The following is a 57671-nucleotide window of genomic DNA, read 5'->3' as shown; positions in this document are numbered from 1 at the left end:
CAAGCCCGCCATACTCGACCATGAGGTTGACCGAGTCGGTCATGTTCTGGTCGGTGACCTGGAACGGCCGCTTGGTCTTCGTCTCCGGCGTGCGGTAGAGCGGGATGGTCAACTCAAACCCCTGGGTCAGCGTGTCGATCTTGCCGCCCTTCGGGTTGGCATCGAGGATGGACTGGGCAGCGGCCTTGGGGTCCTTCTCGGCAGCTTCGACTGCCTTGGTTGTCGCCGACATGAAACGTTTGACGAGATCGGGGTGCGACTTGACGTAGTCGGTGTTGGCGATCAGGCCCGAGGAGACCATGTTGATACCATAGTCGGCGAACTTGATCGGATAGACGTCCTTGCCCGTCGCATCCTTGATCTTCATGGACTGATCCATGACATAGCCGAGCAAGAGATCGGCCTGGCCGTTGATCACGGCATTGAGCTTGGTCTGGCCGTCGCCGGCGACAGTATTGAAGTCACTTTCCTTCAGGCCGGTCTTCTTCAGGAACAGCGGCCAGATCTGGGTCATGGAATCGGCCGGCGTGATCGCGACCGTCTTGCCCTTGATATCCTCGGGCTTCCTGATGTTCTTGTCCGCAAAGCCCATCACCGACATCGGACTGGTCTGCAGCAGCACGCCGGTTGCCAGGACCGGTGCACCCTTCACCGCTGCGCGCATCATGGTGGGCACGTCGACATAGCCGAAATCGGCAGTCTTGGCGGCCACGGCTTGCGTGGTCGCGGCCGAGCCGCGGCCTTCCTGGATCTCGAGGTCGATCCCTTCGGCGGCATAGATGCCCTTGGCCTTGCCGTAATAGAATGGTGCGTGCTCACCATAGACGTACCAGTTGAGCATCAGCACGACCTTGTCCGCGGCCACTGCCGGCGCGGTCGAAAGGCCCACAATGCTTGCGGCCATAGCGGCCGCGGCCATCCATTTCTTCATTTACCGTCCTCCCATGCGTATTGATTGAGCCCGTGCGGGCCGTGTTGTTGATGCTTCACGAGGCGAAGACGATCTCTTCGCGCCGGCTGACGTGCCAGGGGATCACCAGCCGCTCGATGCGGTCAACGATCCAGAACAGGATGACGCCGAGCAGCGCCAGGATCACCAGCGCCGCGAACATCGTCGGCAGGTCGAAGGTGCCGATCGAGCGCTGCATGACATAACCAAGGCCGGAATTTGACCCGACGAACTCGCCGACCACGGCGCCGACCACGGCAAGCGTCACCGAGACCTTCAGTCCTGAAAAGATTGCGGGCATCGCATGCGGCAGGTTGACGGCGCAGAACACCTGGAACCGGCTACCCTGCATGGCGCGCGCGAGATCGATCATGTCGAGATCGACCGACTTGAAGCCCTGCACAGCAGAGACGACGACGGGGAAGAATCCGAGCAGGAACGCGGCGATCACTTTGGGAATGATACCGAAGCCGAACCAGACCACGAACAGTGGCGCGATCGCGACCTTCGGCACCGACTGCGAGAACACCAGCAGCGGATAGATGTAGCTCTCGATCGTGCGGGAGCCCGCGATCAGCATGGCCACGGGAATGCCGAAGGCGGCCGACAGGAGGAAGCCAAGGATGGTCGCATAGGTGGTCGGCCACGCCTGGCGCAGCAGCTCCGGCCAGTCGTTGAATAACACGGCGACCACATCGGCGGGCGCAGGGATCTGGTAGGCGGGAATCTTGAAGATGCGGATCGCGAAATCCCAGGCCACCACGATGAAGATCAGGAACAGGAACGGCCGCACCCAGGCTGCATTCAGCGCCTTGGTCACCATGCTCTCGACCTTCGCCTCCGCCACGCGTCACACTCCCGGCTTGTCGTTTCTTCGTTGCGGACGCGAAATTAACCCGTTGGATAAATACTTGTCAAACCTGGCTGTCCCCCTGCAGATACAGAGCCCCATGCCGCATTGTCGCATCGGCTAAGGTTCCAGGGCGGAGGAGGACGGATCGATACGCGGGGAACTCGACACGTCACTGCGTTCTCGCGACGGAATTTGCCCGAGCTTTGCCAGTTGAGCTGCGGCAAAAGCACCTTCCGGTGTCACCGCTCACGGCTTTTGCCGATATCACAGGAGGTCGGATTCAAACCGTCTGCGCGAGCTGCACACGCCTCTTCGCCGGCTTGGTCCGCCCGAAGATGGCGGAGGATTTTCCGGTGAGAGCGGCGAGCACGAGGCCGACCATGTGGTCGAGCCGCTCGTCCTTCGCATCCTGGGACAACAGGTCGCGGCCGAAGATCACGCTCAGGGTGGCGCTATTGGAGAGATAAAAGAAGGCGAGCGCGGCGATGGAAATGTAGAGCTGGACGGGATCGACCGCGACCTGAAAATCGCCGCTCGCCACGCCACGGTTCACCACGGTGCGGATCATCTCGACAAAGGGCGAGTGCATCGACTTGACCTTGGTCGAGCGCTTCAGATGTTTTGCGCGCGCAAGGTTCTCGGTGTTGAGCAGCGCCAGGAATTCCGGGTTGCGCAGGAAATAATTCCAGGTGAACTCGATCAGGCGCCCGATCGCCTCCGGCGGGTCGAGATGCTCGAGATCGAGCTCGCGCTCCTCGGCGCGGATCTTTTCATAGGCGCCTTCGAGGACCGCGAGATACAGGTCCTCCTTGTTGCCGACATGATAGTAAAGCATGCGCTTGTTGGCGTCGGCATTGGCGGCGATGCGGTCGACGCGGGCGCCGGCCAGCCCGTGATTGGCGAACTCCTGCTTGGCGGCCTCGAGGATGCGAAGCCGCATGCCCTCGGGGTCGCGCTGCCATCTCAAACTTCGCTTTGCCTTTGCCAAAACAGTCGCCCACGTTGGTCGGTCGTCGGATGTAGCATGCCCGCGCGGCTTGAGGCCAGAGAGCTACGCAGCCTCCCGTGCCGTCCGCTCCAGGAACAGCGTGTGGATGCCGCAGGTGCCGGAGCGCACGCTCATCACCCGCGTGCCCGGCTTGCGGCCGGTGCGCACCTCGGAGACATCGATGCCGGAAGCGACCAGCCGCGCCCGCACCGCCTCGATATCAGCGACGCGCCAGCTCAGGCCCCAGAGCTTGTCGTGCAGCCGGTCCCCTGTCGCGCCCGGCCGTCGCACCACCTCGACGATGAGATCGCCGCAGCGGAAGAACATCAGCTGTCCCCAGTCCTGGTGGGTGCGGTCGAGCGCCATGTCGAGGCCGAGCCGCGCCCCATAGAGCGCCGCGGCCCGCTCGGGGTCTTCCGTCGAGACCACGACATGGTCGAGCCCGAGCACCGGCGTCGTCGCCTTCGCGGCCGAGCGCGGACGCTCCCGGTCTAGCTCGAGAAAGAACATCCGCACGCCGCGGGTAAGATCAGTCGCCGCACGGGTGCGCTTCCAATGCAGCACGGCACCGCTGGCCGAATCGCTACTCTCGACCGCTGCGATCGGCTCTGGCTGGAGCGCGACGCGGTCGAGCCGCCGATGCATTTTGGCGAGATCGCGCGTTCCGAAGCACAGACTGGCGAGCCCCTCGCCGGAGGCCTTGATCACCTCGCGGATGCGATCGGCGGGCACGCTGAAACCATGCGGCGCCATCAGCTCCAGGCTCATGTTGTCGAGCGTGAACAGCACCCGATCAGCGCCATCATCGCTGTTCTGCCAGGACGGCGCGCGGCCGAGCAACGTCTCGTAGGCCGCAGTGCCGGCCTTGATGTCCTCGACCACGACCACGATGTGATCAAGCCCTGTGATCATCTGCGATGCCTCCCCTGATCGCCTCGGAACCTCAACCCGGGCGCAACGTTGTGGAGCCATCCGGGCGCCCGACGATGCCCCGGGGACGGGTCCCAACTCAAGCCTCTCTTGGCTCAAGCGTGCCGGGAAGCATATTTTGCGAATAATTTCAGCGATTATCCGCGTTAACCGGTGCTAATCTGGCTGCGCCGGCCGGGACCACTCGAGCCAAGACGGATAGCTATGCAGGCCCTCTTCATCGGACAGACCTATATCGACGTAACCTTCATCACCGACCATCTGCCGACCGGGGACGAAAAGCATGTGGCCGACGCCTATGCGGTCTCCTTCGGCGGCAACGCGGTGACCGCAGCATTCTGTTGCGCCAAGCTTGGCATTGTGCCGGACCTGATCGCGACCGTCGCCAATGACTGGCTCGGGCGCATGTTCCAGGACATGAGCGCGAAATACGCAATCTCGGTTCACCCGCGGAAAGTGAACTCGTCCTCGCTGTCCTTCATCATGCCCAAGGACGGCAAGCGCGCCATCGTGCGCTGCCGCGATGACGCCCATATCCATCCGTTCCCGCTGCTCAATCTCGGCGGCTGCCGCGCGCTGCATGTCGACGGCCATCAGCCGGATGCTGCGATCCACTACGCAAAACTCTGCCGCGAGGACGGCATCTTGACCTCGCTCGACGGCGGCGGCCTGCGCACCAACACCCATGAGCTGCTGCAGTTCATCGATGTCGCCATCGTCGCCGAGCGGCTGTGCGAGCAGATGGACCTGACGCCGGACAAGATGATCGAGTACCTGAAGAGCCGCGGCTGCCGGATCGGCGGCATCACCATGGGCGAGAAGGGCCTGCTCTGGTACGACGAGACCGGCGCGGTGCACTCGATGCCCGCGCTGCCCATTCCGCGCGAGCGGGTGATCGACACCAACGGCGCTGGCGACGTCTATCACGGCGCCTACATCTATTCGTACTTGGCCAATCCCAGCAAAAGCTGGCACGAGCATTTCGATTTCGCCCGCGCCGCCTCGACCTACAAGATCCAGCGGCTCGGCAACGAGGCCGGCCTGCCGGCGCTTGCCGACATCGAAAAAGTCCGGCAAGAATTCGAGGTCAACGTCTAACTCTTAGGTCGAGCCATGGGGCGCGTCTTCGTCGCCGGCAGCATCAACATGGATGTGGTGGCGACGGCGGAGCGCCATCCACAGGTCGGCGAGACCGTCGCGGGGAGAGAGGTGCTGTATTTCCCCGGCGGCAAGGGCGCCAACCAGGCGGTCGCAGCCGCCAAGCTCGGCGCGAGCACGGCGCTGATCGGGCGACTCGGCACCGATTCATTCGCGACGGAGCTGCGGGCCTTTCTCGATGGCGAGGGCGTCGATCTTAGTCTCGTTACGGACACCGCCGATGCACATACGGGAACGGCGATCATCACACTCGCCAATGCTGACAACACCATTGTTGTCATTCCGGGCGCGAATGGTCTGGTGAGCCCTGAAGACGTGACGCAGCCCGCCTTGGCGAAAGGCGACGTCGCGGTCAGCCAGTTCGAAATTCCCCTGCCCGCGATCAAAGCGTTCTTCGAAAGGGCCCGCGCGGCCGGCGCGCTCACGATCCTCAACCCGGCACCGGCGCGGGCTTGCGACAAGGAGCTGCTCGATCTCGTCGACATCCTTGTGCTCAACGAAACCGAGCTCGGCTTGCTTGCGAACACCAGGCTTCGTGAGAACGACGACATCGCCCGTGTCGCCGCTGCGGCTAAGGCTCTTGATGCAGGTCGGGCCAAGGTCATTTGCGTGACGCTCGGCAGCCGTGGCGTGCTCGCGCTGGCGGGCGACGAGCATCATTTCGTTGCCGGCCGCAAGGTGAAGGCAGTCGACACCACTGGCGCTGGCGATTGCTTCGTAGGCGCGCTGGCCGCCCAGTTCGCAAGCGGGGCCACGCTGCACGACGCCCTGATCTACGCGAACGCGGCCGCGTCGATCTGCGTGCAACGGATGGGCGCGGCGCCGTCGATGCCGGAGCCCGACGAGGTGAGCGAAGCTCTCCGTTCGGAGGGCCAGATCCACTAGGATGGGTAGAACTACGCCAGCGCCTTCTTCAGATCGAACCCGTGATCTGCCGCCTGCTCGGGCGTGATCGAGCGGTCCATTCCGAGCAGCCGGCGGCCGAACATGTGATCGCCGGCGCGGTTGATCGACTCGATGCCGAGCAGCCGGTCGCCATGATAGCAGAAGGCGGAGAACGACTTCTGCGCGGGATCGCCACGCATCACCACGCGGTCGTAACCGGTGGTGAGGCCCGCGATCTGCAGCTTGTCGTCGCCCTGATCACTCCAGAACCACGGCTGGCCATCGTAAGGCTTGTCGTCGCCGGTCAGACGCGCCGCCACGCAACGCGCATGGTCGGTGGCGTTCTGCACCGACTCCAGCCGCAGCGAGCCGCCGAAGCGCGGGGATGCAAACAGCGCGCAGTCGCCGATCGCCGAGATGTCGGGATCGGCAGTCAGGAGATGCTCGTCGACGATGATGCCGGAGGCGACCGGAAGCCCTGCTTCCGCCGCAAGCTCGACGTTGGGCAGCACGCCGACGCCGACCACGACAAGATCCGCTGGCAAATGCCGGCCGTCGCTGAGGCTGACGCCGGTCACCTTGCCGTTTGATGCTTCGATGCCGGTCGCCATCACTCCGAGATGGATGCGGATGCCGCTGGCGCGATGCCGCTCCTGGAAATATTCTGAGACCTCCGCGGTCACCGCGCGCGCCATCACGCGGTTTGCGAGCTCGAGCACGTCGACCTCCAGCCCCTTGATCCGGGCGGTCGCGGCAAACTCGAGCCCGATGAAACCCGCGCCGATGACAATCACACGGCTGTGCGAACCGATGCAGGCGCGCAGCGCCTCGCTCTCGTCGAGGATGCGCAGATATTTCACGTCGGGCAGGTTGGCGTTGGGCAAATCGATGAGACGGTTGCGGGCCCCAGTGGCGAGCACCAGATGGCCATAGTCGAGCGCGCGGCCGGAGGCCAGTTTCAGCTTGCGCGCGGCACGATCGATCGCCACCACGCGGTCGGAGACCAGCTCGATCTTCTGATCCGCGTAGAATTTCTCCGGCCTGAAGAACAGACTCTCGGGCCCTGCGGAACCCTTGATGTAGGCCTTGGACAAAGGCGGCCGCTGATAGGGCAGATGCGCCTCGTCATTGATGATGACGACGGGCTCGGCAAGGCCGTGCTGGCGCAGGGAGGCCGCGACCTGAAAGCCCGCATGCCCGGCGCCGACGATCAGAACGGGTCCTTTCACCACAGAGCCTTGCGTCATCGGGACAGCCCAATTGTAACGGTACGGGAGTTACCCATGTCGTTTCCTCATCTTGATTTTGGCTGGCTACCCTCGCCCGACAGAGCGGCGCTCGTGTCCGTCCCGACCGAAGGGGTGCCCCCATTTGGCCTGATAATTCGGACGAGCGCAAGAGCGGGGGCGGGCAGCACCAGGGTATTGTCACCCCACCCCTTCTGCGATCTATTTGCAGCGATAATCTCCTGCCGGGATTTTTTGCCATGACGACGCCCTCCAACACGTCCCTGCCCGACGATCCCGCACTGCTCAGGATCGACGGCGCGGTCGCCATCCTCACCCTGAACCGCCCCGCGGCGTTCAATTCCATCAACCTTGCCATCGCCAAGAAGCTCGAGCAGCTCAGCGCCCATGTCGAGGCGTCCGACGACATCAAGGTGCTGGTGATCGAAGGCGAAGGCCGCGCCTTCTGCGCCGGCGGCGATCTGCAGACCATCGGCGCGGCCGCAGCCGCCGACACTATTGCACCCGTGGTCGGCGAATTGTTGAAGCACTATCACGCCTTCATTGCCACCTTGCGGCGTATGCCCAAGCTTGTGCTCTCAAGCGTGCACGGCTCCGCAGCCGGCGCCGGGCTTTCGCTCGCCTTTGTCGCCGATCTCTGCATCGCCGCCGAGGATGCCCGCTTCACGCCAGCCTATGCCAAGATCGGCGTCTCACCCGATGGCGGCGGCACCGTCGGCGTGGTCTCGGCCGTCGGTGTCCGCCGCGCGCTGCAGATTTTCCTGGCCGAGGACGGCTTTAGCGCGCAGCAGGCCTATGATTGGGGCCTGTTGGTCAAGGTGGTTCCGGCCGTCGAGCTCAAGGCCGCCACCCGTGAGCTGGCGCTGCGCCTCGCACAAAACGCCCCCGCCGGTCTTGCCGCCACCAAGGAGTTGATCCACCGCGCGCCGACCACGCCGATCGAGCAGCAGCTCGAGGCCGAGCGCGATGCCATCATCGACTGCATGCACACTGAAGATTTCAAGCTTGCTGTGAAGAAGTTCCTGAGCAAGGGGAAGTGATTTCCCGGCGAAGCCGCCGCTTACTCCGCAGTCGTCCCGGCGAGGTCTGGAACGACGGGCTTAGTTCGGACAAATATACCCTGCCCCCGCCGGCGACTTGAAGCAGCCGACGGACTCCGGGATCACGTGCTTGGGCAGCCACAGCACGACCGACGGAAAGTAGATGGTGAAGGTGATGGTCACCAGAAACACCACATAGATCGGCAACGCAGCGCGCAGCGCCTTGCCGAAACTGACGCCGACGAATTTCGAGGCCATCAGGAGCACCAGCCCATAGGGCGGCGTGATCAGGCCGAAGGCGAGCGTTGCGATCAGGACCACGCCCATATGCACGCCGTTGATGTCGCCGGCCTGGGTGAGCGCATTCACCAGCGGCATGAAGATGATGATGGTCGGGACCGGCTCGATGAAATCGCCGACCACGGTGAAAAGCAGCACCATCAGCAGCATGATGTGCTCCGGATTATTCCCGGCGATCGAGGTGATCCAGTCGGCGATAACGGCGGCGCCGCGCAGATAAGCCAGCATCCAGCCGAACGCGTTCGCCGCGCCGATCGTGATCAGTGGCAGCGAGAAGATCAGCCCGGCGAGACAGAAATCGTATGGGATGTTCTTCAGGTGCCCGCGGTTGAGCGCCGGGATCACGACGACGATGATCCAGACCACCGCGACGACGCCCGCTTCCGTCGGCGTGAACCAGCCGGTCAGGATGCCGCCAAGCAGGATCACGGGGATCATCAGAGGCAACGCGGCATCGGCCGTGGCAAAGGCGACCTGCTTGAAGGTGGCGCGCGGCTTGCGCAGGCCCGAGGGGCCGAAAAAATAGCAATAGATCATCAACCCGAAGCCGATCATGAAGCCGGGCACGACGCCGGCCATGAAAAGCCCGGCGATCGAGACATTGCCGACCGCGCCATAGACCACGGCCGTGATGCTCGGCGGCACCAGCGCCGCGATGGTCGAGGCCGAGGCAATGATCGCGGCGATGAAGGCGGATTCATAACCCTCGCGCCGCATCGGTCCGCCGAGCGCGCGGCTCATCACCGCGACGTCGGCGGTGGTCGATCCCGACATTTCCGAGAAGAACATGCTGAAGACAACGACGACCTGCGACAGCCCGCCCCTGATATGCCCGACCAGCGACACCGAGAGGTTGGCGATCCGCACCACCACGTTGGCGGAGCTCATGAGCTCGCCGACCAGCAGGAAAAAGGGAATCGCAAGCAGCGCCTCGGAGTCGACGCCGTCGAAGATCTTCTGGATGATCGCCGCGAGCGATACGTCGGCAAGCGTCGCACCGACGAAGACGCCGGCGAGCAGCGAGAATGGCACGGGCACGCCGAGATAGCCGAAGAACAGGAAGCAGAACGACATCAGCGCCAGGATGTAGGGCGCGCTCACGGCCTAGCTCCGCTCGAATCCGGTCGTAACAGGCGGGATTGCATGATCGTCCTGCGGCGGCTCCGGATGATCGAAGCCGTTGATGAGGCCGTTGATGAGCTGCTCGATCGAGAATAGCGCGATCAGGATGCCCGACAGCGGGATGATCGCATAAAGCGAGGCGATCGGCGTGCCCGACGGCAGGCGGAAGCTGCCGAAGCCGCGCAAATAATTGATGTAGCCGTACCAGATCAGGCAGGCCGCGACCGCGAGCACGACAAGGCGCAGCGTGACCTCGATGATCAGCCGCGACCGGCCGTGCATGGCCTCCGAAATCGCGGTGAGATAAAGATGATCATTGCGGCGGGTCGCCACCGCAGCTCCAATGAAGATGGCGTAGATGAACAGCGTCGAGGTCACTTCCTGCAGCCACAGCCAGGGATGGCCGATGGTGCGGGTGACGATGTCGGCCGTGACCGACAGCGAGAAGCCGAAGCACAGCACGCCGCACAGGATCATCAGGACCAGCTCAAGCCGGTCCAGCGCCCGCCATTTCAGATGACGCTGCCGCTGCAAGACGAGTTTGTCGGCGATGGACATGAACCTCTCTCGTCATCCCGAGGGAAGCTCCTAATTGGTCGCCTTGATCAGGTCCTTGATCTTCTCGGCGTGGGGCCCGAGATCATGCGCGAGCTTGTCGAGATAGGGGTCGGCGATCTTCTGGAAGCCCGCCTTGTCGACGTCCTTGACGATCTTCACCCCCATCTTCTCCAGCTTGATCGCGGCGGCATGTTCGAGATCGAAGCCGCGCTTGGGCTCCTGGGTCGAGACGTCGCGCGCGGCCGTCATCACCCATTGCTTCTGCTCGGCCGACAGACTCTGCCAGAGCTTGTCGCTGATCCACAGGATCGCGTTGTTGGCCTCATGCTCGGTCATGGAGATCACAGGCGCCACTTCGTAATGGCGATTGATCAGATAAACGTTCATGCCGTTCTCGGCGAAATCCACCACGCCGGTCTGTAGCGAGGTGTACACGCTGCCGAACGGCATGTGCACGGTTTGCGCGCCATAGGCCGGAAACATGGTGTCCTCGGTCGCGGTGGCCTGGACCCTCACCTTGTAGCCCTTGACGTCGTCGGCCTTCTGCACCTCCTTCTTGCCGTACATGTAGCGGAAGCCCTGGGTGCCGAGGCCAATGGCGTGAATGCCCTGCACGGTGCCGTCGATCATGTCGCGGATCGCGGCAAACACCTTCTCGTCGCCGAGCGCCTTGACGATGTGATCCTCGTTGCGGAACAGGAAATGCAGCGACATCACGCCGGCCTGCGGCGAGATGGTCGAGGTGTTGGCGGAGGAGACGATCGCGAAATCGATGTCGCCGGATTTCACGAGCTGCAGGATCTGCGGCTCCTGCCCGAGCTGCGCGCCGGGATACTGGTCGACCAGCATGGTGCCCTTGCTCAGTTCCTTGAGCCTGGCGGAGAAGATGTCGTAGGCGACGCTGTAGCCGGAGTTGAGCTGCTGGTCGTGCGCGAAGCGATAATGCTTGACGTCGTCGGCATGCGCGCCGGCTTGAAGCGCGAGGACCGCAAGGGCTACCGCGCCCCTGATGATGCTGGCCAGAATACGCACGGTTTGCTTCCCCCTGATGTTTATTGGTTTTGGGGGATCATCCCATCGGCTTTGGCGGGTTGTCAATTGAGCGGAAAGATTAACCGTAGTTGTCGCCCCGGCGGAGACCCGGCCCACCTGGTTTCATTGCGAGGAGCCAAGCGACGAAGCAATCCAGAGCCTCCCGCGCAGCACTGGATTGTTTCGCTCCGCTCGCAATGACGGGGAACCTATTTCCCGCCGCGCCGCATGAAGTCGAAATCGCAGCCTTCGTCGGCCTGCAGGATGGTTTCGTTGAACAGATAGGCGTAGCCGCGATTGGTACCCGGAGGCGGGGCCGGCAGCTTGAGCGCGGCGTGGCGCTTTTCCAGCTCCGCCGGCTCGACCAGGAGATCGATGCTGCGCTTGGCGACATCGAGCCTGATCCTGTCGCCGGTCCTGACCAAAGCGAGCGGACCGCCGACCGCCGCTTCCGGCGTGATGTGCAGCACGATGGTGCCGAAGGCGGTGCCGCTCATGCGCGCGTCCGAAATTCGCACCATGTCCTTCACGCCGCTGCGCGCCAGTTTCTTCGGGATCGGCAGGTAGCCCGCCTCCGGCATGCCCGGCGCGCCCTTCGGTCCGGCATTGCGCAGCACCAAAATGTCGTCGGCGTTCACGTCGAGATCGGGATCGTCGACCCGCAGCGTCATGTCCTCGACGGATTCGAACACCACGGCACGGCCAGTGTGCTGCAGAAGCTTGGGCGAAGCCGCGGAATGCTTGATGACCGCGCCGCGCGGCGCCAGATTGCCATGGAGCACGGCAAGCCCGCCTTCCGGCTTGATCGGATCGTGGCGATCCCGGATCGCGTCCTGCCCGGGCACCTCTTCCGCGCCCGCGACGACGTCGCGCAAGGACTGTCCCGTGACCGTCCTTGCATCGAGGTCGATCAGGCCGCCGAGCTGCTTCAGGAGCTTCGGCACGCCGCCGGCGTGATGGAAATGCTCCATGTAATGAGCGCCTGACGGCTTCAGGTCGACCAGCACCGGCACCTCGCGGCCGATCTTGTCGAAGGCGTCCAGATCGATTGCGTACGGCGTGCGGTTGGCGATCGCTGTCAGGTGAATGAGACCGTTGGTCGAGCCGCCGATCGCCTGCAGCACCACCTGCGCATTGCGGAACGAAGCCGGGGTGAGGATCTCGCTCGGCCGCGGCCCCTTGGCCTTGGCCATGGCGGCGGCGACCTTGCCGCTGGCTTCAGCCAGGCGGAAACGTTCGGCATGCGGCGCCGGGATGGTCGCGCTCATAGGCAGCGACAGGCCGAGCGTCTCGGTGATGCAGGCCATGGTGGAAGCGGTGCCCATCACCATGCAGGTGCCGACCGAGGGCGCCAGACGCCCGTTGACCGCCTCGATCTCCGGGTCGTCGATTTCGCCCGCGCGGTACTTGCCCCACAGCCTACGGCAGTCGGTGCAGGCGCCGAGCACTTCGCCCTTGTGATGGCCGACGACCATCGGCCCGACCGGGATCACCACGGTCGGCAGGTCCGCCGAGATCGCGGCCATGATCTGCGCCGGCAGCGTCTTGTCGCAGCCGCCGATCACGATCACCGCATCCATCGGTTGGGCGCGGATCATCTCCTCGGTCTCCATGGCCATCAGGTTGCGCAGATACATCGAGGTCGGATGCGCAAAGCTTTCGGCGATCGAGATGGTCGGAAACTCGAACGGCATCGCGCCCGACAGCATCACCCCGCGCTTCACCGCCGCGATGATGTCAGGGACATTGCCGTGGCAGGGATTATAGTCGCTATAGGTGTTGGTGATGCCGACAATGGGTCTGTCAAGCGCATCGTCGGAATAGCCCATCGCCTTGATGAAGGCCTTGCGCAGGAACAGCGAAAACCCGGCATCGCCATAGCTGGTGAGCCCCTTGCGCAGTCCGTCGGTCATGTTTTTGCTTCCTTATTGTTCGGTCATTCCGGGGCGATGCGAAGCATCGAGCCCGGAATCTCGAAGTTGCGGCGAAAGATTCCGGGTTCATCGCTAACGCGATGCCCCGGCATGACGCTTTTGGCTCACTCCACGATCCGGCTCTTGTCGCCGGAAAACCCCATGCTGCAGAACGCGCCGCCCTGGTAGAAATCGGCAACCGGATCAGGCTTCAGCTTGGCCTGTTCGGCCATGGCATGCGCGACAAAATCCTCCGCGCGTCCGGCCGGGCGATAGCCGAGCTCGTAGGCGCGGTGATTGTCCCACCAGGAGCGTTCATTATTCGACGCGCCGTACAGGATCTCGAAATGGATGTCGGGATGCTCCAGGCCGATGCGGCAGAGCTGCACCATGTCCTCCGGCTTGAGCCAAATCGAAAGCCTGCGGTGATCGAGCGGCTTGTCGCCGAAATTGCCGATGCGCAGGCAGGTCACCTTGAGGCCGTGCTTGTCGGCATAGAGCGCGCCGGTCGCCTCGCCAAAGGCCTTGCTCACGCCATAGTAGCCATCGGGCCGCGGGGTCACATCGGTGCCGATGCGATGGTAGCGGGGATAGAAGCCGACCGCGTGGTTCGACGACGCGAACACCACGCGCTTGACGCCCTTCCGCCGCGCCGCCTCGAACAGATTGTAGCAGCCGATGATGTTGGACGGCAGGATCGTCTCCCAGGAGCCTTCGACAGAATAGCCGCCGAAATGCAGGATGCCGTCGACGCCCTCGCAGATCGCCTCCACCTGGGCAAGATCGGATAGCTCGGCGGCCTTGAATTTCTCGTGAGGTGCAAGGTCGGCCGGCGTCTTGATGTCGCTGAGCACGAGGTCCGGATAGATCGGCGGCAGCAGCTTGCGCAGCGAGGTGCCTATTCCCCCCGACGCGCCGGTCATCAAAATACGTGGCATCTCTTCCCTCTTAATCCAACCTTGTAATCTCGCGGGCTTCAAGCCGCGACCGATGTCCGTTCACCAATTTGCGATCCCGGGCGCGCAATGATAGCAGACTATCTGCCGAGGAAACGCAACAACGAGAACAGCAAATGTCAGATGCAACTTCCCATGATCTGGGCTGGCGTCCCGCTACCCATTACCCCGATCCAGCCATTCATGCCCTCGATCCGCGCTTCGAGAAATACTGGCTCAAGCTGTCGGCGGTCGAACGTCTCGCCACCGGCTTGCGGTGGGCCGAAGGTCCGGTCTGGTTCGGCGACGGACGCTATCTCCTGTGCAGCGACATCCCCAACCAGCGCATCATCAAGTGGGAGGAGGAAACTGGCGCGGTCAGCATCTACCGCAAGCCCTCCAATTTCGCCAATGGCAACACCCGCGACCGCCAGGGCCGGCTCGTCACCTGCGAGCATGGCGGACGGCGCGTGGTGCGCACCGAATATGACGGTTCCGTCACCGTGCTGATCGACTCCTTCGGCGGCAAGCGGCTGAACTCGCCGAACGACGTCGTGGTCAAGTCCGACGGCTCGATCTGGTTCACCGATCCGACCTTCGGTCTGCTCGGCAATTACGAGGGCTACAAGGCCGAGCCCGAGATCGATGCCAATGTCTATCGCATCGATGGCGCGACCGGCAAAACCTCGATCGTGGCCGAGGGCGTGCTCGGACCGAACGGGCTCTGCTTCTCTCCGGACGAGAAGATCCTCTATCTGGTAGAATCACGCGGCGTGCCGAATCGCAAGATCCTCGCCTATGACGTCTCTCCAGGTGGCGACAAGCTCACAAACAAGCGCGTCGCGATCGATGCCGGCCCCGGCACACCCGATGGCATGCGCTGCGACATCGACGGCAATCTCTGGTGCGGCTGGGGCATGGGCTCAGGCGAACTCGACGGCGTGATGGTGTTCGCACCCGATGGCGCACCGATCGGCCGCATCGCCCTGCCCGAGCGCTGCGCCAATGTCTGCTTCGGCGGCCTCAAGCGCAACCGCCTGTTCATGGCGGCAAGCCAGTCGATCTATGCTTTGTACGTGAACACTCAGGGCGCGCCGGGGGGATAGTTGTTTTGCTCGTCATTCCGGGGCGGATCGATAGAGCCGAACTACGGTGCGCAATTGCGCACCTGAGAATCTCGAGATTCCGGGGCGATGCGCAGCATCGAACCCGGAATAACCGCCAACAACACAAAGGCCGGCGTCCTTCGAGAACGCCGGCCTTAAGATTATCGGTCCTGGATTTCGCCGGGACGATACCGAGTGATTGGATATAGTCTTACGCCGCGTTGAAGCCGGCGACAGCCTTCACCTCGAGATATTCTTCCATGCCGTAACGGCCCCACTCGCGGCCGTTGCCGGACTGCTTGTAGCCGCCGAACGGCGCGGAGCGCTCATTCGGCATGCCCTGCAAGTTGACGTTGCCGGCGCGGATCTGGCGGCCGACTTTGCGCGCACGCTCGACCGTGCCGGCCGAGACATAGCCTGCGAGACCGTAGGGCGTGTCGTTGGCAATGCGCACCGCATCGGACTCGTCCTTGGCGCCGATGATGGTCAGCACCGGCCCGAAGATCTCCTCCTTCGCGATCGTCATCTCGTTGGTGACGTCGGCGAAGATGGTCGGGCGCACGTAGAAGCCCTTGTTGACGCCCTCCGGCAGGCCCGGACCGCCGGCGACCAGCGTTGCGCCCTCTTCGATACCCTTTTGGATCAGCGCCTGGATCTTCTCCCACTGGCCGCGGTTAACGACGGGGCCGATGGTGGTGCCCTCGCCGCGCGGATCGCCGGCCTTGGTCCTGTCGGCGACGGCCTTCGCGATCGCAGCCACTTCCTTCATCTTGGACAGCGGCACGATCATGCGCGACGGCGCGTTGCAGGACTGGCCGGAGTTGTTGAACATGTGCGCCACGCCGCCGGTCACCGCCTTGGTAAGGTCGGCATCATCGAGGATGACGTTCGGCGACTTGCCGCCAAGTTCCTGGCTCACACGCTTCACGGTCGGGGCCGCGCGCTTGGCAACGTCGACGCCGGCGCGAGTCGAGCCGGTGAAGGAGATCATGTCGATGTCAAGGTGTTCGCTCATGGCGGCACCGACCTCGGGTCCGAGGCCGTTGATGAGATTGAACACGCCCTTCGGCACGCCCGCTTCATGGAGGATTTCGGCGAAGATCAGCGCCGAGGTCGGAGTGAACTCCGAGGGCTTGAGGATCATGGTGCAGCCGGCGGCAAGCGCGGGCGCGACCTTGCAGGCGATCTGGTTCAGCGGCCAGTTCCAGGGGGTGATCATGCCGATCACGCCGACCGGCTCGCGCACGATGACCGCGGTGCCCATGGTCTCCTCGAACTCGTATTTCTTGAGCACGTCGAGGGTGTTCATGAGATGGCCAAGGCCGGCGCCGGCCTGCAGCTTCTCCGCCATCGGCAGCGGCGCGCCCATCTCGTCGGAGACGGCGGCGCCGATCTCCTTCATGCGGCCCTTGTAGATCTCGATGATCTTGGAGAGCAGCGCGACGCGCTCGTCACGGCTGGTCTGGGAGAAGGTCTCAAAGGCGCGCTTGGCGGCGGCAACCGCCTTGTCGACATCGGCCTTGGAGCCGAGCGCGACCTCATACATCGCCTCTTCGGTGGCGGGATTGACGACGGGCGTGGACTTCTTGACGACCGGATCGACCCAGGCGCCATCGATATAAAATTGCAGACGATTGACCATCGAAAACCTCGTGAGTTCGTAATGCGGACGGAAATGGAAGCGTTCGGCAACTATCCTTGCACGAAAGCCTGACCGATTGAACCCGCCATAAGCGGACGCCTGAGCTGCGGCGGACGCTGGATATAAGGGAGGGACTGTGACGCTGGCAAGATGATGGCTGTCGTGCCGGCCAAGTAAGCGAAGCGACCGCGATCCAGCCTTAGCGCCCGGACGCAATTAAGCAGGAGATCACGGCCGCAAAACCGTCATGGCCGCCTGTCCTGGCCCTGACGGAGGAGCGTGATGGCGCGATTGCTCCGCGTTGAGCGCGGCCCGTTAGACCGCCATTTTGCGGTGCAGCACGGGAGCGCCCGCGGTGAGGCTTTCTGCCGCATCGATGATCGCGTTGGCATCGATGCCATAGGTCCGGTAAAGCTCGTCAATGCTGCCGGTCTGGCCGAAATGCTCGACTCCGAGCGCCTCCGCCCGGTGACCCCGGACGCTGCCGAGCCAGCCGAGCGCGGCCGGGTGGCCATCGATCACGGTGACGATGCCGCAATCGCGCGGCAGGGGTGCAAGCAGCTGTTCGATATGGCTCAAGTGCTGCACCCCGCGACGGGCGCGCCGCAAATTCCGTGCGGCGGTCCATCCCGCATGCAGCCGGTCCACGGACGTAACCGCGAGCAGGCCGACATCGCGCCGGCTCTCGCCGATCAATCCGGTGGCCTCGATCGCCTCCGGCGCAACCGCGCCGGTATAGGCGATGACGACCTCGGCGTTCGGCCCTGGCTTGCGCAACCAATAGGCGCCGGCGGTGATGTTGTCGCGCAGCTCGGGCGACATCAGCCGCTGCGGCTGCTCGATGGTGCGCGTCGATAGCCGCAAATAGACCGAGCCGCCCTCGCCGGCCTCGCGCTGCATATGCCGGAAGCCCCAGCCCATGATCGCCGCGAGCTCATCGACGAACGCCGGTTCGAACGAGGCAAGCCCGTCCTGCGCCATGCCGATCAAGGGCGTTGCGATCGATTGATGCGCGCCGCCTTCGGGCGCGAGCGTGATGCCCGACGGCGTCGCCGCCACCATGAACCGCGAGTCCTGATAGCAGGCATAGTTGAGCGCATCGAGGCCGCGCTCGATGAAGGGATCGTAGAGCGTGCCGACCGGCAGCAGCCGCTCGCCATTGATGTGGTGCGACAGCCCGAGCGCGGAGAGCAGGATGAACAGGTTCATTTCGGCAATGCCGAGCTCGATATGCTGGCCCTTGGGCGAGGCGTCCCAATTATAGGTCGACGGGATCTTCTCGCTGCGGAAGGTATCGGCCTTCTCGGCGCGCGCGAACAGGCCACGCCTGTTCACCCATGCGCCGAGATTGGTCGAGACCGTCACGTCGGGCGACGTCGTGACGATGCGCGCCGCCAGTTCGCTGTCGCCGCGCGCGATCTCGTTCAGCACCAGACCAAAGCCCTGCTGCGTCGACATCTGCGCGGCCTGCTTGAGCGTGAGTTCGCGCGGCACCTCGACCACGGGCGCGGTGAGACGGCGATTGCCACCGCGAGTAAACGGCGCATCCTTCAGGAATGCTTCCAGCGCGGCCTCGTCCTGCGGCAGGCCCTCGAACTTGTCCCACTCATGTCCGGGGCGGATGTTCTGAGCCTCGCGCCACTTCTCCATCTGCGCGATCGTCATCAGGCCGGCGTGATTGTCCTTGTGGCCCTGGAACGGCAGGCCGATGCCCTTGATGGTATAGGCGATGAAGCAGACCGGGCGGTCATGATCGATCGCCTCGAATGCCTCGATCATGCTCGCCATGTCGTGGCCGCCGAGATTGGACATCAGCGCCAGCAGCTCCTCGTCGCTGCGCCGTTCGATCAACTGGGTAACCGGGCCCTGATCACCAATCTCGTCGAGCAGATGCTTGCGGAATGCCGCGCCGCCCTGGAAGCACAGCGCGGCATAGAGTGCGTTCGGGCAATTGTCGATCCAGCGCCGCAATGCCTCGCCGCCGGGCTCGGCAAAGGCCTGCCGCATCAAGGTGCCGTATTTTACGATCACCACGTCCCAGCCGAAATTGCGGAACATGGTCTGGAATTTCTCCCAGAGACCCTCGCGCACCACGGCGTCGAGGCTCTGGCGATTGTAGTCGACCACCCACCAAGTGTTGCGCAGGCCGTGCTTCCAGCCCTCCGCCAGCGCCTCGAAGATGTTACCCTCGTCCATCTCGGCGTCACCGACGAGGGCAATCATGCGGCCCTCGCGCCGGTCCTTCATCCCGCCATGCGCCTTGACGTAGTCCTGCACCAGCGAGGCGAACAAGGTCTGCGCGACGCCGAGGCCGACCGAGCCGGTCGAGAAATCGACATCGTCGGTGTCCTTGGTGCGCGAGGGATAGGACTGCGCGCCCTTCAGGCCACGGAAATTCTCCAGCTTGTCACGCGTCTGGCGGCCGAACAGATATTGGATGGCGTGAAACACCGGGCTCGCATGCGGCTTCACCGCGACGCGGTCCTCCGGGCGCAGCACGGAAAAATACAGCGCCGACATGATGGTCGCGAGCGAGGCCGAGGACGCCTGGTGGCCCCCGACCTTCAGGCCGTCGGTGTTGGGCCGGATGTGATTGGCGTGGTGGATGGTCCAGGACGACAGCCACAGCACCTTGCGGGCAAGCGCCGACAACAGCTCAAGACGTACGGGTTCGATGGCCATGGCGGCGCCTCCGGAAGACTCGGGTGGATCGCGCCATGTTAATCCTGCCGTCGCGCCGATAATTCTCAATTTTTCGCGCGATACCGGCCATTATTGGTATATGTTACCAGCGTAACACAAAACTAGGATATTTTATCCCAATGGCAGCGCTCGACGCCATCGATCGTAAAATCCTCACCCTGCTGCAATCGGACGGCCGCATGACCATGCAGGAGCTGGCCGACAAGGTCGGGCTGTCGGTGTCGCCCTGCCACCGCCGGGTCAAGCTTCTGGAACAGCGCGGTGTGATCACGCGCTACATCGCCAGCGTCGACCAGAAATCGGTCGGCCTTCACGTAAGCGTCTTCATCTCCATCAAGCTCGCGCGACAGAAGGAGGAGGATCTCGATCGTTTCGCCAGAGCTATCTCGAAATGGGACGAGGTGCTGGAGTGCTATCTGATGACCGGCAATCGCGACTACCTCCTGCGCGTCGTCGCCGCCGACCTCTCCTCCTATGAAGCCTTCCTGAAGAACAAGCTGACGCGGCTGGATGGCATCGCCTCGATCGAATCGAGCTTTGCGCTGAGCCAGGTGAAATATTCGGTGGCGCTGCCGGTGTGACGGTGCCGCCCGCTCGTGCACGCTTTGCCGTTGCAGGAGCTGAAGGCCCGCTCGCGCTCGGATACGCTGAGGCCTCCCATTAACGGCTCGTTAAGGCACGAAGGCCTCCGCGAGGTTGCCCGGCTTTGGCGATGGGTCTGACACAGTTCTTAACGAGTTTGCTCTATTTTGAAGCTTGCAAATAACAAAATCGCGCGCGGCATTCCGCCAGCGGCGCTTCAGCCACAATGGAAAGTTGGAATGCCTGGACTGAGCAGTCTGAAGAACCGTTCGATCGCTGCAAAGCTCGCCACCATGACCATCGTCGGCGCGATCTGCATGGTGATGGTCGCGACCACGGTGCTGCTGGTAGCCCGCAACCAGTTGCTCACCGAGCGAACCGAGAAGGCGCATGCGATCGTCGACGCCGTGTGGCAGATGGCGGACAGCTTCCAGCGCGCTGCCGCGTCCGGGGAGATGACGGAAGATGAGGCGAAGAAGCGCTTCCTCGCCGCCGCGGGCAGCGTCTGGTACGAAAATCACACCAACTACGTTTTCATCTACGATTATGAGACCGGGCTCTGCGTCTCCAATCCGGGCGTCCCGACCTTCATCGGCAAGGACATGCGAGGTGCCAAGGATGTCAACGGCCTTCCCTTCGCTTCCATCATGATGGACATCGCGCAAAGGGGCGAAGGCACCCTGCGCTATACGTTCCTGCGTTCGAGCACCGATCCGACCCCGTTCGACAAGGTCGCCTTCACGCGCGGTTTTGCGCCCTGGCACCTGATGATTGCGACTGCAGGCTACATCTCGGGCGTCGACGCCTCCTTCTGGTCGATGATGCAAACCGCCTCCATCGTCATCGTGGCCCTGATGATGATCTCGATCGCCATCGCCTGGTCGATCACGCGCAGCGTGGTCAGGCCGCTCACCACGCTCAAGGCCCGAATGGCCTCGCTCAGCGCCGGCGAGCTCGACGCGCCCGTCGCCGACGCAGAGCGCTCCGACGAGATCGGCGAGATGGCGCGCACCGTCAAAGTGTTCCGCGACGCCATGATCGAGACCAACCGCCTGCGCGAGCAACGGGTGGCGACCGAACACGAGCGCGCCAACGAGCGCAGGCGCGACATGAACCGCCTTGCCGACCAGTTCGAAAGCGAGGTCGGCCAGGTCATCAACCTGGTCACCGCGGCCGCCCAGCAACTCGAAGGCTCCGCCACGACGCTGACCCGCACCGCCGATACCGTCGAGAAGGTCAGCCAGCGCGCCTCGCAGGCCTCGGGCGAAGCCTCCAGCAACGTGCATTCGGTCGCGGCCGCCAGCGAAGAGCTGTCGTCGTCGATCGGCGAAATCAGCCGGCAGGTCGAACAGTCCGCGCGCATCGCCGGCGAAGCGGTGACGCAGGCGCAGAAGACCGATGCGCGTGTCAGTCAATTGTCGCAGGCCGCAAGCCGCATCGGCGACGTCGTCGACCTGATCCAGTCGATCGCCGGCCAGACCAACCTGCTCGCGCTGAATGCGACCATCGAGGCCGCGCGAGCCGGCAGCGCCGGCAAGGGCTTTGCGGTCGTCGCCGCCGAAGTGAAGACACTCGCCGAGCAGACTGCGAAAGCCACCGACGAGATCAGCCAGCAGATCGCCGACATCCAGTCCGCAACGCAGGAGTCCGTCAGTGCGATCAAGGAGATCGGCACGACCATTGCCCGCATCTCCGAAATCTCCGCCGCCATCGCCTCGGCGGTCGAGGAACAGGGCGCCGCCACCCAGGAAATTTCCAGGAACGTGCAGCGCGCAGCGGAAGGCACCTCGCAGGTCGAGACCGCCATCGCCGACGTGCAGCGCGGCGCCTCGGAGACCGGCGGCGCCTCCTCGCAGGTGCATTCGGCAGCGCAGTCGCTATCGAGCGAAAGCAGCCGGCTGAAGCGTCAGGTCGCGGACTTCATGAACTCGGTGCGAGCGGCGTAAGATTCAGATGGTGTAGGTTGGGTAGAGCGCGGCGAAACCCATCATCTTTCTCCCTCGTGAGAGGGTGGGTTTCGCTTCACTCTACCCGCCCTACGGCAGTCGTCGCATTACAATAGCTTCCGCTGCGCCAAATTCTTCATCAAGGCACCAACGCCCAGCGTCCACGGCTCACACTCGTCGCTGGTCCGCATGCGGTTGACGAGCTGGCCGAGCTCGGGCGCGGCGATGGTGACGATGTCGTCGCGCTTGTGAGTAAAGCCCTGCCCCGCCGCGTCGCGATCCTTCACCGGCGCGAACATGGTGCCGAGGAACAGCGCAAAGCCGTCGGGATATTGGTGCACCGGCCCGATCGTCTGCGCGACGAGGTCGGTCGGGTCGCGGCTGATCTTGCTGATCGAGGAATGTCCCTCCAGCACAAAGTCGTCCGCTCCCTTCACCGTCAATCCAACATCCATCCGCCGCACATGGTCGAGCGAGAAACTGTCGTCGAACAGGCGGAGCAGCGGGCCGACCGCGCAGGAGGCGTTGTTGTCCTTCGCCTTGGACAACAGCAGCGCCGAGCGGCCCTCGAAGTCGCGCAAGTTGACGTCGTTGCCGAGCGCGGCTCCCACGATCCTGCCGCGGCTCGACACGAACAGCACGACCTCCGGCTCGGGATTATTCCAGGTCGATTTGGGATGCAGCCCGGCATCCATGCCGGTGCCGACGGAGGAAAGCACCGGCGCCTTGGTGAAGACCTCCGCATCAGGGCCGATGCCGACCTCGAGATACTGGCTCCAGGCGTTCTGGTCGATCAGCACCTGCTTCAGCCGTATCGCCTCCGCCGACCCTGGCTTGAGCTTGGAGAAATCATCGCCGACCAGGCGTACGACCTCCTTGCGGATGGCCTCCGCGGACGCCGGATTGCCCCGCGCCCGCTCCTCGATCACCCGCTCCAGCATCGAGACGGCAAAAGTGACGCCGGCGGCTTTCAACACCTGCAGATCGACCGGCGCGAGCAGCCATGGCTTTTTTGGATCGCGGGCATCGGGCGGCGTGTTGGCGAGGATCGTTGCGAGATCGGCAATGCGTACGCCTTTGGCCGCGCGCAATGCGCGGGCCGAGTCGTCCGCCTCGCAGAGGGCGCTCACGGTGGCAAATTTGGCGCTGACGTCGAACACGCCGCCGTCGCGGATAGCCACCACCGCGGGGCCACCTGCCTGCGGAAGGAATACGCGCCCAACCAGGGCGCCGCTTGTACCGTCCTCGGGAAGGACCTCTGCTGTTGCCAGTGTTATCATAGCGTTTTCCGGTTCTGGTGATTTTCTTATCATGGATCGTCGTCCGCGCGAGCAAAGGCCCCCCTCACCTCCACGGCTCGACGATGATCTTGGTATGCGTCTCCGGATTGGCGAGATCGGCAAAGGCCTGTGCGACGCCGTCGATGCCGACGGTTGCCGTCACCATTGCGGCCGCGTCGACCTCGCCTTCGGCGATCAGCCGCAAGGAGGTCGCGAATTCGTCCGGCGTATAGCCCAGCACATATTGGACGTTGAGCTCCTTCATGATGCCGAGCATCGGCTCGGAGCGGTCGGACTCCATGCAGACGCCGACCACGACAATGCGCGCATCGCGCGGTGCGCCCTCGAACAGCTGCTGGATGATGCCGGGCACGCCGACACATTCGAAGATCAGCGCGGGCTTGAGCGGTGGCAGCATCGCCTGCAACGGCGGCCGCGCCGCCTTTTCAGCCTCCGACATCGCGGCATGCTCGGCCCAGCTCGCGAATGGTTGCGAGCGCGCGGGGTCCACGACGACGTCCGCCCCGAGCTTCTCGGCCATCGCGCGGCGCGCCGGCGAATAGTCGGCAGCGACGATCGGATACAGGCCATTGATCTTCAGCGCGGCGATGACTGCAAGCCCGACCGGGCCGCAACCGATCACCAGCGGCACCTCGTTGCCCCTGATATTTGCTTTCTCGACCGCATGAACGCCGACCGCCAGCGGCTCGGTCAGCGCGGCGTGCTGCGGCGACAGCCCGTTGGGCACCTCGAGCAGCAGCGCTTCGCTAAGCAGCATCTGCTCGGCATAGGCGCCGATATTATCGTTGGAATAACCGATGCCCTGCGGCCCCTCAGGCGTCAACAGCGCAGGGATCGAGCAGACGCGCGTGCCGGGCTTGAACTTGCCTTGCGTGGCGGGGCCATGATCGACGATCTCACAGCAGAACTCGTGGCCGAACACGACGTCGCGCGACAGGTCCATCGGCTTGCGGCCGACGAGCTTGGCCATATCCGCCATGCGATGCGCATGCTTCCTCGCGTGCAGATCGGAGCCGCAGATGCCGCAGGCAAGCGTCTTCACCAGCACCTGCCCGGCACCGGGCTTCAGTTCCGGCAAGCTGTCGACGACGATCTCGCCGTTCCTGAAAATCGCTGCCCGCATCTCGTGGTCTCCTCCCGTTATTAGTTGGAGGTCCTCATAGCACACGAGGCGTGCGCTTGCAGCACGCGGAACGAGCTCGGGGCAAAAATCAGCCGGAGTCGATCAGGCGTTCGGCGCGGGCTCCGCCGCGGTTACCGCCATTTGCGAGCGGCGCACGCGCTCGCGATGGGCGGTGTAAAGGCCGCTCAGCACGATGAAGGCCGCACCGATCACGGTCCAGGCGTCCGGCACCTCGCCGAAAACAAAGAAGCCGAGAACGCTGACCACGAGCAGCTGGGTGTAGGAGAACGGCGCCAGCACCGAAGCATCGCCATAGCGGAAGGCGAGGACGACGATCCACTGCCCCAGCGTCGAGGCCAGCCCGATCACGATGCCGAAGAAGATGTCGTGCGGGGTCGGCGTCACAGATGCGAAGGGAACGAGCGCGCTGAGGATGACGACGCCCGCGATCGACGAATAGGTCATGGTGGTGATGACGTGCTCGCACCCGCTCATGATGCGCGTCATCACCAGCGTCAGCGCCCAGCACAGCGCCGAGAGGATCGGGAAGAATGCCGCGACGTGAAACGCGCTGGTGCCGGGCCTCAGGATGATCAGCACACCCATCAGGCCGACGGCGGTTGCGATCCAGCGCCGCAGGCCGACGCGCTCGGAGAGAAAGATGATCGACAGTGCGGTGACGAACAGCGGCGATACGAAGCTGGTCGAGGACGCTTCCGCGATCGGCAGATAGCGCAGCCCGGAGATGAAGAGCAGCGACGAGCCGAGCAGCGCTGCGCCGCGCATCAGCTGCAGACCAAGCCGCTCGGTGCGCAGCGCATAGAGCGGTGACGCGGGCAGCATCGCCGGCACCATGATCAGCGCGAATACGACAAAGCGGATCCAGGCGATCTCGACCGATGGCAGTGTCCCCGACAGATATTTCGACGTCACGTCGGAGGTGCCGAGGAACACCGTCGACAACAAGATCAACGCAATGCCCTTGAGCGGATGGTCGGCGCGCGTCGGCGCCCGCCGTCGTGCGGCGGGTTTCTTGTCCGGGGAAGACTTGTTTTCCGGCAAGGAGACAGGTGCGCGGTCGAGCCTTGCGGCTACGGCGGGCGGCGGGGTCACGGCAATCTCGAAGGTGGATAGAGGCGACTCGATATCTGTCGTAAAAAACGCCATTCGGCGCGCACGGACAACACCTGAAAACAGGATGCCGTTATGCGCCAGACGTTGAAAGATTCCGTTAAGAAACGTGTTGTGCGCTACAGCATCGGCAAACCGCGCGGCTTCGGCCCGCGCGGAAATGCCGCATCCAGCATCGCAATCTCGCTGTCATTCAAGACGAGATCGCCCGCGCCTGCATTTTCGGAGGCATGTTCCACGTTCGACGCCTTCGGAATCGCAAACACCGTAGTCTTGCGGATGAGAAACGCGAGCGCGACCTGGCGCGGCGTCGCGTGATGCGCATCGGCAATCTGCTGCAGCACCTCGCCCGCCTTGCTCTTCGGTGACGGAAAATCGTCATGGCCGAACGGCGAATAGGCGACGACCGCAACCTTGTGGCGCTCGCACCACGGGATCACCGCGTGCTCGATGGCGCGTTCCTTCAGATGATAGAGCACCTGGTTGCAGGCGATCGTGCCTTCGCCTGACACATCCAGCAGCTCGTCGAGATCGTCGGCGTCGAAATTGCTGACGCCCCAGGAGCGGATTTTTCCGGCATGCTCGAGCTCCTCGAAGGCCGCTACGGTGTCAGCGAGCGGATAGGAGCCGCGCCAATGCAGGAGATAGCAATCGAGATGATCGGTTCTCAGCCGCTTCAGCGAGCGCTCGCAGGCTGCGATCGTCCCCTTGCGCGAGGCATTGCTCGGCAAGACCTTTGAAACCAAGTACAGCCCGTCGCGCTTCCCCGCGATCGCCTCCGCAATCACGAGCTCTGCATCGCCATACATCTCGGCGGTGTCGATGTGGGTCATGCCGAGCTCGATGCCGCGGCGGAGTGCGGCGATCGCGCTCTTGCGGTCGCTACGGTCGAGATACCAGGTGCCCTGCCCGATCACGCTAACATTGACACCGGTCGAGCCGAAAGGATGCGATTTCATGGGACCGCCTGTCGCATTGGTTTCAGTTGAGCTCATTAAGATCGGCAAGCAGGATGGTGCCGCTCGCGGATTCCGTGATGTAGAGCCGGTCGCGCTTCTCGCCGCCAATTGCGACATTGGTGCAGCTGTGACCAGCGCAGGATTTGATACGCGCGATCAATTCGCCATTGGGCGCGAAGACGAAGACATGACCGAGCGAAGCGTGGGCGACGAACAGCCGTCCCGCCCGATCCATGGTCATCCCGTCGGGGCCGGAGGTTCCGAACAGGGAACAGAAGCGGCCGACCTTGGAGACGCTGCCATCCTTCATGAAGGGCAAGCGCCAGACCGCGTTGTCGCGGGTCATCGCCACGAACAGCACGGACTCGCTCGGATCAAGCACGAGGCCGTTGGGGCTGATGCCGGTGTGGAGCAGACAATCCAACCGTCCGCCCGGCCTCAGCCGATAGACCCGACCGCTCTGATCATGCAGGCCGGTCTGGCCCTGGTCGGTGAAATAGATGTCGCCATTCGACGCGACATGCAGATCATTGCAGCCCCGGAAGGATTCCGAATTGTGCGAGCGCAACAGCGGCGCGATCTTTCCGGCCGTGGCATCGAGTTGCATCAGCCCGTGGCGGTAATCGGCGACGAGGATGCGGCCGTCGGGCGCGAACTTCAGCCCATTCGGCCAGCCGTCATATTCGACGACCAGCGACCAACCGCCATTGGGCGCGATCTTGAAAATGCGGCCGAAGGGAATGTCGACGATGAAGAGATGGCCGTCCGCATCGAATGACGGACCTTCGATGAAGCTGTCGGTGGGAAGGCCCGGCCGGTTGGCGTCGGCCCATTCACTCGCCACGCCCTTGCGGCGAAATTTTTCCGGCATGGCCGAGAAGGGTTTTGTATCAATCAGCCGCGGCGGCGTTTCCAGATAGTGCATTTTCTTGGGTACCTGCGTTCAAGCAGGCGCACCATAGAGGAGATGGGGCGAGGCGTCGATTGCTTCTCCGTCATTGCGAGCGCAGCGAAGCAATCCAGGGCGACGCATGAGGCTCTGGATTGCTTCGTCGCTTCGCTCCTCGCAAAGACGAAAAAAAGCTACCCCACAGCCGCCTGCTGCGGCGGCGGGGACGTTTCCGCCTGCGCAATCAGCCGCTTCATTTCGGGGATGCAGGAGCCGCAATTGGTGCCGGCTTTCAGCTTTGCGCCGATCTCGGCCGCGGTCCTGGCGCCGGCGGCGATGGTGTCGCAGATGGTGCCACGACCGACGCCGAAGCAGGCGCAGACGATGGGGCCGGAGCTGGCCGCGCCTTCGCTGGAGCGGCCCGAGAGGAGCATGGCACGCGCTTCATCCGAAAGCGTGTCAGCCGCGAACGATTGCTTGACGACGTCCCAATCGCCGGCATCATGCGCGGGACCGACGAACAGGCAAGTCTCGATCCGCTGACCGCAGAAGGAGGCGGCGCGGTACACGCCGCCGCCGAAATCGCTGTATTCGACGAGGTCCTGGCGGACATTTGCGCGCAGCCAGGACGACCAGCGCGCGACATCGCCATTGTCGGCGAACAGATAGCCATAGCCGCCAGTCACCGCGACACGCGCCCACCAGATGCTGTCGGGCAGGTCCAGCTCGGTGCGCGATAACAGGAAGCCGCGGAACACATATTCGTAAGGCGCAATCGATGCCGGCGTCGATTTCGACTCGGGCTGGCCGGAATAAGGATCGGTGAAGGGCGCGACCAGCGCGCCGACGCGCCCGCCTGAGGTGTTGGCTTCGCTCCAATGGATAGGCGTAAACAACATGCCGCGCTGCTGCCGCTCGCTGACCACGACTTTAAGGATGCACTGGCCATAGTCGGTGGTGATGCGGGCAAATGAGTCGTCGACGATGCCGAACCTGTTGGCATCATCTGGCTGGATCTCGACAAAGGGCTCGGGGAGATGCGAGCCGAGCCGCGGGCTCAAGCCGCTGCGGGTCATGGTGTGCCACTGGTCGCGGATGCGACCGGTGTTGAGCCGCAGCGGCCGGCCCGCGCTGGTCTCGGTCTTGAGCGCCGGAACTTCCGGCGCGACGAAACGCGCTTTGCGGTCGTTGGCGTAGAACCGTCCGTCGGCGAAGAAGCGCTCCTGCGGCGCACCGCCCTCGGGCAGCGGCCACAGCACGGGTTTGAGCGCGTCATAGCCGTCGTCCGCGATCTCCTGCAGGCCGCCGATATCGAAATCGCGGCTGCCGTTGTTCTCGAAGGCGGAAAGTGCCGCATGCTCGCGGAAGATCTCGGCCGCGGACTTGAAGTCGAAGGCCGCGCCGAACCCCAAGCGCTTCGCGACCTCGCACATGATCCACCAGTCCGGCCGCGCCTCGCCGGGCGCTGGCAGGAACGAGCGCTGGCGTGAGATGCGCCGCTCCGAATTGGTGACGGTGCCTGATTTCTCGCCCCAGGCCAACGCGGGCAAGAGCACCTGCACACCGGCATCGACGGTGTCGTTGTGGCGCACGTTTTCAGAGACGATGAAGAGTTCGAGCTTCTTCAAGGCCTCGCGGACGATGTCCGCATCAGGCAGCGACACCGCAGGATTGGTGCCCATCACCCACAGCGCCTTGATCTCGCCGCGCGCGATCGCCTCGAACATCTGCACCGCCTTCAGCCCCTCATGGGTGGCGATGCGCGGCGCCTTCCAGAATCGCCTGACGCGATCGATGTCGGGCGGCGTAAAGCCCATATGCGCGGCGAGCTGGTTGGCGAGCCCGCCGACCTCGCGCCCGCCCATCGCATTGGGCTGCCCGGTCAGCGAGAATGGCGAGGCGCCCACCTTGCCGATCCGCCCGGTCGCGAGATGGCAATTGAGGATGGCGTTGACCTTGTCGGTGCCCTGCGCGGACTGGTTGACGCCCTGCGAATAGAGCGTGACCACACGTTCGGTGGTGCGGAACATCTGGAAGAAAGACGCGACATCGGCCTCCGGCAGCCCCGTCGCGAGCGCGGTGGCGGCAGCGCTGCCGGCGATCTGGCGCGCCCGCGCCAGTGCCTCGTCGAAGCCCGAGGTGTGGAGGTCGATATAGCTCTTGTCGAGCGCACCGTTGTCGGCGAGATGAACCAGCAGCCCCGAAAATAGCGCAGTGTCGGTGCCGGGCTTGAGCCCCAGAAACAGCTCCGCCTCGCTGGCGCTGTCGGTGCGGCGCGGATCGATCACCACCATGCGCGCGCCGCGCTTTTGCTTGTTGGCGAGCATGCGCTGGTAAAGCACCGGATGGCACCAGGCGGCGTTGGAGCCGACCAGCACCAAGAGGTCCGCCTGCTCCAGATCCTCGTAGCAGCCGGGCACTGTGTCGGCGCCGAAGGCGCGGCGATGACCGGCGACGGTGGAAGCCATGCAGAGCCGCGAATTGGTATCGACATTGGCGGTGCCGATGAACCCCTTCATCAGCTTATTGGCGACGTAATAGTCCTCGGTCAGGAGCTGGCCGGAGAGATAGAAGGCGACAGAATCGGCGCCGTCACGGGCGACGTTGTGCTGCAGACGGTGGGCGACATGATCCAGCGCATCGGACCAGGCGACGCGCTCGAGTGCGCCCTTGCAGCGGATCATGGGATGCAAAAGGCGGCTTTCGAGCGCGACCGTTTCGCCGAGCGCGGAGCCCTTGGAGCAAAGCCGGCCGAGATTCGCTGGGTGTTCGGTATCGCCCGAGATGGCTGCCCCGCCCTTGCCATCGGGCGTCGCGAGCACGCCGCAGCCGACCCCGCAATAGGGGCAGGTGGTGCCGACAGCACGAAGCGCGGGATCGGTTGCGGTCATGGCAATGCGTCACTCATGCAGCTTTAGCGGCCAGCGCCAGCGCGCGGCCAAACATCATGTCCTTGCGAATCCGCGCTACCGGCTCGCGGCAGCGGATCAGTTCGAGATACCAGAGCGCGTCCGTGACCTCGCCGATCAGGACCGCGCCAGTCAGCCTGCCGTCGGCAATCACGAGCTTCTTGTAGGCACCGCGCTTCACGTCACTGAGCACGATGCTTTCGCTGCCCTCCGCCCCCATGAAGTCGCCCGCCGAGAACACGCTGACGCCGGAGACCTTCAGGTTGGTCGCGACCACGCTGCCCCGATAGGCCGCCTCGCGGCCGGCGAGATGGCGCGCCAGCACGCGGCCCTGCTCATAGGCCGGCTCGACCAGGCCGTAGCAGATGCCACGGTGCTCGGCACATTCACCCAGCGCGAAGATCCCCGCCGCGCTGGTTTGCAGGACATCATCGACCACAACCCCGCGGTTGACCTTGATGCCCGCCTCGTTGGCGAGTGCGACATTCGGCCGGATGCCGGCGGCGAAGATCACCGCGTCCGCATCGATCCGGCGGCCGTCGACGAGCTCGATGGACTCCACCTTGCTCTCGCCGAGGATACGCGCCGTGCTGGCGTTGAGCAGGATGTTGATACCCTTGCGCTCCACCAGCGACTTCAGCAGATGCGCCGCCGGCGCATCGAGCTGACGCTCCATCAGCCGGTCCATCAGATGTACCAGCGTGACCGTTGCGCCGGCCTTCGCGAGGCCATAGGCGGCCTCCAACCCCAACAGGCCGCCACCGACGACCACGACGCGCTTCTTTTGCGCCGCAAGCGTCAGCAGGAGATCGACATCACGGGTGTCGCGAAAGGTGTGGACGCCGGCGAGATCGGCGCCGGGCACGTTGAGCCGCAATGCCGAAGAACCGGTTGCCAGCACCAGCTTGGAGAACTCGATGCTTTCGTCGCTCTCGATCTTGAGCTCGCGCCGCCCGACATCGATCTCGGTGACACGCGAGCCATATTTCAGGGTGACGCCGCGCTCGCGCCACCATGAGGCCGGCTTCAGCTCGATATCGTGGGAGCCAGTCTCGCCGGCGAGCACCGACGACAGCAACACGCGGTTATAGGCGAGCCGCGGCTCCTCGCCGATCACGGCGATGGCGTAACGACCGAGCGAGGATTTGACGAGCTCGTCGACCAGGCGCGCCGCCGCCATTCCATTGCCGACGATGACCAGCGGTTCACTCACACTCTTGTCCTATTCGGCTGCCTGCGGACGGCCGTAAGCCTGTTCGATCATGAAACCCGAGAGCGTCGTGTAGGCGGCGGTCCAGGCCGCCGCGATATCCGCCGTCCAGCCATCGCCGAGCCCCTTTTCGAGCGCCCACAACAGCGCCGAGCCGACGACGGGATAGTGTTCGGCCTTGGCACCATAGGCGACGTGGCGCTGTGCGAGCGCGCTTGCCGCCGGCAGGATGGACTCCAGATTGGACAGGCCGTTCACGACCACCGCGAGCGTTGCCATCAGCTTCTTGCGTTGCTCCGTCATGTCGGCCGGAAACATCGACTTCACGGGCGGCGCGATCTCGAACAAGCGGTCATAGAAGATCACCGCCGCATGGTCGGCGATCGGCGCGACCTTGGCAAAGCTCTGCTGCACGAGTGTCACTTGCTCAGGCGTCATCCCGCTCTCCTGTTTCGCTTTGAGCTCCCCTCGCCCGCATGGGCGAGGGGTCACATTCGAAAGCTGACGCCGCTGAGATCGCCTAAAGCGCGATGAGATTTGGTCGAACCGTCATCGCGCTTTAGGTCCTTGACTGAGCATGATCTTTTCGGAAAACCGCTACACACTTTTCCGGATCATGCTCTAGACGCGCGCCTCGGCGAGGCTGGTTGCACCGGCGGAAGCGGGCGAGCGGCGCAGGTAGAACCACCAGGTCAGCGCCAGGCACGCGGCGTAGAAGCCGAGATAGATCACGAGCGCGAGCTGCGGCCCGCCGGTCAGCGCAATCGACTTGCCGAAGCCGCTCGGGATCAGATAGCCGCCGCAAGCGCCGACCGCGCCGATAAAGCCGAGCGCCGCACCGCTTTCGATGCTCGCCGCCTTCATCGCGGCTGCACGCGCTGCCTCGCCCTGTCCCCTCACCTTGGCGAGGTACTGCTCACGGAAGATCGAGGGGATCATCCGGTAGGTCGAGCCGTTGCCGATGCCGGTGGTGACGAACAGGATCAGGAACATCACCAGAAAGCCGGTGAAGTCCTTCGCGCCGACGAAGTAGAGCACGCCGATCGTGGCGGCGGCCATGGCGATGAAGTTCCAGAAGGTGATGATCGCGCCCCCGATCTTGTCGGCGAGCAGACCACCGAGCGGCCGCGCCAGCGAGCCGACCAGCGGACCGAGGAAGGCGATGCCGATGGTGATGGTGGGGAACTGGGTTTTGATCAGCAGCGGGAATGCAGCCGAATAGCCGATGAAGGAGCCGAAGGTGCCGACATAGATGAAGGACATGATCCAGGTGTGCTTGCGCTTGACGACCGCAAGCTGGTTCTTGATCGAGGCCTTCGCCGTGGTCAGATTGTTCATGAAGAAGATGGCGCCGAACACCGCGATCGCGATCGGTAGCACCCACATCAGGCCTGCGTTCTGCAGATAGACGCCGCCGACCGGGGTCGCCTGATAGAGATTGAGGATGCCGAGTCCCATCAGGATCGGGGTCAGGAGCTGCACGCTGGAGACACCGATATTGCCGCCGGCGGCGTTCAGCCCCAGCGCCCAGCCCTTCATGCGATCGGGATAGAAGAAGGAGATGTTGGTCATGCTGGAGGCGAAATTGCCGCCGCCGAGACCGGCGGTGGAGGCGATCAGCAGCATCAGCCAGAACGGTGTTTCCGGATGGCTGACGAAATAGGCGAGCGCCAGTGTCGGGATGAACAGCACCGAGGCCGAGAAGATGGTCCAGTTGCGCCCGCCGAAGGTGGTGACCGCGAAGGTGTAAGGGAAGCGCATCAGCGAGCCGATCAGGCCCGGCACGGCCACGAGTTGGAACAGCTCGTCGGTCGAATAATGGAAGCCAGCCTGCGGCAGCTTGGTCGCCACGATGCTCCAGATCAGCCAGACCGAAAACCCGATATGCTCGGCAACGATCGACCAGACGAGATTGCGGCGGGCGATGAACTTGCCCTTTGAATTCCAGAAGGCCTGATCTTCGGGATTCCAGTCCGAGATCCAGGCCGTATTCTGATCGCTCATAAAGTCTTCCTTTCGTCGTGCGGACCGCGCACAGGCGCGCGTTCTGGGGCGGCCCCAGATCAGGCGGTGTCAAAATTCGGATGGAGATTTGCGAAGGACGGCATCGATGGCGTCAGAAGCTTCATTTCAAGCTTCGTGCCAAATCGGATTGACGCCAATTTTCCTATCAGAACAATATGTTAGATCAGCTGCTGAATTACTTTGCAGGCCTATTTTCGCATCAAAAAGCAGCGGCTCGCTTATTTCTTGAATGGCGATTCGCTCATTTCTTGTGCGACGCACAAGGAATGAGCACTATGCCTAAAGGATGTTGTTGCGGGTTTGGTACATTCAATCACCGTCGCCCGGGAGACTGTGAAGCGAGTCTCAAGGGCGACGGAGAACGAGGCCGCCCCCGAGCGCCCCAAATCGATCAGGCGACGATCAAGCGGGTTCGGCAACCTTCGTCCCCAGCGGCTTGGGCGCCATCCCGCCACCCGGCTTGACGCGGAACTCGTAGGTCATCAGGTGCCAGGGTGCGTCGGCCTTTTTGCCGTCGGGCATGGTCGGATCGCTGCGCTTCTCGACCTTGGCGATGAGTTCGTCCTTCACACCGAACACCACGTCGGAATCGATGTACTTGTCGCCCTCGATGAAGACGTGGGTGATCAGCGGCTCGTAGCCGGGCGCGTTCACAAGGAAATGAATATGGGCGGGGCGCATCGGGTGCCGCTTCGTCTGCATGATCATCTCGCCGACCGGGCCATCGGTCGGGATCGGATAGCTGCAGGGCAGGATGGTGCGGAAGAAGAAACTACCATCGCTGTCGGTGATGAAGCGCGCGCGAGAGACCGCGCCCTCGGTCGCATAGGTCTCCTTTTGCGAATCATAGAAGCCGTCGCCGTCGGCATGCCAGATATCGACGGGAACGCCCGCGAGTGGCTTGCCGTTCAGGTCGGTGACGCGGCTCTGCACGAACATCCGCTCGCCTTCGAGGCTCTCCGATACATCGGTGCCGTGCGGGGTGACCTTGTGCTCGCCGACATAGAAGGGCCCGAGCACCGTGGTCTCGGTGGCGCCGTCGCGGTCGCGATGGTTGACCGCGTCTACCAGCATGGAGACGCCGAAGACGTCCGACAACAGGATGAACTCCTGGCGGATGTCGGTGCATTTGTGGCCGGTGCGGGTCAGGAAATCGATGGCGTATTCCCATTCCTCGAAGGTGAGGCCGGTCTTGCTGACATAATCATGCAGCGACTTCACCAATTCCTGCAGGAGGAATTTCGCCCGCGGGTTTGGCGTCTGCTCGAAACTCTTGACGACGGCCGCGGTGAGCTCGGTTTCGTTGAATTGCGCCATTGTGATTTCCTGAAAGGGAGCTTTAAGAAGAACCTCTAAGTGCGTTTCCACGCGCCCGTAACCCTACACCAGTTCCGCGCCCGGGTAAGCATCTGCTTGGTGGCAAGCGGGTTTTTCGGCTATCAAGCCGCATCGTGCAAAATTTCAAATTCAAAGAGTTCCCACATGCTTGCCCCGACCCTCGCCTCACCCGAATCCGCCGGCATGTCAAAGGCTGCGCTTGAGCGTGCCGAAACACATCTCAAAGCGCGCTATGTCGACGCCGGCCGCTTCCCGGGAACCCAGCTTGTCGTCTACCGCCGCGGCAAGCTTGTGCACGCCTCATGTCAGGGTTTTGCCGACCTCGAACGCAAGGTGCCGGTCAAGCCCGACACCATCTTCCGCATCTATTCCATGACCAAGCCTCTGACCTCGGTCGCGTTCATGATGCTGTTCGAGGAAGGCCTCGTCGCACTTGACGAGCCGGTGCACAAATACATTCCGGAGTGGAAGAACCTTGGCGTGTTCGTGGCCGGCGCGGCGCCGAACTTCCTGTCCCGCCCGCCGGCGCGCCCGATGCTGATCGTCGACCTGTTGCGTCACACCTCGGGCCTGACCTACGGCTTCCAGCAGCGTTCCAATGTCGACGCGGCCTATCGCGCGGCGAAGATCGGCGAGGTGGAGAAGGCCGGCACGCTGCAGTCGATGATCGAGGCGCTGGCCGACATCCCCCTGGAGTTTTCGCCCGGAGAGGCCTGGAATTACTCGGTCGCCACCGACGTGATCGGCTACCTGATCGGCAAGATCTCGGGCCGGCCGTTCGAGCAGTTTCTCAAGGAGCGTATCCTCGATCCGCTCGGCATGACCGACACCGCCTTCTACGTGCCGGCTGACAAGGCGCATCGGCTGGCAGCCTGCTATTCCGCCGATCCAAGCGGCGGCATGAGCTTCCATGCGGGCCAGCGCCGCGACGGGCTGACGCTGCAGGATGATCCGGCCACCAGCTCCTTCCTGTCGCCGCCCTCGCTGATTTCAGGCGGCGGCGGCCTGTGTGCGACGGCGTCCGACTACCTCACCTTCTGCCGCGCGCTGCTCAATGGCGGCGAGCTTGACGGCGTCAGGCTGCTTTCGCCGAAGACACTCGCGCTGATGACGGCCAATCATCTGCCGAACGGGCTCGACCTGCCCGCCATGTCGCGCTCGCTGTTCTCCGAGGCGAGCTACAACGGCATCGGCTTCGGCCTCGGTTTCTCCGTCACCATCGATCCAGCCAAGACGCTGATCCCCGGCAGCTCGGGCGAATATTCCTGGGGCGGCGCGGCAACGACCTCGTTCTGGATCGATCCTGCCGAGGAGTTGATTACGATTTTCATGACCCAGGTGCTGCCGTCCAGCGCGTATCCCCTGCGGCGCGAGCTGCGCACCATGGTCTATTCGGCGATCACCGACAGCAATCTCTAGCAAGCGCAACGAGCGCCCCTGTTGCGACGCACGCGGCGGAACGCCGCGTGCAAGCAAGCGTTGCACAAAATGTTTGGCGGAAGCGAACCGCTTCTCCTATGCTGCCTCAAGGGCTTGGGTGCCGGTCCGGGGAGTTCGTGCCGAAACCTTCACTGCCAGTGCGACTTGTCCTTCTGGTGGCGGGAACCTCGCTGCCGCTAATCATATTCGCGGCCGGCATCGTCTTTCACGATTACATCAAGGATCGCCGCGAAGCCACGCAGCGGGTTCTGGAAATCGTGCGCAGCGTCCGCTTCACGCTGGACGCCGAGATGCGGCGCATGACCGGCGGCCTGCAGGTGCTTTCGGTGACCGATGCATTGCGGTCCGGCGATTTCGCGCACTTCAGCGGCATGGCCTCGGGCTTCCTCGATCAGTATGGCAAGGACGGCGTCATCCTGGTGGCGGATCGCCAAGGCCATATCCTTTTCCCCGCATTCGAACCTGACAGCCCGATGCCCACGCGGCGCAACAACCTCGCCATCGTCGACAAGGTGTTTGCGACTGGTCAGGCGCAATATTCGAATGTGTTCTTTGGGGTGGTGAAGCGGAAATGGATCATGACCGTCGACGTGCCGGTCATGCGCGACGGCGAGGTGGTCTACGACATCTCCTTTAGCCCGCCGATCGAGATGTTCCAGAGCATGGTGGAGAAGCAGCGGCCGAACGCGGACTGGACGGTGACCTTGCTCGACGGCGAGGGCGTCGTCTTCGCCCGCATCCCCAATCCGGACGCGACCGTCGGCAAGCACGCCTCGCCGACGCTGTTGCCCGAGCTGTTCAAATCATCGGAAGCGACGCTGAACAGCATGTCGCTCGATGGGGTGCCGCTGATCACGGGCTTTTCCCGCTCGCCTCTCACGGGCTGGACCATCGCCGCCGGCGTCACCGAGAGCTCGCTGGTCGCGCCGCTGTGGCGCAACCTTGCGATTGCGAGCGCGATCGGCGCCGTGCTGCTGTTGACCGGGCTTGCCTTTGCCGTGCGCATGGCGACCACGATCGCCCGCGGCGAAATGCTGCACGACCTTTTGATCGAGGAGCTCAACCATCGCGTCAAGAACACGCTCGCGATCCTGCAGGCGATCGCGATGCAGACCTTCCGCAGCGCGACCCGCTCCGAGCGAGACAAATTCGAGGGGCGGCTGGGCGCGCTTGCCGAAGCGCACAACCTGCTCTCCAGCGAGAAATGGCAGGGCTCGGAGCTGAAGGACGTGCTCGAACGCGTGCTGCAGCCCTATCTGATCAACGCCCCCGAGCGGGTAAAGATGTTCGGCCCGCATGTGCCGCTCTCGCCGCGCCATGCGGTGGTGCTGTCGATGATCGTGCACGAGATCGCCACCAACGCGGCCAAATATGGCGCGCTGTCCAACGACCTCGGCACCATCGGCATCGACTGGGAGGTCATCCCTGGGGGAACCGGAGAGGTTCTCCGGCTGATCTGGACGGAGAGCGGCGGCCCGCCGGTGACCGCGCCGATCCACCGCGGCTTCGGCTCGCGCCTGATCGAGCGCAGCGCCCGCGACCAGCTCGGCGGCGAAGCCACCGTGGATTTCCTGCCGCGAGGGGTGGTCTATACCATCACCTGCGCGCTCGAGCAGGCGGGGTAACTTCAAATCGTTGGAACTGTGCTCCGGTTTCTCCCGCCATCCCGCGCAAATGGCTTCGCCGTTTGTCGCTGGAGGGACGAGCCTTGCGGCGCAATTGCACCGCTGGGCGAGCCTCGAATGATGACGGTGATCGCTGGGAGCTCATGCGCGATCAAAATGATCGTCGTTCAATCACCCGATATTCTGCAGCGACGGAAAGGCTTCCAGAAGCCAGATGCTGACGTTCGAGACCGCGCCGGTCAGGAAGCCGATGCCGGTTACGATCATCAGCACGCCCATGGCGCGCTCGACATTGACAAGCTGTCCCTTCATCCGGGCAAACAACGCCGAGAAACGCTCGATCATGAAGGCGGCGATCAGGAAGGGAATGCCAAGACCTGCCGAATAGATCGCAAGCAGGCCGGCCCCCTTGGTCACCGTGGCTTCGGCTGCGGCGATCGACAGGATGGCGGCCAGGATCGGACCGATGCAGGGCGTCCAACCGAAGGCGAAGGCAAGTCCCATCACATAGGCGCCCCAGAGACCGACAGGCCTTGGGATCGGCAGCCTCCCTTCCCGCATCAACAGGCCGATCCGGGTCAAGCCCAGGAAATGCAGCCCCATCGCAATGATGACGATACCGGCGAGGATGGACAGTTCTGCCGACCATGCGCGGATGAGGGATCCGACCAGGGAGGCGCTGGCGCCAAGAGCCACGAACACGGTGGAGAAGCCGAGCACGAAGAGCGCGGCCGACATCATCACCGCGCGCCGCGAGGCGGCGGCTGCGTCATTTTCGAGATGCTCGATGGTGGCGCCGGTGAGATAGACGAGATAGGGCGGCACCAGCGGCAGCACGCAGGGCGACAGGAAGCTGACAAGGCCCGCGATCAGCGCCGCCGGTATCGAGACATTCTGGATCATACGCTTCTCGTCGTTTCCTCAATGCAAGCCGCCCAGCCCTATGCGGGGTCCGAGCGGCTTCATGTAGCGGATGAAGGATTTTGCGCAACAGAGCACATCGGCGGGCCAAGACAGGCCACCCGGAATAGGCCAATGGACAACAGCTAGCGGACGGACCGCGGGAGCTCCAGCGCCGCGACGCACGGCGGGCACAGAAACGGCATCACAAATGCGGCACCGCGCTGCGCCCCGGCTTCAACGGGATGCCAGAACGACTTGACCACGCGGCTACTTGACCACTCGGAGCAGCGGGCGCCGGGACAAGCCCTGCGAGGACGTCGCCTCTTGCAAATCGTCTCCGGCGAGCTCCTTCGCCGCCATTGCGTCGCAGAGCAACTTGAGCTCGGCGTCGCCTATTCGATTGAGTTTCATCCTGACATCCAAGACAGCGACGGAGACAAGATGGGCCGAGTCGCGGTTGCCGCTCGCGGCGAGCGCAGACCGGCATTCCTCCAGCATCACAAGAACCGCAACCAATTGTTCGTCTGAATTAGGCACCGGATCCGTTTCCATTCCCTGGCTTGCGGCACGCGTCGACAGCCGAACGATCATAGCATGAAACAAAGGGAGGACACGAATACCATTTCGCAGCGACACGACTTGAGGCTTCGATCAAAGTCCCCGTACAATTGCGGGTCTTGAGGTCAACGGCGAGTGTCATGTCGCGCTACTTCCACACCGGTATGGGGCGACAATCCCAAAAAAACCGCCCCCACAGCAATCATAAGCGTCAAAATGCGCGAAGAAGGACCCGTCGTAGTTGTAGTGAGGGCAGTATTCTGCCAAAGTTTATCACCCGGAAAGGGATTGTATGCATCTCGTGGTGGAAAGGGGCGTTCCTCTTGAGGAACGCAAGACGATGACCGCCGGTCTCCCGGACTGGGACGCGGCGCGCATTTTCCTGGAAGTCGTGCGCTGCGGCAGCTTCCGTTCCGCCGCCGAGCGGCTGGCTCTGTCGATCAACGCGGTGCGGCGGCGCATCAACGATTTCGAACGGCAAACCGGCGCCACGCTGTTCACGCGTGACGTGCATGGCGCGCGGTTGACTGAGGAAGGCGCCTTGATGGTTTCGGCGGTCGAACGCATGGAGGCCGCATCCTTCGAACTGTTGCGTGCGAGCGACGGCGTCGCCAACGCGCTGTCCGGCGAGATCAGGGTCGCAGTGACCGAAGGGCTCGGCACGTTCTGGTTGGCGCCACGGCTGGTCGAGTTCCAACAGAGCTTTCCCAATATCCTGGTCGACCTGCATTGCGCGATGCGCTCAGCGGATGTGTCGCGCCACGAGGCCGATGTCGCGATCCACTTGTCACGGCCGGCAGCGCTTGACGTCAAGCTGGTTCGACTCGGGCGCATGCACATGATGTTCTTTGCAAGCCAGAAATATCTGGAAACACATGGAGCGCCGCGCAGCCTTGATGAGATGCGCCGACACCGGCTAGTGCTGCAAGTCGCCGACGAAGCGGCGGCGAAGGAAGCGTTCGAAAGCGTCTTCCCGGGCTCTACGCAACGTGAACTCGTGATAATGAAGACCAACGTTTCCAGCGCCAACTACTGGGCTGTCGCCAATGGCGCCGGCATCGGTGTATTCCCAACTTACGCGCTCGCGCTCGGCGGGAATATAATACCGCTCGACATCGAGCTGCCGTGGTCGTTCGACATTTGGCTGTCCTATCACGCGACCTCTGGACGCATCCCTCGGGTGCGGCGGATGCTCGATTGGCTGATAGAAGCCTTCAATCCCGCGAAATACCCGTGGTTTAGGGACGAATTCATCCATCCACGGGAACTTAAAGCGGTATATATGGGCGCGCCCCTGACCCATTTATTCGGGGGCTTCTCGACCGAAGGACGGTGACACAAGTATGAATAAATCAGCGGCAAAGAAGATGAAGCAGCGCAGTGCCGGCAAGCCCGACATTGAGCTTGGCAAGCGAATCCGGCTGCGGCGCGTCGAGCAGAAGATCTCGCAGGCAGAGCTCGGCGAAAAGCTCGGCGTCAGCTTTCAGCAGGTCCAGAAGTACGAGAAGGGCGTCAACCGCGTCGGCGCTGCCCGCCTTCAGCAGATCGCTTCCGCGCTCGATGTGCCCGTCACGTTCTTCTACGACGGCGACACCAAGTCTCGGGAAGTCGAGAGCCTGTTGTTCCTCGACAGCGCGTTCAGCCTGAGGCTCCTGCGGGCCTACAGCAAGATCAAGGACCAGACCGTGCAACGCCAGCTCGTGTCCTTGATGGAATCGATCGCGGCCAACGAAGAGTAAGCGGCGCCTCGCGGCGACCTTGCGGGAGGAAGAGCGAACGTTTTGGTTTGCACATGATCTGTGTGCCAACGCTGAGCGTTTGTCACGGGGAAGGCCGGTTTCCACTTCTCCGGATCATGCTCTCGTGCTCGCACCCCGTACGCGGTCGACCAAGGCTGCCGGATCGTCCGGCACGCGATCGCCGCGCCAGGCCACATGCTGGTCCGGTCGCGACAGGACAAGCCTGCCGGCATCAAGACCGGCGGCGTCCGGCTGCTCGACGTCCACAACCTTCAGCGGTAACTGCCTGTCGCGCGCCGCAGCCTCAATCGCGGCCGCGTCAATTTTTGTATCAAATCGTATGAGCGTGAACGCCGGCCCCATCGCATCGTAAAGCGAGCGGCCGTCCTTCAACCAGACATGCGGCATCCGGCAGCCCGGCACGGTCGATGGCGTGTAGTCCGCCATGGTGTAGGGCGGCGGTTGCGCGCCGTCATAAACAATGATGGGCGAGGCTTCGTAGTAATAGCCGAAGTTGAGGCCGGCGCAGGCATATTGCTGGACATTGATCGCGTAGGTCAGCGCACCGATCTCCTGCCGTACCTGCTCGCCCTGCGGCCCCTCCTCCTCGATCTCAGGTGGAATGGCGCCGCGGCGGCGAATTTCGGCCTCCGCGTGCGACATCGCAAAATGCGAGACTTGGCGCGTGATCGCCCCCCGCTCAGCCTCGTAAGCATCCAGGATGTTCGCAGGCGCCCAACCGGCCAGATGGGCGGCGAGCAGCCAGGACAGGTTCGCCGCATCCGCAATGCCAGCATTCATGCCATAGCCGGCATAGGGCACCCAGATATGCGCGGCGTCGCCGACGATGAAAGCCGCGCGGTCGCGAAATTTATTGGCGACCAGTCGGCGGCCGTACCAGTCCTCCCTGGAGATCATCTCGTATTCGAAGTCGGCACCGACGCCGAGAATGGTGCGGATCGAGGCATCGCGGTCAACGGACTCAAAGTCGCTTTCATCGGGCTTGAGATAATTGTGCACCAGCCATCGCTCGCGCCCGTCGATCGCATAGACCATGCCGGAGCGGCGCGGATTGATGGAGCCGGTGCCCCAGGCGCGTTCATGGCGCTGCAGACCGATCAAAGCCGGCGCGCGGATGAAGGTCGACTGCACGCGCTGGATCACGGCGTCGCCCTCAAACTCGGCGCCGATCGCCTTGCGCACGATGGAGCGTGCGCCATCGCAGCCGATCAGGAAACGGCAGTCGATACGCGAGGTCCTGCCGCCGTCGAGATCGCGCAACGAGACCGAAGCGCCGTCGTCACGCACGGCGACGGTTTCCGCCAGCGTGCGGTTGAGAATGCGGATGCGCGGATGCGCGGCCGCATGCTCGAACAGGATCGGCTCGAGAAAAATCTGGTTGATGCGATGCGGCGGCTCCGGCGTCGGCCAGCCGCAATCCGCCCCTTCCCGGTCAGCGAAACGGTCGCGCCGGCAGGGAATCCTGATCCGCGTCAGCTCTTCGCCGGCGAAGGAGGTGCGATAGGCGATGTCGTGCGGATAATCGGCTGGCAGACCGGCGTTGCGGATCTTGTCCGCGACACCGAGGCGGCGGAATATCTCCATGCTCCGCGCGGCAACATGGTTGCATTTCGGCTCGGGCGGGGCGGCACGCGCGCGGGCTTCCACCACGGTCACATCGATGCCGCGCCAGGCGAGATCGATGGCGAGCGTCAGCCCGACCGGCCCGGCACCAATGATCAGCACATCCGATGACGTCATTCCGGTTCGATGCCCGCCGTGTTGACGATCGTCGCCCAGCGATCGCCTTCGCTTTTGATATAGGCGGCGAAGCTCTCCGGCGTCGACGGCGGCAAAGGCTCGATCGCCAGCGCAGCAAATTGCTCGCGCGCGGCACTATCGCCGACGAAATTGCCGATCTCTGTTGCCAGCCGCTCGACAATCGGGCGCGGTGTGCCGGCTGGCGCGACCACGCCCTGCCAGGCGACGAGTTCGAAACCGGCAAGACCGCTTTCGGCCAGGGTCGGAATGTCGGGCGCGGCTGCGGCGCGCTTGCGTGTCGTGACGCCGAGCACCCTCAGCTTGCCCTCCTTGATCTGCTGCAGTGCCGGTTGCAGATCCACCACCATGAAGGAAATGTGGCCGGCGATCACGTCCAGCATGGCCGGCACGCTGCCGCGATAAGGCACATGGCGGATGTCGATGCCGGCCTGAGATTTGAGCATCTCCGCACCGAGATGCTGTGGGCTGCCGTTGCCGGCAGAGCCGTAGGTCAGGCCGGGCTCCCGCTTTGCATAGGCAATGAACTCGGCAAGCGTCTTGGCTGGGATCGAGGGATTGATGACCAGAACGAAGGGCACGGCTGCAACCAGCGCGATCGCCGCAAAATCCCTGACGGGATCATAGGGCAGACTCTTGTACAGGGTCCTGTTGATGGCGAGGGTGGTCGAGGTCGCCATAAGAAGCGTGTAGCCGTCAGCCTCTGCACGCGCCACTTGTTCGGCGCCAATGGTGGTCCCCGCGCCCGGCTTGTTCTCAACAATGACGGTGGCAGCAAGCGCGCTCTTGAGCCGGTCGGCGATCAGTCGTCCGAGGAGGTCGGTGGTCCCTCCGGCCGGATAGGGCACCACGAGCTTGATGATTCGGCTCGGATAGACGGCCTCTGCGCGCGCGCATGGCGCGATCAGCAGTGAAAGCCCGCCAGTCAAGCCCGCGACTACGTCCCGGCGCGTCAGCATGGGGTCTCCTCGCTACGTGCCGGCCTTTTCGAAATCGGTTCTGGCGACACCTTTTTGTTGCGAACCAGATTACCCGCTGTTGCGACATATCAAAGCCCACCAAAGTTCAATACGGTTCCTTGGTGGCGCAGCACTTAACAAGCACGCAACCCAAATGCGCTAGATTTGGGAGATTCACCGCTCCCCCCGGCTCCGCCCCGCCTCTTTCCTCCCAGTGCTTTCACTGATCAAAAGTGACGCCCCTCAGGCGTCTGTCAGGGACAGATCATGCGTCAATTGATGTTCGCAGCCTTTGCCGCGCTTGTGGTCGGCGCCCCCGCTTGGGCACAGAGCGCAGCACCTGCAGGTCAGGCCGCACCAGCGACACAGCCCGCGCCGCCCGCACAGTCCGCGCCGGTCAAGAAGACAGCAACGCCGGACCCGACCCATCCGGCCCACGCTGCCGCCGCAAAGCCTGCCGATGCCTCGACCCCCGAATCGCGTTCGGCGGCGGCGCTTGCGCTGTCGCACGAGCCGACCTTCGACGAGGGCACCGCGCAGCGAATCAAGGAAGCAGCGCTCTCCTATTCCGACATCGCCGTGCGCGGCGGCTGGCCGACAATTCCGGCGGACGCAAAATTCGCCATCGGCGTGGCGGGCGCCAATGACGACTTGTTGCGCAAGCGGCTGATCGTCACCGGCGACCTCGCCGAGGACAGGGCGACGGGGCCGTTCGACGAGACGGTCGTAGAAGGCATCAAGCGCTTCCAGGTTCGCAACGGGCTTGCGCCAACAGGGCAAATGACGCCGCGCACGCTTGCCGCCCTCAACATGCCCGTCCAGAAGCGGATCCGCCAGCTCGAGGCCTCGCTGGAGCGCCTGCAGAACATGAATTTCGCCTTCGGCCAGCGTTATGTCGTGGTCAACATCCCCGCGGCCTTTGCCGAGGCCATCGAGAACGACAAGGTGGTGCGCCGCTATCGCGTCATCGTCGGCAAGACCGAGAAGCCTTCGCCGACGCTGACCGCCGAGATCACCGGCGTCGTGCTCAATCCCACCTGGACGGTGCCCTCCTCGATCGCCAAGACCGAGATCTCGGCCCATATGCGCAAGGATCCGACCTATCTCGAGCGCATGCACATGGAAGTGCTTGACGCCCATGACACCCCGATCGACCCGCATTCGGTGGACTGGTCGGGCGCGCATACACCGAATTTCACCGTGCGGCAGCAGAACGGCAGTTTCAATGCACTGGGTGCGGTCAAGATCGACATGCCCAACCCGTATTCGGTCTACATGCACGACACCAACCAGAAGAGCCTGTTCAGCGACGACTACCGCTTCGACTCCCACGGTTGCTCGCGGGTCGACAATGTCCGCGACCTCGCTGCCTGGCTGCTGCAGGAAGAGATGTCGAAATGGAACCGGCCTGCGATCGATGCGGCAATCGCGACGGGCGCGCACCAGGAGGTCGCCTTGCCGAAGAAGGTGCCGGTCGCCTGGGTCTATCTCACGGCATGGATGACCGGAGACCAGACCGTCCAGTTCCGCAACGACATCTACAATCAGGATGAGCAGCTTCTGGAGGCAACCGCAGAGGAGGCCGCGTTCTTCAACCAGGCTGCCAACCATCCCTTGACGGCCCATATGGCGCAGTGAACCATACCCCTCGTCAAAACCAAACGTCATGATGGTCCTGCATCACGGTTGGCGCTCGAGCGCTTCGCGCCGGGTGCGGCTGTGCCTTGAGGAAAAGGGCCTGAGCTACCAGAGCCATGTCGTCGACATGGCAAAGATGGAGCATCACTCGCCTGACTATCTGAAGATCAATCCGCTCGGCGTGATCCCGACCTTGATGCATGACGGGCGGCCGCTGCACGAGAGCGGCACCATCTGCGAATATCTCGACGAGAGCTTTCCCGATCCGCCACTGCGCCCCGACGCACCTTACGAGCGCGGGGAAATGCGCAACTGGATCCGGCACATCGACGGCCTGATCGGCAACCTCATCGTGTTCAACTGGCGGCACCACCTGCAGAAGGTCGCCAAGCAATGGTCCGACGAGGAACTCGCCGAAAAAATGAAGAGCATCCCAAGCAGGGAGCGCCAGGAGGCGTGGCTCAGAGTGGCGCGCAAGCCCCATACCGAAGAAGAGCGCGGAGCGGCGCGCACCAGGCTGGTGCAGTTGTTGGACAAGATGGAAGAGGCGCTCGCGCCCTCGGGCTGGCTGGTTGGCAAGGCCTATTCCATCGCCGATATCGCCGCCGTGCCCTTCGTCAAGCGGGTCGAGGAAGAGATCGCGCCGGATCAGGTATCCGAAAAGACCCATCCTCGCGTCGCGGCATGGTGGGCTATCATACAGGCCAGGCCTGCTTTTGCGCGGGCGAATATCGGCCCGTTCGTGACGACAGACTCCTGACCACCGAAAGTCTCTTCCATGCTGGACACACCGAACAAGCAAAAATCCCACGCCGACGGCAAGATCCTGCAGGAGATCATCGAGGGCGTCGGCATCATCACCTTCAACAATCCCGACAAGCGCAATGCGATGTCGCTTGACATGTGGGAGGGTTTTGGTGCGGCATTGACCGAATTGCGCGACGATCCGAACGTGCGCGTCGTGGTGCTCAAGGGCGCCGGCGACAAGGCCTTCGTATCAGGCGCCGACATCAGCCAGTTCGAGAAGGAGCGGCACAACGCGGAGGCCTCGGAGGAGTATTCGAAGCGCAGCGCCGCGCAGCGGGCGCTGTTCGCCGACTACCCGAAGCCGACCATTGCCTGCATCCGGGGCTTCTGCCTCGGTGGCGGCATGCAGGTCGCCATGCTTTCCGACATGCGCATCGCCGCCGAGAACAGCCAGTTCGGCATTCCCGCGGCCAAGCTCGGCATTGCCTATGGCTTTGACGGGCTGAAGCACCTGGTATCGCTGGTCGGGCCGTCCTGGGCGCGGCTCTTGATGTACACGGGCATGCGAATCGATTCCAGGGAAGCGTTGCGCATCGGCCTCGTCGAGCGGGTGCTACCGGATTCGGAATTGTGGGGCGCCACCATGGAGATCGCGCGCACCATCTCAGGCAACGCCCCGCTGGCGATTCAGGCCGCCAAGATCACCATCGCGCAGGTGCTGAAGGATGCCCACGAACGCGACATGGCGGCCGTGAAGAACATCGGCACCGCCTGCATGGACTCGGAGGATTTTCGGGAAGGACGCCAGGCCTTCATGGAAAAGCGCAAGCCGCAGTTCAAGGGCAGGTAAGGGTAGCGCCGCTACAGCGCCTGAAGCACCGCCTTCGTAACATCGGCCGTGCCATTGCTGCCGCCGAACTCGAACGGCTTGATGCCGTCGGCATAGACCTTGTCGACCGCGCGCTCGATCCGCTCGCCGGCTTCCACCGCACCTTCCAGCCCGTGTTTCTCGGCGAGCCAGTCCAGCATCATCGCGACCGACAGGATCATGGCGGTCGGGTTGGCCTTGCCCTGCCCCATGATGTCGGGTGCGGTGCCATGGCAAGGCTGAAACACCGCGTAGCGGTCGCCGATGTCGGCCGACGGTGCCATGCCCATGCCGCCGATCAGGCCGGCCGTGAGATCTGAGAGGATGTCGCCGAACATGTTCTCCGTCACCAGGACATCGAAATCCCAGGGGCGCTTCACGAGCATGGCCGCGCAGGCATCGATATAAAGGTGATCCGCCTTCACCTTCGGATGACGTTGGGCGACCTCGTCGAAAATCCCGCGAAAGAACGCAAACGCCTTGAACACATTGGCCTTGTCGACACAGGCGAGTCCGCCGCTGCGGCCCCGCGCGGTCCGCCGTTCGGCGAGCTTGAAGGAAAATGCGAACAGGCGCTCCGAGGTCCGGCGCGTGATCAGCATCGTCTCGCGCGCCTCGTCATGGCTGACGGTGCCCTTACCCATCGAGGCGAACAGACCCTCGGTCGACTCGCGGATCACGACGAGATCGATGCCGCGCGTATCTGCGCCGACGATCGGGCTCGGCACCCCCGGAATGAGCCGCGCCGGCCGCACGCCGGCGTAGAGGTCGAAGAGCATGCGCAGCTCGATCTGCGGCGCGATCTCGGTGTTGTCGGGGTAGCGCACCGACGGCAATCCGCAGGCACCGAGCAGGATCGCATCCGCCTCCTCGCACAGGCGGATGGTGGTCTCGGGCATCGACTTGCCGGTCGCCTTGTAGTGGTTGGCGCCCGCTTCCGCCTCGGTGAAGCGGAACTTCAGGTCCGTCGTCGCCTCCACCTTGCGCAGGATCTCCAGCGCCGGCGCCATCACCTCGGGTCCAATGCCGTCGCCGGGAAGGACGGCAATGTGGAGGGCGCTGTTGGCGGACATGCGGATTCCTTTGCAGGCCAGTTACGCTGCCATTCCGGGGCGCTCGCAGGGCGAGCGAACCCGGAATCTGGAAATTGTGGCACGAGATTCCGGGTTCGATGCTGCGCATCGCCCCGGAATGACGGACGAGCTACGGCACCAGAATGGCGCGGCCGACCAGCCGGCCCTTTTGCAGATCGACCAGTGCGTCATTGGCTTTGGCGAGCGGCATCGGCGTGACCGGGATCGCCGGAATCCTTTTCGCGCGCACGAGGTCGAGCAGCTCCTCGGTCTCGCGCAGATTGCCGACATAGCTGCCCTGAATGGTGACGGCCTTGATCGGGATCAACGGCAGCGCCCACGGCGCGCCGCCGCCGAACAGGCCGACGATCACGAGCTTGCCGCCCTTGGTCAGGCAGTCGAAGCCGAGCTGCGCGGTCGCAGCGTTGCCGACGAGATCGATCACGGCGCGGATCGGCTCGCCCGCTTTCTTCGCGAGTTGCTCCAACGCATCCGGCGCGCTGCCGTCGACAGTCGCCAGCGCCCCGGCCTTTTCCGCCGCCTCGCGCTTTCTGGCATCGATGTCGACCACGATGGCGCCCTTGCCGCCCATCGCCTTCAACAGCGACAGCGCCATCAGGCCGAGCCCGCCGGCGCCGAAGATCACGATCGGCGTATTGAAGTCCTTTTCGACCTTCTTCAACGCGCTGTAGGTCGTAACGCCCGAGCAGGCGTAGGGCGCCGCCGTGACGGGATCGAGACCTTTCAGGTTGAGCAGATATTTCGGATGCCGCACCGTCATGTGGTCGGCATAGCCGCCGTCGCAGTAGACGCCGAGCGATTGCGGCTTCAGGCACATGTTCTCATCGCCAGCGAGGCATGTCGCGCATTGGCCGCAGCCGATCCAGGGATAGACCAGCGCGACGTCGCCGACCTTGAGCCCGCCCTTGTCGGCCTCCTTCACATCGGGCCCGAACGCCACGATCTCGCCGACCGTCTCATGACCCATGGTACGCGGCAGCGACACGCCACGATCCTTCAGTGACAGCGGCTTGCGGCCATGGCCGAGATCGTAGCCGCCCTCCCAGATGTGCAGGTCGCTATGGCAAACGCCGGCGGCCTTCACACGGATCAGCACCTGGGTGCCGTTCGGCTGCTGCGTCGGCTGCTCGATCTCTTTCAAGGGGGCGTTGAATTCGACAACCTGGAAGCTTTTCATGGCATCTCTCCCATGTTCTTGTTGTTGGCGCGTCTCTCCTGCTCCCTGATTATTTAGATCAAAGGATGATGGCAAGCGACGTATTGTCCTGACGCGACCGGGCGCAGTTCCGGCACCTCCGCAGCGCATTTGGCATCCGCCCGTGGGCATCGGGTGCGGAAACGGCAGCCCGAAGGCGGCGCCATCGGCGATGGCGGCTCGCCGACGGCGACGCTTTCAGCAGGCCGCACATCGGGATCGGGCACCGGGATCGCCTCGATCAGGAGTGCGGTATAGGGATGCGCAGGCTTGTCGAACAATTGCGCGGAGGGACCAACCTCGCAGAGCCTGCCGAGATACATCACCGCGACACGGTCGCTGACGGCTTTGACCACCGCGAGATCATGGGCGATGAACAGCAGCGTCAGGGCGAAGCGCTGCTTCATCTCCTCCAGCAGATTGAGGATCTGCGCGCGGATGGAGACGTCGAGTGCGGAGACCGGCTCATCGCAGATGATGAATTCCGGATTGAGCACCAGCGCCCGCGCGATGCAGATGCGCTGGCACTGCCCGCCCGAAAACTCATGCGGCAGACGGCCAACCACCAGCGCCGGGTCGAGGCCGACGGCGCTCAGGGTTTCGCAGACCAGCTCCCGTCGCTTCTTCGCATCCTTGACGCCAGCGATCACCAGCGGTTCGGCAATGATGTCGCCGATCCGCCGGCGGGGGTTGAGCGAGGCGATCGGGTCCTGAAAGATCAGCTGCACCCGATGGCGCATCTTGCGTAAGGCGTCGCCCTGCAGCGCCGTCAGGTCGGCGCCGTCGAACAGCACGCGGCCCGATTTCGCGCGGCGAAGTTGCAGCACCGCGCGTCCCAGCGTGGACTTGCCGCAACCGGATTCGCCGACCAGCCCCAGCGTCTCGCCGCGGGCGATCTCGAGGCTGACATCGGAGACCGCATGAACGGTGCGCGCGCCGATCGGGTATTCGACGACGAGGTTTTCCACCTTCAGAAGCGGATCGCGTGCCACGATGGTCGGGTTGCCATGCATCATGCACTCACGCCGGCGCTGATCTTGAGTGGATGGAAGCATGCATAGCAATGCCCCTCGGTTTCCGCCGTCGTGAGCGCAGGCTTGCTCCGCAGGCACTGGTCGCCGACATTGCGGCAGCGCGGCGCAAAGGAGCAGCCCTTCAGCGGGCGGGTCTGGTCCGGTGGCCGGCCCGGGATTGCCGCGAGCGGCGTATGCGGCGCCGCTTCGATCTTCGGGATCGCCGCAAGCAGCGCGGCCGTATAGGGCATATGCATGTTCTTGAACAGAGCAGGTGTCGGCGCCCGCTCGACCACGCGACCCGCATACATCACGGCGACCTCATCGGCGCGGCCGGCGACCACGCCAAGATCATGGGTGATCAGGATCATCGCCATGTGGCGGCGGCGCTGCTCGCGCGCCAGCAGATCGAGGATCTGTGCCTGGATGGTGACGTCGAGCGCCGTGGTCGGCTCGTCAGCGATCAGGAGCTTCGGTTCGCAGGACAGCGCGATCGCAATCGCCACGCGCTGGCGCATGCCTCCCGAAAGCTGGTGCGGATATTGGCTCAGCCGCTGCTCCGGCGCGGGAATCCCGACGGCGGCGAGCAGCTCCGCGCTGCGCCGCCGTGCGGCCGCTGCATCAAGCTCGAGATGCTCCTGCAGCGTTTCAACCAGCTGAGTACCGATGGTGAGCACCGGGTTCAGCGAGGTCATCGGGTCCTGGAACACTACCGCGATTCCGCGCGCCCTCAGCCTGCGCAAGGCCTCCGCGTTCAAACGCACCAGGTCCTGGCCGTCGAAGATGACGCGGCCGGAAAGCTTTGCCTTCTTCGGCAACAGCTGCAGGATCGCCCGCGACAGCATGGTCTTGCCGCAGCCGGATTCGCCGACAATGCCGAGCGTCCGGCCGGCACCGAGCGAAAGATCGACATGATCGACCGCGCGCAGATTGCCACGGGGCGTCGGCAGCTCGACGACGACGTCCTCGATCGTGAGCAGCGCCGGCCCGCTCACAGCGCGCCCTGCCGCGGATCGGTCAGCGCCCGCAGGGTGTCGCCGACGAGGTTGAAGGAGAGCACGGTGAGAAACATCGCGATTGCCGGAATGAAGGCAAGCATGGGCGCGACCTCCAGGCTCTCCCGCCCCTCCCCGATCATGCTGCCCCAGCTCGAGATCGGCGGCGGCACGCCCAGGCCCAGGAACGACAACGCGCCTTCGACCACGATGGTGACGGCAACCCCTAACAGGAAGAAGGCGAGCAGTGGCAGCGCCACATTGGGCAAGAGCTCGCGAATAATGATCCGCGCATGTGTGGCGCCAAGCGCTTGCGCCGCGATGACGAATTCGCGCCGCGCCAGCGTCAGCGTGGACGCGCGCGCCACCCGCATGAAGGCGGGAATGCCGAGCACGCCGAGAATGCAAGTCAGATTGAGGATCGACTGGCCGAGATAGGCGGTGACGGCAAGCGCCAGGATCAGCGGCGGAAAGGCGAGCAGCACGTCCATGCTGCCGACCACGAAACTCTCGAACCGGCCGCGGAAATAGCCAGCGAGCAACCCAAGCGCGCCGCCGATCACAAGCCCGATGATGGGCGCGAACAGGCCGACGGTGAGCGAGATGCGGGCGCCAAAGATCAGGCGGGCAAACTCGTCGCGCCCGAGCGCGTCGGTGCCGAGCCAGTGCAGCGCCGAGATTGGCCCGCGTCGCTCCAGCATGTCCATGTCGGTCGGGCTCGGCAGCGGCAACACCGGCGCCAGGATCGCGACCAACAGGACGAAGACCAGCCAGCCGATCGCCGCCCAGAACAACAACCCCAGTTTTCGCGACCGCCGCGCCGGGCTTACGACAACATCCTCAGCGATATCGAGCTCAAGCGTGGCCATGGCGGATCCTCGGATCGAGCACGGCATAGAGCATGTCGACGATGAAGTTCAGCAGCACGTAGCCTGCGGCCACGCAAAGCACGACGCCCTGCAGGATGATGAGGTCGCGGGTATAGATCGAGCCGAGCAGCAGCCGCCCGATGCCCGGCAGCGCGAAGATCGACTCCACGATCACAGTGCCCCCCATCAGGCGGCCGATATTGATGCCGGTGACGGTGACCAGCGTCAGGGACGACGGCTTTAACGCATGCACCAGCAGGATGCGCGAGGGTTTTAAGCCCTTGGCGCGGGCCATCGCGATGTAATCCTCCTGCAGCGTCGCGATCATGTCGGAACGCAAGACCCGCATCAGGACCGGCCATTCGCCAAGCGCGAGCGTGAGCGCCGGCAACACGAAACAGCGCAGATTGCCCAGCGGATCCTCCGAGAACGGGACATAGCCGGTTGCCGGCAGCCAGCGCAGCTCGACGGCGAAGAAATAGATCAAAAGGATCGCCGAGAGGAACGCCGGCACCGAGAGCATGCTGAAGGCAGTGCCGGTGACAAAGCGGTCGAACGCACTGCCGGCGCGCACCGCGCAGGCAATCGCAAGTGGAATGCCGATGATGAGCGCGCCGAGCTCGGCGAGCAGCATCAATTCGAAGGAGACCGGCAGCCGCTCCGTCACCGCCTGCAGCACGGTCTGGCCAGTGCGGAAGGAACGACCGAAATCGCCCACCAGCACATGGCCGAGCCAGCCGAGATAGCGCCACCAGATCGGCTGATCGAGCCCCATGTCATGGCGAAGCGCGGCAACCTTGTCCGGCGTCGCCTGATCGCCGAGGATCACATAGGCGAGATCGCCGGGCAGCAGCGAGGCGATCAGGAACGTGAGCAGCGAAACCGCAAGCAGAACCGGCAACAGATAAAGCAGCCTTCGCGCAACGAAGCCGAGCATGCCGTTCATTCCAGCCAGACGTTGGAGACGTCGATCACCCCGCTATGGATTTTCGGCAGGCCTTTCAGCCTCGCCGTGGAAATGGCGTAGTAAGTATTCTGGAATGTCCAGAACCAGATCGCCTCCTTGTTGATGAGACGGCTGGCAGCGCAATAATCCTCGGTCCGCTGCGCGACATCAGCGGTGACACGCGCATGCTCCAGCAAATGGTCGAGCTCCGGATTGGAATAATTGGCGAGCGCGACCGGGCTGCCGGTGTGGAAGTTGGCGAACATCTGCGGATCGGGATCGGCGAGATCGATGATGCGCCAGGGGATCAGCTGGAACTGACGCATGAAGGCGCGCGGCACCACGGTCGCCTGGTCGATTTGCTCGATCTCCATATTGGCGCCGGCCTGCTTCCAGAATTGCTGAAACACCTGGCCGATGGTGCGCCCGCGCGGGGTCGCGGTGACGACCATCTTGAACTCGACCGGCTTGCCATAGTCCTTGATCAGCGCCTTCGCCTTGTCGAGATCATAAGGCAGCGCGCCGTCGTCCTTGCATTTGACCCAGGAGCCCTCGCCGTAAGGGTTGCTCGCGGGCTTGGCGAGGCCGTTGGTGATGGCCTGCGACATCTTCTTGCGATCGATCGCCATCACCAGCGCTTGGCGCACCCGCACGTCGTCGAACGGCGGCGTCTTGGTGTTGAAGGCATAAACCTGCGCGCCCGAGCCGGTATAGCTGTGAACCGTCAGCTTCGGATCTTTCTGCGCCTTCTGGATGTTGTCGGGGTCATATTCGTCATCCCAGACGATATCGGCCTCACCCGATTGCAGGCTCGCGAAGCGCGACTGCGCGTCCGGCAACGGCTTTAAGATGATCCGGTCGAGATAGGGATGGCCCTTGTTCCAGTAATCCGGATTTTTCTCCAACACCATGCGGTCGCCCGCGGTCCAGGATTTCAGGATGTAGGGACCGGTGCCGACGGGATTGCGGTTGTAGTCGTCACCCTTGGTCTTCCACGCGGTTGGCGATTGCACCACATTGTTCGAGGTCGGGGCGGCCGCGAGCGCCGGCAGATTCACCTGGGGATCGTTGAGGTGATAGACCAGCGTCAAATCGTCGGTCGCCTCCACGTCATGGATGAAGGCGATATAGAAGGCGCAGCGGCATTTGTTGGCCGGGTCCTTCTGCCGGTCGAAATTCTCCTTCACCGCTTGGGCATTGAACGGCGTGCCGTCCTGGAATTTCACGCCCTCGCGCAGCTTGTAGGTCCAGGTCTTGTAATCGTCGGAATGGGTCCAGGACACCGCAAGCTTCGGCTGCGGCTCGCCCTTGTCATCGAGATAAGTGAGCGTATCGAAGATCGCGGCCGCAGCAGTCTCGGCCGAGGTATCGAACACGCCGATCTTCAGCGGATCGAAGCCGGGGATATCGAGTTCCTGACCAACGGTGATGCTGCCGCCGGATTTTTGCGCCTGCGCCGCGCCGGCCATCGAGGCAAATGCCGCAACAAGGAAAATTGGCGCAAGCCTGCGCATGCGCGTCGTCGCCGTCATCGAAGTTCCTCCCGAGAATCCCTGCACGTCCGGTGTTCCGGATCGCTGGCAGCAGCTTGTACGGAATCGAGGCTAGCGGCAAGCCGCAACCGCTACTCCGCGGCAACCTGCCCCGAGGAGAACGCTGCGATCTCCTGCTCGGACAGCCCCGCCTCTTGCAGTAACGCGCGCGTGTGCTCGCCGAGCGTTGCGATTCTTTTACCCGCGGCGACGCGCGCGCCGGACATGCGGAACGGCAGGTTCATCATCCTGAAGCTGCCGCCGCCATCTTCCACTTCCGCCAGCGCGCCGCGATGGGCAAGCTGCGGATCTGCGAGCGCCTGCGCCACCGTGCGATAGGCCGATGACGGCACGCCTTCGCGGTTCAGCCCGGCAAGACACTCTTCAGTCGTCACCGTGCGCGACCACGCCTCGACTCCCTCCATCAGTTCGGCCCAATTGGTGCGGCGGTCGGCATAGGCCGCGAAGCGCGGGTCGCTGATCCATTCGGGATGACTGATCACCTTCATCAATCCCTGGAACGTCTTTTCGCTGGCGATTGCGACCATGACATAGCCGTCTTTGGTCTCGATCGGGCCGAACATCGGACGCGCGGTCTGCTTCACCGGGAATTGCGACCACTGCACCTCGTTCAAGGTCAGGCTCAGCATCGATTCGAGCATGGAGACATCGATATGCTGGCCGCGCCCGGTCCGGCTGCGCTGATAGAGCGCAGATGTGATGGCGCCGAAAGCGTAAACGCCGGTCAACACGTCAGCGTGATAGATGCCGCAATAATCGGGCCGCTCGCGGCCGGGCTGATAGGCGAGATGCGCCATTTCATAACCGGACGCCGCGTGAATCACCGGCGCGTAGGCCGGCAGTTCGGCCGAAGGACCGCTTTGTCCATAACCTGAGATCGAGCAGTAGATCAGCCTTTCATTTGATGGCGCGAGGCTGTCGTAATCGAGCCTCAAGCGCCGCATCACGCCAGGCCGGAAATTCTCGACCACGATATCGGCTTGTGCGGAAAGCCGCCGCACCACCTCCTTGCCTTCGGGCGATTTGAGGTCGAGCACAAGGCTCTTCTTGCCGACATTGAGCTGGCCGAAAGCGGTGGAGCAGCCGTTGCGAACGGGGGGACGTGTGCGCATGGTCTCGCCATCGGCCGCCTCGATCTTGATCACCTCCGCGCCCATGTCCGCAAGCATCCGCGCGCAATGCGGGCCGGCAATCGTGGTCGAAAAATCGAGCACGCGAAGCCCGGTGAGACATCCTGTCAAATGGCCCTCACCGTTCTGCGTTATGGTCATCTCAAACTCTCCCTGGGCGCAAAGCTTTTTTCGTTATTGCGCGGACAGCGACCCTAAAGGGCGGACGGCCCTTGGGGAAGCTTTTCGCCGCGCGGACTATCGGCGCGCGACCTTGAGTGGACCAAACTGGACCTTTTCTTGCATGGCAGCATTTGACAGTGGCGCGCCTTCCCAGCGGGGCACTCCTACGGGGCATTTATTGAAGGTCCTTTTTGTCACGACGGAGATGGACGATTTCGTCCGCGTGGGCGGACTGGCCGCCGTTTCCGCCGCGCTGCCCCGGGCACTGCGCCCCTGGAGCGACGTCAGGGTCCTGCTTCCCGGCTACCGCGACGTCATCGAACAACTCACCCACATCCAGATCGTTGGCCAGGCGCCGGCGTTTGCCGAGATGCCGGCCTGCACGCTCGGCCGCGCATCGACGCGCGACGGACTGCCGGTCTATGTGCTGTTGTGCCGGGAGCTCTATGACCGGCCGGGCAACCCTTACGGCGACGAGCAAGGCCGCGACTGGCCCGACAACGACATCCGCTTCGCCCGGTTCGCGTCGGCCGCTGCCGAGCTTGCGATGGGCAAGCTGGACAAGAATTGGGCAGCCGACCTCGTCCACGCCAATGACTGGCAGGCCGCTTTGGTGCCGGCCTATCTCGCATGGCGCGGCGCCAGGCTTCCCTCCATTCTGACCATCCACAACCTCGCCTATCAGGGCTTGTTTCCAAAGGACTCGCTGCGCCGGATCGGCGCGCCTGAAAACGCATTCCACATCGACGGGCTGGAGTTCTATGACAAGCTGTCCTTCCTCAAGGGCGGCCTGGTCTACGCCTCGCACCTGACCACCGTGAGCGCGAATTATGCCAAGGAGATCACGAGCGACGAGTTCGGCTGTGGATTGGAAGGGCTGTTACGGATGCGCTCGGCCGCCTCGCAGCTGACCGGAATCCTCAACGGCATCGACGAGAGCTGGGACCCGCGCTTCTGCTCCCAACTCGCGCAACCCTTCGCCGCCGGCGACTGGCAGGGCAAGCAGGCCAACGCCGACTATGTCCGCAAGCAGTTCGGCCTTGCCGTCTCGCGCGGGCCGATCTTCGGCCTCGTCGCGCGGCTGGTGCACCAGAAGGGCATCGACCTCGTGCTTTCGGCCGCGGACGAGATCATCGAAGCCGGCGGACAGATCGTGGTGACGGGCTCGGGCGAGCCGCAATTCGAGCAGGCACTGGTTGATGCCCATCGCCGCCGCCCCGACGCGATCGGGGTTGCCATCGGCTTCAACGACGCCCAGGCGCGCCGCATCTTCGCCGGCAGCGATTTCACGCTGATGCCCTCGCGCTTCGAGCCCTGCGGATTGAGCCAGATGTATGCGCAGCGCTTCGGCTCGCTGCCGATCGGCCGCTCCACCGGAGGTCTCGCCGAGACCATCACCGACGGAGAGACCGGCTTCCTGTTCGATCAGCCCTCGACCGAATCCTTCGTCGGCGGCATCCGCCGCGCCTTCGGCGCCTTCATCGCCAAGGATCGCCTCGACTGGATGCGCCGCAGCGCCATGTCCCGCAGCTTCAGCTGGGACCTGTCGGCCGCCTGCTACAGCGCGCTGTACAGGAAGCTGGTGACGCCGTAACCGCGCCCCGAACGTAGGATGGTCACGCGCTACGCGGCGCCTCGCCCGACGGCACCTCAACCGGCGGATCATCATCGGCGATCGCGCGCC

47 protein-coding genes and 1 pseudogene (1 of these 48 running past the window's edge) are annotated in these 57671 nt (G+C 63.7%); 14 read left to right on the top strand and 34 right to left on the bottom strand.

Annotation, left to right across the window (positions count from 1 at the left end; genetic code table 11):
• The 4 genes from A3AI_RS0135100 to A3AI_RS0135085 all read right to left on the bottom strand — a co-directional run.
• Positions 1-931 carry the 5' portion of an ABC transporter substrate-binding protein gene (locus A3AI_RS0135100; RefSeq protein ID WP_024520021.1) on the bottom strand. The gene continues 68 nt to the left of window position 1, outside the view, so only the first 931 of its 999 coding nucleotides appear in the window; it begins with the start codon at positions 929-931; the stop codon falls past the left edge of the window.
• 55 nt (positions 932-986) lie between these two features.
• Positions 987-1796, bottom strand: coding sequence for an ABC transporter permease (locus A3AI_RS0135095; RefSeq protein ID WP_024520020.1), 810 nt, complete (start codon positions 1794-1796; stop codon positions 987-989).
• Between the two features lie 286 nt (positions 1797-2082).
• Positions 2083-2790 carry a TetR/AcrR family transcriptional regulator gene (locus A3AI_RS0135090; RefSeq protein WP_245287025.1) on the bottom strand — a complete coding sequence of 236 codons (708 nt, stop codon included), beginning with the start codon at positions 2788-2790 and terminating at the stop codon, positions 2083-2085.
• Between the two features lie 63 nt (positions 2791-2853).
• Entirely contained in the window at positions 2854-3702 is an 849-nt protein-coding gene (locus A3AI_RS0135085; RefSeq protein WP_024520018.1) for a VOC family protein, read from the bottom strand.
• Positions 3703-3924: 222 nt separating this feature from the next.
• Here A3AI_RS0135085 and A3AI_RS0135080 point away from each other — a divergent pair, with 222 nt between their 5' ends.
• Together A3AI_RS0135080 and rbsK are read left to right on the top strand one after the other, a co-directional pair.
• Entirely contained in the window at positions 3925-4818 is an 894-nt protein-coding gene (locus A3AI_RS0135080; protein WP_024520017.1) for a sugar kinase, read from the top strand.
• 15 nt (positions 4819-4833) lie between these two features.
• Complete coding sequence (gene rbsK / locus A3AI_RS0135075; protein WP_024520016.1) at positions 4834-5763, top strand: ribokinase; 930 nt, start codon at positions 4834-4836, stop codon at positions 5761-5763.
• Between the two features lie 11 nt (positions 5764-5774).
• Here rbsK and A3AI_RS0135070 read toward each other — a convergent pair whose 3' ends face one another.
• Positions 5775-7010 (bottom strand): NAD(P)/FAD-dependent oxidoreductase, encoded by a 1236-nt coding sequence (locus tag A3AI_RS0135070; protein ID WP_024520015.1) that lies wholly within the window; start codon positions 7008-7010, stop codon positions 5775-5777.
• Positions 7011-7249: 239 nt separating this feature from the next.
• On the opposite strand from A3AI_RS0135070, the gene A3AI_RS0135065 reads away from it, so the two are divergent.
• Positions 7250-8050 carry an enoyl-CoA hydratase/isomerase family protein gene (locus tag A3AI_RS0135065; RefSeq protein WP_036050753.1) on the top strand — a complete coding sequence of 267 codons (801 nt, stop codon included), beginning with the start codon at positions 7250-7252 and terminating at the stop codon, positions 8048-8050.
• A 60-nt stretch (positions 8051-8110) separates the two neighbouring features.
• On the opposite strand, the gene A3AI_RS0135060 is transcribed toward A3AI_RS0135065, so the two are convergent.
• The 5 genes from A3AI_RS0135060 to A3AI_RS0135040 all read right to left on the bottom strand — a co-directional run bounded on the left by A3AI_RS0135060 (position 8111) and on the right by A3AI_RS0135040 (position 13913).
• Complete coding sequence (locus tag A3AI_RS0135060; protein WP_024520013.1) at positions 8111-9451, bottom strand: TRAP transporter large permease; 1341 nt, start codon at positions 9449-9451, stop codon at positions 8111-8113.
• 3 nt (positions 9452-9454) lie between these two features.
• Entirely contained in the window at positions 9455-10030 is a 576-nt protein-coding gene (locus A3AI_RS0135055; protein WP_024520012.1) for a TRAP transporter small permease, read from the bottom strand.
• Between the two features lie 30 nt (positions 10031-10060).
• On the bottom strand, positions 10061-11056 hold the full coding sequence (locus tag A3AI_RS0135050; RefSeq protein ID WP_024520011.1) for a TRAP transporter substrate-binding protein: 996 nt from the start codon (positions 11054-11056) through the stop codon (positions 10061-10063).
• A 215-nt stretch (positions 11057-11271) separates the two neighbouring features.
• A complete protein-coding gene (locus A3AI_RS0135045) occupies positions 11272-12975 on the bottom strand; it encodes an IlvD/Edd family dehydratase (protein ID WP_024520010.1) in 1704 nt (567 codons plus the stop codon).
• Positions 12976-13100: 125 nt separating this feature from the next.
• A complete protein-coding gene (locus A3AI_RS0135040) occupies positions 13101-13913 on the bottom strand; it encodes an NAD-dependent epimerase/dehydratase family protein (RefSeq protein WP_024520009.1) in 813 nt (270 codons plus the stop codon).
• A 134-nt stretch (positions 13914-14047) separates the two neighbouring features.
• Between A3AI_RS0135040 and A3AI_RS0135035 the strand changes: the two genes are divergently transcribed.
• On the top strand, positions 14048-15016 hold the full coding sequence (locus tag A3AI_RS0135035) for an SMP-30/gluconolactonase/LRE family protein (RefSeq protein WP_024520008.1): 969 nt from the start codon (positions 14048-14050) through the stop codon (positions 15014-15016).
• Positions 15017-15227: 211 nt separating this feature from the next.
• Here A3AI_RS0135035 and A3AI_RS0135030 read toward each other — a convergent pair whose 3' ends face one another.
• Positions 15228-16658 carry an aldehyde dehydrogenase family protein gene (locus tag A3AI_RS0135030; protein ID WP_024520007.1) on the bottom strand — a complete coding sequence of 477 codons (1431 nt, stop codon included), beginning with the start codon at positions 16656-16658 and terminating at the stop codon, positions 15228-15230.
• 315 nt (positions 16659-16973) lie between these two features.
• Positions 16974-19340: a thiamine pyrophosphate-binding protein gene (locus A3AI_RS0135025; RefSeq protein ID WP_024520006.1), complete on the bottom strand. Its 2367-nt coding sequence runs from the start codon at positions 19338-19340 to the stop codon at positions 16974-16976.
• A 140-nt stretch (positions 19341-19480) separates the two neighbouring features.
• Here A3AI_RS0135025 and A3AI_RS0135020 point away from each other — a divergent pair, with 140 nt between their 5' ends.
• Together A3AI_RS0135020 and A3AI_RS0135015 are read left to right on the top strand one after the other, a co-directional pair.
• Positions 19481-19942 carry an Lrp/AsnC family transcriptional regulator gene (locus A3AI_RS0135020; RefSeq protein ID WP_024520005.1) on the top strand — a complete coding sequence of 154 codons (462 nt, stop codon included), beginning with the start codon at positions 19481-19483 and terminating at the stop codon, positions 19940-19942.
• A 240-nt stretch (positions 19943-20182) separates the two neighbouring features.
• Positions 20183-21889, top strand: a complete 1707-nt coding sequence (locus tag A3AI_RS0135015; protein WP_051382625.1) for a methyl-accepting chemotaxis protein — start codon at positions 20183-20185, stop codon at positions 21887-21889.
• A 107-nt stretch (positions 21890-21996) separates the two neighbouring features.
• Here A3AI_RS0135015 and A3AI_RS0135010 read toward each other — a convergent pair whose 3' ends face one another.
• From A3AI_RS0135010 to A3AI_RS0134955, 10 genes are all read right to left on the bottom strand, one after another.
• On the bottom strand, positions 21997-23169 hold the full coding sequence (locus A3AI_RS0135010; protein WP_024520003.1) for a fumarylacetoacetate hydrolase family protein: 1173 nt from the start codon (positions 23167-23169) through the stop codon (positions 21997-21999).
• Between the two features lie 64 nt (positions 23170-23233).
• Positions 23234-24313: a zinc-binding dehydrogenase gene (locus tag A3AI_RS0135005; protein ID WP_024520002.1), complete on the bottom strand. Its 1080-nt coding sequence runs from the start codon at positions 24311-24313 to the stop codon at positions 23234-23236.
• Positions 24314-24415: 102 nt separating this feature from the next.
• Positions 24416-25426: a DMT family transporter gene (locus A3AI_RS0135000; protein ID WP_024520001.1), complete on the bottom strand. Its 1011-nt coding sequence runs from the start codon at positions 25424-25426 to the stop codon at positions 24416-24418.
• A 137-nt stretch (positions 25427-25563) separates the two neighbouring features.
• Positions 25564-26403 carry an aldo/keto reductase gene (locus A3AI_RS0134995; RefSeq protein ID WP_024520000.1) on the bottom strand — a complete coding sequence of 280 codons (840 nt, stop codon included), beginning with the start codon at positions 26401-26403 and terminating at the stop codon, positions 25564-25566.
• Between the two features lie 22 nt (positions 26404-26425).
• Positions 26426-27328 carry an SMP-30/gluconolactonase/LRE family protein gene (locus A3AI_RS0134990; RefSeq protein ID WP_024519999.1) on the bottom strand — a complete coding sequence of 301 codons (903 nt, stop codon included), beginning with the start codon at positions 27326-27328 and terminating at the stop codon, positions 26426-26428.
• Between the two features lie 158 nt (positions 27329-27486).
• On the bottom strand, positions 27487-30183 hold the full coding sequence (locus tag A3AI_RS0134985; RefSeq protein WP_024519998.1) for a nitrate reductase: 2697 nt from the start codon (positions 30181-30183) through the stop codon (positions 27487-27489).
• Positions 30184-30196: 13 nt separating this feature from the next.
• A complete protein-coding gene (locus A3AI_RS0134980) occupies positions 30197-31414 on the bottom strand; it encodes an FAD-dependent oxidoreductase (protein ID WP_024519997.1) in 1218 nt (405 codons plus the stop codon).
• Positions 31415-31423: 9 nt separating this feature from the next.
• Complete coding sequence (locus tag A3AI_RS0134975) at positions 31424-31849, bottom strand: globin family protein (RefSeq protein WP_024519996.1); 426 nt, start codon at positions 31847-31849, stop codon at positions 31424-31426.
• A gap of 183 nt (positions 31850-32032) precedes the next feature.
• Positions 32033-33415: an MFS transporter gene (locus A3AI_RS0134970; protein ID WP_024519995.1), complete on the bottom strand. Its 1383-nt coding sequence runs from the start codon at positions 33413-33415 to the stop codon at positions 32033-32035.
• A 423-nt stretch (positions 33416-33838) separates the two neighbouring features.
• Complete coding sequence (locus tag A3AI_RS0134955) at positions 33839-34753, bottom strand: intradiol ring-cleavage dioxygenase (protein ID WP_024519994.1); 915 nt, start codon at positions 34751-34753, stop codon at positions 33839-33841.
• A gap of 165 nt (positions 34754-34918) precedes the next feature.
• On the opposite strand from A3AI_RS0134955, the gene A3AI_RS0134950 reads away from it, so the two are divergent.
• Together A3AI_RS0134950 and A3AI_RS0134945 are read left to right on the top strand one after the other, a co-directional pair.
• On the top strand, positions 34919-36193 hold the full coding sequence (locus tag A3AI_RS0134950) for a serine hydrolase domain-containing protein (RefSeq protein ID WP_024519993.1): 1275 nt from the start codon (positions 34919-34921) through the stop codon (positions 36191-36193).
• A 137-nt stretch (positions 36194-36330) separates the two neighbouring features.
• Positions 36331-37839 (top strand): sensor histidine kinase, encoded by a 1509-nt coding sequence (locus A3AI_RS0134945; RefSeq protein ID WP_024519992.1) that lies wholly within the window; start codon positions 36331-36333, stop codon positions 37837-37839.
• Between the two features lie 171 nt (positions 37840-38010).
• Here A3AI_RS0134945 and A3AI_RS0134940 read toward each other — a convergent pair whose 3' ends face one another.
• Together A3AI_RS0134940 and A3AI_RS0134935 are read right to left on the bottom strand one after the other, a co-directional pair.
• Positions 38011-38742, bottom strand: a complete 732-nt coding sequence (locus A3AI_RS0134940) for a cytochrome c biogenesis CcdA family protein (RefSeq protein ID WP_024519991.1) — start codon at positions 38740-38742, stop codon at positions 38011-38013.
• A 267-nt stretch (positions 38743-39009) separates the two neighbouring features.
• The gene (locus tag A3AI_RS0134935) at positions 39010-39294 is read right to left on the bottom strand and encodes a hypothetical protein (protein ID WP_245287024.1); all 285 of its coding nucleotides are present in this window, start codon (positions 39292-39294) and stop codon (positions 39010-39012) included.
• 298 nt (positions 39295-39592) lie between these two features.
• Between A3AI_RS0134935 and A3AI_RS0134930 the strand changes: the two genes are divergently transcribed.
• Both A3AI_RS0134930 and A3AI_RS0134925 read left to right on the top strand, forming a co-directional pair.
• On the top strand, positions 39593-40636 hold the full coding sequence (locus A3AI_RS0134930; RefSeq protein ID WP_024519989.1) for a LysR family transcriptional regulator: 1044 nt from the start codon (positions 39593-39595) through the stop codon (positions 40634-40636).
• A gap of 7 nt (positions 40637-40643) precedes the next feature.
• Entirely contained in the window at positions 40644-41039 is a 396-nt protein-coding gene (locus A3AI_RS0134925; protein ID WP_024519988.1) for a helix-turn-helix domain-containing protein, read from the top strand.
• Positions 41040-41153: 114 nt separating this feature from the next.
• On the opposite strand, the gene A3AI_RS0134920 is transcribed toward A3AI_RS0134925, so the two are convergent.
• Entirely contained in the window at positions 41154-42800 is a 1647-nt protein-coding gene (locus A3AI_RS0134920) for an FAD-dependent oxidoreductase (protein ID WP_024519987.1), read from the bottom strand.
• Positions 42797-43777, bottom strand: coding sequence for a Bug family tripartite tricarboxylate transporter substrate binding protein (locus A3AI_RS0134915; protein WP_036050745.1), 981 nt, complete (start codon positions 43775-43777; stop codon positions 42797-42799). Before A3AI_RS0134915 ends, A3AI_RS0134920 begins: the two co-directional genes overlap by 4 nt.
• 267 nt (positions 43778-44044) lie before the next feature.
• Here A3AI_RS0134915 and A3AI_RS0134910 point away from each other — a divergent pair, with 267 nt between their 5' ends.
• The 3 genes from A3AI_RS0134910 to A3AI_RS0134900 are packed head-to-tail and all read left to right on the top strand — an operon-like array spanning position 44045 to position 47012.
• Positions 44045-45415 (top strand): L,D-transpeptidase family protein, encoded by a 1371-nt coding sequence (locus A3AI_RS0134910; protein ID WP_024519985.1) that lies wholly within the window; start codon positions 44045-44047, stop codon positions 45413-45415.
• Between the two features lie 28 nt (positions 45416-45443).
• Positions 45444-46175 carry a glutathione S-transferase family protein gene (locus A3AI_RS0134905; protein ID WP_198030301.1) on the top strand — a complete coding sequence of 244 codons (732 nt, stop codon included), beginning with the start codon at positions 45444-45446 and terminating at the stop codon, positions 46173-46175.
• 18 nt (positions 46176-46193) lie between these two features.
• Positions 46194-47012: an enoyl-CoA hydratase gene (locus A3AI_RS0134900; RefSeq protein ID WP_024519983.1), complete on the top strand. Its 819-nt coding sequence runs from the start codon at positions 46194-46196 to the stop codon at positions 47010-47012.
• An 11-nt stretch (positions 47013-47023) separates the two neighbouring features.
• Here A3AI_RS0134900 and A3AI_RS0134895 read toward each other — a convergent pair.
• The 8 genes and pseudogenes from A3AI_RS0134895 to A3AI_RS0134860 form a co-directional block, all read right to left on the bottom strand.
• Positions 47024-48115, bottom strand: a pseudogene (locus tag A3AI_RS0134895) (isocitrate/isopropylmalate dehydrogenase family protein); the annotation flags it as partial.
• Positions 48116-48233: 118 nt separating this feature from the next.
• The gene (locus tag A3AI_RS0134890) at positions 48234-49301 is read right to left on the bottom strand and encodes an alcohol dehydrogenase (protein ID WP_024519981.1); all 1068 of its coding nucleotides are present in this window, start codon (positions 49299-49301) and stop codon (positions 48234-48236) included.
• 53 nt (positions 49302-49354) lie between these two features.
• Complete coding sequence (locus tag A3AI_RS0134885) at positions 49355-50335, bottom strand: ABC transporter ATP-binding protein (protein WP_084801139.1); 981 nt, start codon at positions 50333-50335, stop codon at positions 49355-49357.
• Positions 50332-51327: an ABC transporter ATP-binding protein gene (locus tag A3AI_RS0134880; RefSeq protein WP_024519979.1), complete on the bottom strand. Its 996-nt coding sequence runs from the start codon at positions 51325-51327 to the stop codon at positions 50332-50334. Before A3AI_RS0134880 ends, A3AI_RS0134885 begins: the two co-directional genes overlap by 4 nt.
• Positions 51324-52196, bottom strand: a complete 873-nt coding sequence (locus tag A3AI_RS0134875) for an ABC transporter permease (RefSeq protein WP_024519978.1) — start codon at positions 52194-52196, stop codon at positions 51324-51326. The genes A3AI_RS0134880 and A3AI_RS0134875 overlap by 4 nt, the downstream gene beginning before the upstream one ends.
• Positions 52183-53133, bottom strand: a complete 951-nt coding sequence (locus A3AI_RS0134870; protein ID WP_024519977.1) for an ABC transporter permease — start codon at positions 53131-53133, stop codon at positions 52183-52185. Before A3AI_RS0134870 ends, A3AI_RS0134875 begins: the two co-directional genes overlap by 14 nt.
• Positions 53134-53138: 5 nt before the next feature.
• A complete protein-coding gene (locus tag A3AI_RS0134865; protein WP_024519976.1) occupies positions 53139-54674 on the bottom strand; it encodes an ABC transporter substrate-binding protein in 1536 nt (511 codons plus the stop codon).
• A 92-nt stretch (positions 54675-54766) separates the two neighbouring features.
• On the bottom strand, positions 54767-55966 hold the full coding sequence (locus A3AI_RS0134860) for a CaiB/BaiF CoA transferase family protein (RefSeq protein WP_024519975.1): 1200 nt from the start codon (positions 55964-55966) through the stop codon (positions 54767-54769).
• A gap of 199 nt (positions 55967-56165) precedes the next feature.
• Here A3AI_RS0134860 and glgA point away from each other — a divergent pair, with 199 nt between their 5' ends.
• Positions 56166-57581 (top strand): glycogen synthase GlgA, encoded by a 1416-nt coding sequence (gene glgA / locus A3AI_RS0134855; protein WP_024519974.1) that lies wholly within the window; start codon positions 56166-56168, stop codon positions 57579-57581.
• Positions 57582-57671 lie beyond the last annotated feature (90 nt).

The sequence above is a fragment of the Bradyrhizobium sp. Tv2a-2 genome (assembly GCF_000472425.1).
GTDB lineage: Bacteria > Pseudomonadota > Alphaproteobacteria > Rhizobiales > Xanthobacteraceae > Bradyrhizobium.
Note: the sequence above shows the minus strand (reverse complement) of the source record. Positions and strands in the feature narration are given on the sequence as shown.

Bases quoted from the DNA above. Each gene is read 5' to 3' on its own strand.
- A3AI_RS0135085 (WP_024520018.1), bottom strand. From the start codon at position 3,702: ATGATCACAGGGCTTGATCACATCGTGGTCGTGGTCGAGGACATCAAG.
- A3AI_RS0135080 (WP_024520017.1), top strand. From the start codon at position 3,925: ATGCAGGCCCTCTTCATCGGACAGACCTATATCGACGTAACCTTCATC.
- rbsK (WP_024520016.1), top strand. From the start codon at position 4,834: ATGGGGCGCGTCTTCGTCGCCGGCAGCATCAACATGGATGTGGTGGCG.
- A3AI_RS0135070 (WP_024520015.1), bottom strand. From the start codon at position 7,010: ATGACGCAAGGCTCTGTGGTGAAAGGACCCGTTCTGATCGTCGGCGCC.
- A3AI_RS0135065 (WP_036050753.1), top strand. From the start codon at position 7,250: ATGACGACGCCCTCCAACACGTCCCTGCCCGACGATCCCGCACTGCTC.
- A3AI_RS0135055 (WP_024520012.1), bottom strand. From the start codon at position 10,030: ATGTCCATCGCCGACAAACTCGTCTTGCAGCGGCAGCGTCATCTGAAA.
- A3AI_RS0135045 (WP_024520010.1), bottom strand. From the start codon at position 12,975: ATGACCGACGGACTGCGCAAGGGGCTCACCAGCTATGGCGATGCCGGG.
- A3AI_RS0135040 (WP_024520009.1), bottom strand. From the start codon at position 13,913: ATGCCACGTATTTTGATGACCGGCGCGTCGGGGGGAATAGGCACCTCG.
- A3AI_RS0135035 (WP_024520008.1), top strand. From the start codon at position 14,048: ATGTCAGATGCAACTTCCCATGATCTGGGCTGGCGTCCCGCTACCCAT.
- A3AI_RS0135030 (WP_024520007.1), bottom strand. From the start codon at position 16,658: ATGGTCAATCGTCTGCAATTTTATATCGATGGCGCCTGGGTCGATCCG.
- A3AI_RS0135025 (WP_024520006.1), bottom strand. From the start codon at position 19,340: ATGGCCATCGAACCCGTACGTCTTGAGCTGTTGTCGGCGCTTGCCCGC.
- A3AI_RS0135020 (WP_024520005.1), top strand. From the start codon at position 19,481: ATGGCAGCGCTCGACGCCATCGATCGTAAAATCCTCACCCTGCTGCAA.
- A3AI_RS0135015 (WP_051382625.1), top strand. From the start codon at position 20,183: ATGCCTGGACTGAGCAGTCTGAAGAACCGTTCGATCGCTGCAAAGCTC.
- A3AI_RS0135010 (WP_024520003.1), bottom strand. From the start codon at position 23,169: ATGATAACACTGGCAACAGCAGAGGTCCTTCCCGAGGACGGTACAAGC.
- A3AI_RS0135005 (WP_024520002.1), bottom strand. From the start codon at position 24,313: ATGCGGGCAGCGATTTTCAGGAACGGCGAGATCGTCGTCGACAGCTTG.
- A3AI_RS0134995 (WP_024520000.1), bottom strand. From the start codon at position 26,403: ATGAAATCGCATCCTTTCGGCTCGACCGGTGTCAATGTTAGCGTGATC.
- A3AI_RS0134990 (WP_024519999.1), bottom strand. From the start codon at position 27,328: ATGCACTATCTGGAAACGCCGCCGCGGCTGATTGATACAAAACCCTTC.
- A3AI_RS0134985 (WP_024519998.1), bottom strand. From the start codon at position 30,183: ATGACCGCAACCGATCCCGCGCTTCGTGCTGTCGGCACCACCTGCCCC.
- A3AI_RS0134975 (WP_024519996.1), bottom strand. From the start codon at position 31,849: ATGACGCCTGAGCAAGTGACACTCGTGCAGCAGAGCTTTGCCAAGGTC.
- A3AI_RS0134970 (WP_024519995.1), bottom strand. From the start codon at position 33,415: ATGAGCGATCAGAATACGGCCTGGATCTCGGACTGGAATCCCGAAGAT.
- A3AI_RS0134955 (WP_024519994.1), bottom strand. From the start codon at position 34,753: ATGGCGCAATTCAACGAAACCGAGCTCACCGCGGCCGTCGTCAAGAGT.
- A3AI_RS0134950 (WP_024519993.1), top strand. From the start codon at position 34,919: ATGCTTGCCCCGACCCTCGCCTCACCCGAATCCGCCGGCATGTCAAAG.
- A3AI_RS0134940 (WP_024519991.1), bottom strand. From the start codon at position 38,742: ATGATCCAGAATGTCTCGATACCGGCGGCGCTGATCGCGGGCCTTGTC.
- A3AI_RS0134935 (WP_245287024.1), bottom strand. From the start codon at position 39,294: ATGGAAACGGATCCGGTGCCTAATTCAGACGAACAATTGGTTGCGGTT.
- A3AI_RS0134930 (WP_024519989.1), top strand. From the start codon at position 39,593: ATGCATCTCGTGGTGGAAAGGGGCGTTCCTCTTGAGGAACGCAAGACG.
- A3AI_RS0134925 (WP_024519988.1), top strand. From the start codon at position 40,644: ATGAATAAATCAGCGGCAAAGAAGATGAAGCAGCGCAGTGCCGGCAAG.
- A3AI_RS0134920 (WP_024519987.1), bottom strand. From the start codon at position 42,800: ATGACGTCATCGGATGTGCTGATCATTGGTGCCGGGCCGGTCGGGCTG.
- A3AI_RS0134915 (WP_036050745.1), bottom strand. From the start codon at position 43,777: ATGCTGACGCGCCGGGACGTAGTCGCGGGCTTGACTGGCGGGCTTTCA.
- A3AI_RS0134910 (WP_024519985.1), top strand. From the start codon at position 44,045: ATGCGTCAATTGATGTTCGCAGCCTTTGCCGCGCTTGTGGTCGGCGCC.
- A3AI_RS0134905 (WP_198030301.1), top strand. From the start codon at position 45,444: ATGATGGTCCTGCATCACGGTTGGCGCTCGAGCGCTTCGCGCCGGGTG.
- A3AI_RS0134900 (WP_024519983.1), top strand. From the start codon at position 46,194: ATGCTGGACACACCGAACAAGCAAAAATCCCACGCCGACGGCAAGATC.
- A3AI_RS0134890 (WP_024519981.1), bottom strand. From the start codon at position 49,301: ATGAAAAGCTTCCAGGTTGTCGAATTCAACGCCCCCTTGAAAGAGATC.
- A3AI_RS0134885 (WP_084801139.1), bottom strand. From the start codon at position 50,335: ATGATGCATGGCAACCCGACCATCGTGGCACGCGATCCGCTTCTGAAG.
- A3AI_RS0134875 (WP_024519978.1), bottom strand. From the start codon at position 52,196: ATGGCCACGCTTGAGCTCGATATCGCTGAGGATGTTGTCGTAAGCCCG.
- A3AI_RS0134870 (WP_024519977.1), bottom strand. From the start codon at position 53,133: ATGCTCGGCTTCGTTGCGCGAAGGCTGCTTTATCTGTTGCCGGTTCTG.
- A3AI_RS0134865 (WP_024519976.1), bottom strand. From the start codon at position 54,674: ATGACGGCGACGACGCGCATGCGCAGGCTTGCGCCAATTTTCCTTGTT.
- A3AI_RS0134860 (WP_024519975.1), bottom strand. From the start codon at position 55,966: ATGACCATAACGCAGAACGGTGAGGGCCATTTGACAGGATGTCTCACC.